Annotated in this window: 50 protein-coding genes; 18 read left to right on the top strand and 32 right to left on the bottom strand. The window is 74.0% G+C overall.

Annotated elements, in window-relative coordinates; all coding sequences use genetic code 11:
* Nucleotides 1–400: 400 nt before the first annotated feature.
* Nucleotides 401–1,141: a DUF2306 domain-containing protein gene (locus AB0R04_RS13760; protein ID WP_063350336.1), complete on the top strand. Its 741-nt coding sequence runs from the start codon at nt 401–403 to the stop codon at nt 1,139–1,141.
* An 88-nt stretch (nt 1,142–1,229) separates the two neighbouring features.
* Here the strand turns inward: AB0R04_RS13760 and AB0R04_RS13755 are convergent, their stop codons facing one another.
* The 4 genes from AB0R04_RS13755 to asnB form a co-directional block, all read right to left on the bottom strand.
* Nucleotides 1,230–1,751 (bottom strand): hypothetical protein, encoded by a 522-nt coding sequence (locus tag AB0R04_RS13755; protein WP_363370794.1) that lies wholly within the window; start codon nt 1,749–1,751, stop codon nt 1,230–1,232.
* Nucleotides 1,752–1,827: 76 nt separating this feature from the next.
* The gene (locus AB0R04_RS13750) at nt 1,828–3,252 is read right to left on the bottom strand and encodes a pyridoxal-dependent decarboxylase (protein WP_363370792.1); all 1,425 of its coding nucleotides are present in this window, start codon (nt 3,250–3,252) and stop codon (nt 1,828–1,830) included.
* 160 nt (nt 3,253–3,412) lie between these two features.
* Entirely contained in the window at nt 3,413–4,531 is a 1,119-nt protein-coding gene (locus AB0R04_RS13745) for a hypothetical protein (RefSeq protein WP_363370789.1), read from the bottom strand.
* Between the two features lie 237 nt (nt 4,532–4,768).
* The gene (gene asnB / locus AB0R04_RS13740) at nt 4,769–6,619 is read right to left on the bottom strand and encodes an asparagine synthase (glutamine-hydrolyzing) (RefSeq protein ID WP_363370787.1); all 1,851 of its coding nucleotides are present in this window, start codon (nt 6,617–6,619) and stop codon (nt 4,769–4,771) included.
* Nucleotides 6,620–6,825: 206 nt separating this feature from the next.
* On the opposite strand from asnB, the gene AB0R04_RS13735 reads away from it, so the two are divergent.
* The gene (locus AB0R04_RS13735) at nt 6,826–7,101 is read left to right on the top strand and encodes a hypothetical protein (RefSeq protein ID WP_063350341.1); all 276 of its coding nucleotides are present in this window, start codon (nt 6,826–6,828) and stop codon (nt 7,099–7,101) included.
* 114 nt (nt 7,102–7,215) lie between these two features.
* On the top strand, nt 7,216–9,042 hold the full coding sequence (glmS, locus tag AB0R04_RS13730; protein WP_063350342.1) for a glutamine--fructose-6-phosphate transaminase (isomerizing): 1,827 nt from the start codon (nt 7,216–7,218) through the stop codon (nt 9,040–9,042).
* A gap of 90 nt (nt 9,043–9,132) precedes the next feature.
* Here the strand turns inward: glmS and AB0R04_RS13725 are convergent, their stop codons facing one another.
* On the bottom strand, nt 9,133–10,506 hold the full coding sequence (locus tag AB0R04_RS13725; protein ID WP_363370784.1) for a lanthionine synthetase LanC family protein: 1,374 nt from the start codon (nt 10,504–10,506) through the stop codon (nt 9,133–9,135).
* Nucleotides 10,503–13,964, bottom strand: a complete 3,462-nt coding sequence (locus AB0R04_RS13720) for a lantibiotic dehydratase (RefSeq protein ID WP_363370781.1) — start codon at nt 13,962–13,964, stop codon at nt 10,503–10,505. The genes AB0R04_RS13725 and AB0R04_RS13720 overlap by 4 nt, the downstream gene beginning before the upstream one ends.
* 255 nt (nt 13,965–14,219) lie before the next feature.
* On the opposite strand from AB0R04_RS13720, the gene AB0R04_RS13715 reads away from it, so the two are divergent.
* On the top strand, nt 14,220–14,351 hold the full coding sequence (locus AB0R04_RS13715) for a hypothetical protein (RefSeq protein WP_279634947.1): 132 nt from the start codon (nt 14,220–14,222) through the stop codon (nt 14,349–14,351).
* 101 nt (nt 14,352–14,452) lie between these two features.
* Here the strand turns inward: AB0R04_RS13715 and AB0R04_RS13710 are convergent, their stop codons facing one another.
* The 7 genes from AB0R04_RS13710 to AB0R04_RS13680 form a co-directional block, all read right to left on the bottom strand.
* Nucleotides 14,453–15,373, bottom strand: a complete 921-nt coding sequence (locus tag AB0R04_RS13710; protein ID WP_363370777.1) for a cupin domain-containing protein — start codon at nt 15,371–15,373, stop codon at nt 14,453–14,455.
* 502 nt (nt 15,374–15,875) lie between these two features.
* Nucleotides 15,876–17,261 carry an MFS transporter gene (locus AB0R04_RS13705; protein ID WP_363370775.1) on the bottom strand — a complete coding sequence of 462 codons (1,386 nt, stop codon included), beginning with the start codon at nt 17,259–17,261 and terminating at the stop codon, nt 15,876–15,878.
* Nucleotides 17,262–17,674: 413 nt separating this feature from the next.
* A complete protein-coding gene (locus AB0R04_RS13700) occupies nt 17,675–19,303 on the bottom strand; it encodes an ABC-F family ATP-binding cassette domain-containing protein (protein WP_363370773.1) in 1,629 nt (542 codons plus the stop codon).
* A 320-nt stretch (nt 19,304–19,623) separates the two neighbouring features.
* Nucleotides 19,624–20,190, bottom strand: coding sequence for a hypothetical protein (locus AB0R04_RS13695; RefSeq protein WP_363370770.1), 567 nt, complete (start codon nt 20,188–20,190; stop codon nt 19,624–19,626).
* Between the two features lie 335 nt (nt 20,191–20,525).
* Nucleotides 20,526–21,248, bottom strand: a complete 723-nt coding sequence (locus AB0R04_RS13690) for a heparin lyase I family protein (protein ID WP_363370768.1) — start codon at nt 21,246–21,248, stop codon at nt 20,526–20,528.
* A gap of 163 nt (nt 21,249–21,411) precedes the next feature.
* Nucleotides 21,412–22,824, bottom strand: coding sequence for a solute carrier family 23 protein (locus AB0R04_RS13685; protein ID WP_363370766.1), 1,413 nt, complete (start codon nt 22,822–22,824; stop codon nt 21,412–21,414).
* A 130-nt stretch (nt 22,825–22,954) separates the two neighbouring features.
* Nucleotides 22,955–23,908, bottom strand: a complete 954-nt coding sequence (locus AB0R04_RS13680; protein ID WP_363370764.1) for a helix-turn-helix transcriptional regulator — start codon at nt 23,906–23,908, stop codon at nt 22,955–22,957.
* Nucleotides 23,909–24,100: 192 nt separating this feature from the next.
* On the opposite strand from AB0R04_RS13680, the gene AB0R04_RS13675 reads away from it, so the two are divergent.
* From AB0R04_RS13675 to AB0R04_RS13660, 4 genes are all read left to right on the top strand, one after another.
* Nucleotides 24,101–24,820, top strand: coding sequence for a G1 family glutamic endopeptidase (locus AB0R04_RS13675; RefSeq protein WP_363370761.1), 720 nt, complete (start codon nt 24,101–24,103; stop codon nt 24,818–24,820).
* A gap of 165 nt (nt 24,821–24,985) precedes the next feature.
* The gene (locus AB0R04_RS13670; RefSeq protein ID WP_063350352.1) at nt 24,986–25,636 is read left to right on the top strand and encodes a TetR family transcriptional regulator; all 651 of its coding nucleotides are present in this window, start codon (nt 24,986–24,988) and stop codon (nt 25,634–25,636) included.
* A 44-nt stretch (nt 25,637–25,680) separates the two neighbouring features.
* Nucleotides 25,681–26,448, top strand: a complete 768-nt coding sequence (locus tag AB0R04_RS13665) for an SDR family NAD(P)-dependent oxidoreductase (protein ID WP_363370758.1) — start codon at nt 25,681–25,683, stop codon at nt 26,446–26,448.
* 91 nt (nt 26,449–26,539) lie between these two features.
* Nucleotides 26,540–27,580, top strand: coding sequence for an NAD(P)-dependent alcohol dehydrogenase (locus AB0R04_RS13660; RefSeq protein ID WP_363370755.1), 1,041 nt, complete (start codon nt 26,540–26,542; stop codon nt 27,578–27,580).
* 94 nt (nt 27,581–27,674) lie between these two features.
* On the opposite strand, the gene AB0R04_RS13655 is transcribed toward AB0R04_RS13660, so the two are convergent.
* Entirely contained in the window at nt 27,675–28,265 is a 591-nt protein-coding gene (locus tag AB0R04_RS13655) for a lytic polysaccharide monooxygenase (protein WP_363370754.1), read from the bottom strand.
* A gap of 176 nt (nt 28,266–28,441) precedes the next feature.
* Nucleotides 28,442–29,473 carry a medium chain dehydrogenase/reductase family protein gene (locus AB0R04_RS13650; RefSeq protein ID WP_363370752.1) on the bottom strand — a complete coding sequence of 344 codons (1,032 nt, stop codon included), beginning with the start codon at nt 29,471–29,473 and terminating at the stop codon, nt 28,442–28,444.
* Between the two features lie 133 nt (nt 29,474–29,606).
* Between AB0R04_RS13650 and AB0R04_RS13645 the strand changes: the two genes are divergently transcribed.
* Complete coding sequence (locus AB0R04_RS13645; protein WP_363370750.1) at nt 29,607–30,290, top strand: TetR/AcrR family transcriptional regulator; 684 nt, start codon at nt 29,607–29,609, stop codon at nt 30,288–30,290.
* Between the two features lie 71 nt (nt 30,291–30,361).
* Here the strand turns inward: AB0R04_RS13645 and AB0R04_RS13640 are convergent, their stop codons facing one another.
* Both AB0R04_RS13640 and AB0R04_RS13635 read right to left on the bottom strand, forming a co-directional pair.
* Entirely contained in the window at nt 30,362–30,724 is a 363-nt protein-coding gene (locus tag AB0R04_RS13640; RefSeq protein ID WP_063350358.1) for a hypothetical protein, read from the bottom strand.
* Nucleotides 30,725–30,903: 179 nt separating this feature from the next.
* Entirely contained in the window at nt 30,904–31,131 is a 228-nt protein-coding gene (locus tag AB0R04_RS13635; protein WP_063350359.1) for a hypothetical protein, read from the bottom strand.
* 437 nt (nt 31,132–31,568) lie between these two features.
* Here AB0R04_RS13635 and AB0R04_RS13630 point away from each other — a divergent pair, with 437 nt between their 5' ends.
* Both AB0R04_RS13630 and AB0R04_RS13625 read left to right on the top strand, forming a co-directional pair.
* Nucleotides 31,569–31,772, top strand: a complete 204-nt coding sequence (locus tag AB0R04_RS13630; RefSeq protein ID WP_063350360.1) for a cold-shock protein — start codon at nt 31,569–31,571, stop codon at nt 31,770–31,772.
* A gap of 353 nt (nt 31,773–32,125) precedes the next feature.
* The gene (locus AB0R04_RS13625) at nt 32,126–33,568 is read left to right on the top strand and encodes a DEAD/DEAH box helicase (protein WP_363370747.1); all 1,443 of its coding nucleotides are present in this window, start codon (nt 32,126–32,128) and stop codon (nt 33,566–33,568) included.
* Between the two features lie 267 nt (nt 33,569–33,835).
* Here AB0R04_RS13625 and AB0R04_RS13620 read toward each other — a convergent pair whose 3' ends face one another.
* The 3 genes from AB0R04_RS13620 to AB0R04_RS13610 all read right to left on the bottom strand — a co-directional run bounded on the left by AB0R04_RS13620 (nt 33,836) and on the right by AB0R04_RS13610 (nt 36,249).
* A complete protein-coding gene (locus AB0R04_RS13620; RefSeq protein ID WP_363370745.1) occupies nt 33,836–34,246 on the bottom strand; it encodes a hypothetical protein in 411 nt (136 codons plus the stop codon).
* Nucleotides 34,247–34,441: 195 nt separating this feature from the next.
* Complete coding sequence (locus tag AB0R04_RS13615; protein ID WP_350884044.1) at nt 34,442–35,371, bottom strand: glutaminase; 930 nt, start codon at nt 35,369–35,371, stop codon at nt 34,442–34,444.
* A 176-nt stretch (nt 35,372–35,547) separates the two neighbouring features.
* Nucleotides 35,548–36,249 (bottom strand): DUF3152 domain-containing protein, encoded by a 702-nt coding sequence (locus AB0R04_RS13610; RefSeq protein ID WP_363370742.1) that lies wholly within the window; start codon nt 36,247–36,249, stop codon nt 35,548–35,550.
* A gap of 454 nt (nt 36,250–36,703) precedes the next feature.
* Here AB0R04_RS13610 and AB0R04_RS13605 point away from each other — a divergent pair, with 454 nt between their 5' ends.
* Nucleotides 36,704–36,919 carry a heavy-metal-associated domain-containing protein gene (locus tag AB0R04_RS13605; RefSeq protein WP_063350365.1) on the top strand — a complete coding sequence of 72 codons (216 nt, stop codon included), beginning with the start codon at nt 36,704–36,706 and terminating at the stop codon, nt 36,917–36,919.
* 95 nt (nt 36,920–37,014) lie between these two features.
* On the opposite strand, the gene AB0R04_RS13600 is transcribed toward AB0R04_RS13605, so the two are convergent.
* Nucleotides 37,015–37,551 carry a DinB family protein gene (locus AB0R04_RS13600; protein WP_363370740.1) on the bottom strand — a complete coding sequence of 179 codons (537 nt, stop codon included), beginning with the start codon at nt 37,549–37,551 and terminating at the stop codon, nt 37,015–37,017.
* Nucleotides 37,552–37,650: 99 nt separating this feature from the next.
* On the opposite strand from AB0R04_RS13600, the gene AB0R04_RS13595 reads away from it, so the two are divergent.
* Nucleotides 37,651–38,625: a YafY family protein gene (locus AB0R04_RS13595; RefSeq protein WP_363370738.1), complete on the top strand. Its 975-nt coding sequence runs from the start codon at nt 37,651–37,653 to the stop codon at nt 38,623–38,625.
* Nucleotides 38,626–38,793: 168 nt separating this feature from the next.
* Here AB0R04_RS13595 and AB0R04_RS13590 read toward each other — a convergent pair whose 3' ends face one another.
* Nucleotides 38,794–40,128, bottom strand: coding sequence for a PLP-dependent aminotransferase family protein (locus AB0R04_RS13590; RefSeq protein ID WP_363370736.1), 1,335 nt, complete (start codon nt 40,126–40,128; stop codon nt 38,794–38,796).
* 188 nt (nt 40,129–40,316) lie between these two features.
* On the opposite strand from AB0R04_RS13590, the gene AB0R04_RS13585 reads away from it, so the two are divergent.
* Nucleotides 40,317–41,090, top strand: a complete 774-nt coding sequence (locus tag AB0R04_RS13585; RefSeq protein WP_363370734.1) for an enoyl-CoA hydratase-related protein — start codon at nt 40,317–40,319, stop codon at nt 41,088–41,090.
* Between the two features lie 182 nt (nt 41,091–41,272).
* Here the strand turns inward: AB0R04_RS13585 and AB0R04_RS13580 are convergent, their stop codons facing one another.
* From AB0R04_RS13580 to AB0R04_RS13565, 4 genes are all read right to left on the bottom strand, one after another.
* Nucleotides 41,273–41,764: an HPP family protein gene (locus tag AB0R04_RS13580; protein WP_363370732.1), complete on the bottom strand. Its 492-nt coding sequence runs from the start codon at nt 41,762–41,764 to the stop codon at nt 41,273–41,275.
* A gap of 148 nt (nt 41,765–41,912) precedes the next feature.
* Nucleotides 41,913–42,824, bottom strand: a complete 912-nt coding sequence (locus AB0R04_RS13575) for an immunity 49 family protein (protein ID WP_363370730.1) — start codon at nt 42,822–42,824, stop codon at nt 41,913–41,915.
* A gap of 124 nt (nt 42,825–42,948) precedes the next feature.
* Entirely contained in the window at nt 42,949–43,752 is an 804-nt protein-coding gene (locus AB0R04_RS13570) for a maleylpyruvate isomerase family mycothiol-dependent enzyme (RefSeq protein ID WP_363370728.1), read from the bottom strand.
* 73 nt (nt 43,753–43,825) lie between these two features.
* Nucleotides 43,826–45,187 (bottom strand): aldehyde dehydrogenase family protein, encoded by a 1,362-nt coding sequence (locus AB0R04_RS13565; RefSeq protein ID WP_363370726.1) that lies wholly within the window; start codon nt 45,185–45,187, stop codon nt 43,826–43,828.
* A gap of 119 nt (nt 45,188–45,306) precedes the next feature.
* Between AB0R04_RS13565 and AB0R04_RS13560 the strand changes: the two genes are divergently transcribed.
* Complete coding sequence (locus tag AB0R04_RS13560) at nt 45,307–45,756, top strand: MarR family transcriptional regulator (RefSeq protein WP_363370725.1); 450 nt, start codon at nt 45,307–45,309, stop codon at nt 45,754–45,756.
* An 18-nt stretch (nt 45,757–45,774) separates the two neighbouring features.
* Here AB0R04_RS13560 and AB0R04_RS13555 read toward each other — a convergent pair whose 3' ends face one another.
* The 3 genes from AB0R04_RS13555 to AB0R04_RS13545 form a co-directional block, all read right to left on the bottom strand.
* Nucleotides 45,775–47,127, bottom strand: coding sequence for an erythromycin esterase family protein (locus AB0R04_RS13555; RefSeq protein WP_363370723.1), 1,353 nt, complete (start codon nt 47,125–47,127; stop codon nt 45,775–45,777).
* Between the two features lie 142 nt (nt 47,128–47,269).
* Nucleotides 47,270–48,913, bottom strand: a complete 1,644-nt coding sequence (locus AB0R04_RS13550) for an amidohydrolase (RefSeq protein WP_363370721.1) — start codon at nt 48,911–48,913, stop codon at nt 47,270–47,272.
* A gap of 48 nt (nt 48,914–48,961) precedes the next feature.
* Complete coding sequence (locus tag AB0R04_RS13545) at nt 48,962–49,594, bottom strand: TetR family transcriptional regulator C-terminal domain-containing protein (RefSeq protein ID WP_363370719.1); 633 nt, start codon at nt 49,592–49,594, stop codon at nt 48,962–48,964.
* A gap of 71 nt (nt 49,595–49,665) precedes the next feature.
* Between AB0R04_RS13545 and AB0R04_RS13540 the strand changes: the two genes are divergently transcribed.
* Complete coding sequence (locus AB0R04_RS13540) at nt 49,666–51,102, top strand: cytosine permease (protein ID WP_363370717.1); 1,437 nt, start codon at nt 49,666–49,668, stop codon at nt 51,100–51,102.
* Between the two features lie 168 nt (nt 51,103–51,270).
* Nucleotides 51,271–51,933, top strand: coding sequence for a DUF6461 domain-containing protein (locus AB0R04_RS13535; protein WP_363370715.1), 663 nt, complete (start codon nt 51,271–51,273; stop codon nt 51,931–51,933).
* A gap of 64 nt (nt 51,934–51,997) precedes the next feature.
* On the opposite strand, the gene AB0R04_RS13530 is transcribed toward AB0R04_RS13535, so the two are convergent.
* Entirely contained in the window at nt 51,998–53,218 is a 1,221-nt protein-coding gene (locus tag AB0R04_RS13530; RefSeq protein WP_363370713.1) for a DUF6596 domain-containing protein, read from the bottom strand.
* Complete coding sequence (locus AB0R04_RS13525) at nt 53,215–53,586, bottom strand: YciI family protein (RefSeq protein WP_063350380.1); 372 nt, start codon at nt 53,584–53,586, stop codon at nt 53,215–53,217. The genes AB0R04_RS13530 and AB0R04_RS13525 overlap by 4 nt, the downstream gene beginning before the upstream one ends.
* A 173-nt stretch (nt 53,587–53,759) precedes the next feature.
* Between AB0R04_RS13525 and AB0R04_RS13520 the strand changes: the two genes are divergently transcribed.
* The gene (locus AB0R04_RS13520; protein ID WP_363370710.1) at nt 53,760–53,984 is read left to right on the top strand and encodes a polysaccharide lyase; all 225 of its coding nucleotides are present in this window, start codon (nt 53,760–53,762) and stop codon (nt 53,982–53,984) included.
* Between the two features lie 4 nt (nt 53,985–53,988).
* Here the strand turns inward: AB0R04_RS13520 and AB0R04_RS13515 are convergent, their stop codons facing one another.
* Nucleotides 53,989–54,393, bottom strand: a complete 405-nt coding sequence (locus tag AB0R04_RS13515) for a hypothetical protein (protein WP_363370708.1) — start codon at nt 54,391–54,393, stop codon at nt 53,989–53,991.
* Nucleotides 54,394–54,548 lie beyond the last annotated feature (155 nt).

Below are 54,548 nucleotides of genomic sequence, written 5' to 3'. Positions count from 1 at the left end.
TCCTTCGTCATGGACGCCTCCCGGCCGGGGCGGCCGGTGCGTCGTCCATGACGGTAGGAGGCCCGTGTCGCGGTCCCCGGCCGGTCGTGTCACGGCCGCCCATCGGCTGCGTAACGAACCCCGGGGCCCGTTGCGGCCGGGGTGGCGGCGGCGGTGCCCGTGCGGTGGGAGGCCGTCCGGTTGACGCCCCGTCGGGTCGTGGGGGTAACCCCCCTCCCGGCCCGGGGGACCGCTCCATGGCCCGGGGTCGCGGGCCCGGACACACTGGCAGCGGTTCGAACAGCGTGGTGGTAGGCCCCCGTTCCGGGGTGGTGGGCGCCGTGAGCAGAGCGCCGGCCGACCGCGCGACGCCGCACCGCGCACGTGATGCCGTCCCACCTCCAGCCGATCGAGGTCACCGATGACCAGTACCGCCGCCCACGCCGCGACCGCCCCCGCCCCCGACCCGACGAGCAGGAGGGGAGGGCGCTTCCGCTGGACCGTCGTCCTGCTGACCTCGCTCGCGATCGTCGGGTACGCCGTGGGGACGTACGCCCAGGCCGACCTGCCCATCGCCGCGTCGAAGGGCGGCCTGCCCGCCACCTACGCCGAGCGCCCGATGGCCGTCCAAGTCACCTTCTACGTCCACATCGTGACGGCCGCGCTCGCGCTGCTGGTCGGCCCGTTCCAGTTCTCCACCGCGCTGCGCCGGCGGTCCCCCGCCGTCCACCGCTGGACGGGCCGTATCTACGTCTTCGGGGTCGCGGTGGGATCCCTGGCCGCGTTCGTCATGGCGTTCTTCAACTCGGTCGCCTTCAACGGCTTCTTCGGCTTCGGCGGCCTCGCCCTGCTCTGGGCCTGGACCACCTGGCGCGGCTACCGCGCCGTCCGTGACCGCGACCTGCCGAGCCACCGCGCCTGGATGATCCGCAGCTTCGCCCTCACCTACGCCGCCGTCACCCTCCGGTCCTGGCTCGGCGTCCTCATCCTCCTCCAGACGCTCACCGCCCAGGGGCACGTCGACGGCCAGCGCTTCTTCGACAACGCCTACGCCGCCGTCCCGTTCCTCTGCTGGCTGCCCAACCTGATAGTCGCCGAATTCCTCATCCGCCGCCGGGGCCTGCCCGCCTACCGTCTCACTCCGGCCGGCCCGCAGTCCTGAGCCGGAAGCGGCGGGAAGGCTCGTGGGAGGGTCGTCAAACCCCCTCCTGTGTAGCGGTGTTGGGGAACCCGCTGCGGCCCCGCCGCAGTCAGCCGATGCGGGTGGGGGTGTCGAGGAGGGGGTGGCCGGTGGTGGTGAGGAGGGTGGTGAGGTCGGTGGGGGTGAGGGTGTGGGGCGCGCGGAGGTAGAGCTCGTCGACGGTGGTGCCGGGGAGGGGGTGGGGCTGGCGGGAGAGGATGGCGACGTGCTGGTCGGCCAGGGCGGTGTGGACGCGGGCCAGGCCGTCGGGGGTGCTGCGGGCGGCGGTGCGGACGCGCCACAGGGTGGTCGGGGGCGCGGGGGAGTGGGGGTGGTGGCGCTGGGACCACCAGGTGTGGAAGAGGGCGGTGGCGAGGAGGGCGAGGGCGGCGGCGGCGAGGACCACCGGGCCGTCGGGGCCGCGGACGACGATCTTGGCGACCAGGTCGGCCGCGGTGACCGAGACGAAGACGGCGGCGAGTTCGACGCTGTCGCGGCGCCAGCGGTGGGTGCCGGCGCCGCGTCGTCGGGCCCGGGGGCGGGTGGGCGTCGGCTGCATGGCCGTGTGCTCCGTGTGCTCCGTCTGCTCCATGACAGCACCCTGCCCGACGGGTGTTTCCTGCCCACGAACCCGCCGTGACCTGGTGGTTAAGGTCACCGGGCCCGCGTTACGGTTGCAGGTCCGCGGCCGCCGCCTTGACCTCGGCGAGCAGGAGCTCCAGGTCGGCCTCGGTGGTGGCGGCGTTGAGCAGGCAGGCCCGGAGCATCTCGCGGTCGCCGAGACGGGCTCCGGTGACGAAGACCCGGCCGCGCCGCTGGACGGCGGAGGGGAGTTCGCGGTTGAGGGCGTCGACGGCGGCCTCGTCGTGCCCGGGGGTGCGGTGGCGGAAGGCGACGATGGAGGTCTGTACCTCGGCCAGCAGCTCCAACTCCCCGTCGGCCTCGATCAGTTCGCCGAGGAGGCGGGCGAGGGCGGTGCAGCGGGCGATGTCGCGGGCGATGCCGTCGCGGCCCTTGTGGGCGATGGTGGCCCAGACCTTGAGTGCGCGGAACGGGCGGGTCTGCTCGGTGCCGTACTCGGAGAACCAGCCGAGCGCGCCGGCCGCCTCGTCGCGCAGGTAGGAGGGGACGAGGCTGAAGGTGGCGCGCAGTTCCTCGGTGTCGCGCACCAGCGCGCAGCCGCAGTCGACGGGCACGCCCAGCCACTTGTGCGGGTCGAGGGCGAGGGAGTCGGCACGCTCCAGGCCGGCGTAGCGGTGGGCGATGGCCGGGTCGAGCCTGCCGAAGGCCCCGTACGCGCCGTCGACGTGCAGCCACAGGCGCTGTTCGGCGCAGAGGTCGGCGATCGGGCCGAAGTCGTCGACGGCTCCGGTGCCGACGGTGCCGGCCGAGGCGACGACCAGGAAGGGCAGCAGTCCGGCGGCCCGGTCGCGTTCGACGGCGGCCCGCAGTTCGGCGGGGTCGAGGCGGCCGTCCGGCCCGGTGGCGACGGTGCGCAGGTGCCGGCTGCCGAGGCCGAGGAGTTCGGCGGCCTTGCGGACGCAGGAGTGGGTCTCGCCGGTGACGTAGCCGACCAGTGGCGGCAGGCCGGCCAGGCCGTCCTCGCGGATGTCCCAGCCGGCCCGGCGGGCGGCGCGGTTGCGGGCGGCGGCCAGGCACACGATGGTCGCCATCGAGGTGCCGGAGGTGAGCAGGCCGCCGCCGGCCGGGTGCGGGAAGCCGACGAGTTCGGCGATCCAGCGGACCACGGCGCGTTCCAGGTGGACGTCGGCGTGGTCGCCGCCGGCCGAGCTGGGGTTCATGGCGGAGGCGGCGAGGGTGGCGAGGACTCCGGCGGGGGCGGGGGCGGAGTTGACCCAGCCGAAGAAGCGGGGGTGGCCGTTGCCCATCGGGTGGGGGAGGACGTCCTGCCCGATGGCGGTGAGGAGGTCGGCGAGCGGGCGGCCGTCGGCGGGCAGCGGGGCGTCGAGCAGGGCCCGGCGGGCGGTGCCGTCCATCGGCTGCCAGACCGGGCGCCCGGGCAGTTCGGCGAGGTAGTCGGAGACGAGGTCGGCGGCGGTGTGCGCGGCGGCGCGGAAGTCCTCGGTGGTCATGATGGCGGCTCTCCAGGGGCGGGGGAGGCGCGGCGTCCTCGGCGCACCCTGATCGTTCGGTCCGGTGGACCGGTCGGCCGATCCTACGGAAGGGGCCCGCGCCGTGCGGCGCGGGCCCTCCAGGTGAGACGGGGTGGTCGGTCCCGGTGGGACGGCGGGGTCAGTCCAGAGAGCCGGACAGGCCGCTGGCGGAGCGGCAGTAGCCCTGCATCTCCTTGTTGGTGATCTTGGCGCAGAGCCGGCCGGCCGCGCCGTCGTCCGTGTAGTTCACCGTGTAGTAGCTGACCAGGCCCTCGGCGCAGGCCTTGCGCTGCCAGCCGTCGGCGGCGGTGCCGCACTGCTGGGCGGCCCAGTCCTCGCGGTCGAGGTTGTACTTCATCGTCCGCGAGCCGACGCCGCGGCTGCAGTCGGTCGCCCCGCCGCTGGCCTTGCCGCTGAGGCACCACTTGAGGGCGTCGGCGTAGACCTCGGGGTGGTTCGGGTAGTCGTGCGAGGAGAGGTAGAAGGTCGGGGCGTAGAAGAAGCACGCGGACTGGAACAGGGCCGGCTGGTCCTTGCACGGGTACAGCGGGTCCTGGGCGAGCTTGTCGGCGGGCAGGTTCGCCTTGGCCTTCTCGTCCTCCTCGTCCGGGCCGAAGAGCTGCATGAACAGCCCTTCGGAACAGCGGATCTTGTTCTGGTCGGTGGGGAACTTGTTGCACAGCTCGCGCGCCTTGGGGACGTCCTGCTTGGCGACGAACATGGTGCCGTGGCCGACGCCGTGGATGCACGGGCCGGTGTTCTTGGGCGCGCAGAGCTTGAGCAGGTCCACCTCGGGCTGGGCGGAGGCGTTGAGCATCTCCTCGACCGCGCCGTGCAGGTAGCCGGCCGCGCAGGTCTCGTGTGGGAAGGAGATGACCTTCTGGAAGTCGGCGTTGAAGCGCTTGACCGCCGAGTGGCCGAGCTCGTGCGCGATCGGGTGGCAGAAGCGCACGGTGTACGGCTTCTCCTTGGTGATCTTGTCGAGGTCGGCGAGCGCGACGCCGGGGTCGGTGGCGTCCATCTCGGCCATCAGCTTGTTGCGCAGCGTCGAGCGGGTCCACACCGCCGGGTCGCCGGTCGGGGTGGCGCTCGCGGCCGCCGGCGCGACACTGGGTGCGGCGGCGCCGGTGCCCGCGGTGGCGGCCGGGGCCGTCGCCGCGACGCCGGGCGCGGGCGACCAGTCGGTGACGGCCACCGACCCGAGGCCCAGGACGCCCAGGAGCAGGGCGGTGAGAATCGCGAATACCCGCGGTTGCATGAGGTGATCCCCCGGCGGATCGAGGTGGACGGTTCGCTCCCATCCTGACGGCACGCCGGCGGGAGTCCGCGTTTTCGCCCGCCATTCGGGAGGTGTCGGCGACGCTACCGCACCGTCCGACGCCCGGGCGCGGCGGGTTGGTTCCGGATGATCACCGGGATCAATCACCCGGATCAATCACCCGAACGGCGCAGCGGCCCGCCGTCGCAGCCGCCGCACCGCCCGGGGTGGCGGCCGTCAGATGTCCAGCGTCACCTGGTAGTCCGTCAGCCAGGTGTGCAGTTCGAGTGCGAGGTCGACGGCCAGCCGGACGGACTGCGGGTCGGTGTCCGGGTCGAGCGCGTCGGCGAGGCGCCGCCGGTCGAGCAGGGCGAGCGCCGGGGACTTCTGCTCGGCGGCGAGCCGGGCGAGCTCGGCCCGCAGCAGCGCCGGGTAGTGCGGGTCCTCGGTGACCGGGTACGGGCTCTTCACCCGGTCGGCGACGGCGTCCGGCAGCACGTCCCGGACGGCGGCGCGCAGCAGGCTCTTCTCCCGGCCGTCGAAGTGCTTCATCGCCCACGGCGTGTTGAAGACGTACTGGACCAGCCGGTGGTCGCAGAACGGCACCCGCACCTCCAGGCCGTTGGCCATGCTCATCCGGTCCTTGCGGTCGAGCAGGATGCAGACGAAGCGGGTCAGGTGGAGGTACGAGATCTCGCGCATCCGCCGTTCCAGCGGATCGGCGTCCGGCAGGTGCGGGACTTCGGCGAGTGCCTCGCGGTAGCGGGCCTTCCGGTAGCCGGCCAGGTCGAGTTCGGCGAGCAGGCCGGCGTCGAGCAGGTGTTCGCGCGGGCCGGCGCCCTGGCCGCCGAGGCCGGTCAGCGAGACCGCCCAGGGGAAGTCGTCGGCGGCGACGGCCTTCGGGTCGTGGAACCAGCGGTAGCCGCCGAACAGCTCGTCCGCGGACTCGCCCGACAGGGCGACGGTGGACTGGCGGCGCACGCCCTGGAAGAGCAGCAGCAGCGAGATGTCCATGTCGCCGAAGCCGCCGGGCAGGTCGCGGGCGCGCAGGACGGCGTCCCGCTGGGCGAGGTCGGTGAGCGCGGCGGCGTCCAGCTCGATCACGTTGTGGTCGGCGCCGACGTGCTCGGCCAGCATCCGGGCGTACGGGCCGTCCAGGGTCGGCCGGACCTCGCTGGCGTGGAAGTTCTCGCTCTGGCCGGCGAAGTCGACGGCGAAGGAGCGCACCGGGCCGGCGCCCTCGGCCCGCAGGACCCGGGCGGCGAGGGCGGTGACGGCGCTGGAGTCCAGGCCGCCGGAGAGCAGCGAGCAGAGCGGGACGTCCGAATCGAGCTGGCGGTGGACGATGTCGTCCAGCAGGGCCCGGACGGTGGCGACGGTGGCCTCCAGGGTGTCGGTGTGCTCGCGCGCCTCCAGCGCCCAGTAGCGGCGCACCGACACGCCCTCGCGGCGGACCCGGACGACGTGCCCGGGCCGGACCTCGACGATGCCCCGGTAGGGGGTGATGCCCGGGGTGCGGGTGAAGGCGAGCAGTTCGCGCAGCCCGTCCAGGTCGACCACCGGGTGGACCGAGGGGTGGGCCAGGATGGCCTTCACCTCGGAGCCGAAGACCACGCCGTCGGGGGTCGGGTGGTAGTGCAGCGGCTTGACGCCCATCCGGTCGCGGACCAGCAGCAGTTCCTCGCTGCGGGCGTCCCAGATCGCGAAGGCGAACATCCCGTTGAGGCGTTCGGCCAGGCCCTCGCCCCACTCCAGGTAGGCGTGCAGCACGACCTCGGTGTCGCTGCGGGTGCGGAAGCGGTGTCCGGCCGCCTTCAGTTCGGCTCGCAGCTCGCGGTGGTTGTAGACCTCGCCGCTGTAGGTGAGCGCGGCCAGCAGCCGGCCGTCGTGCTCGACGGTCATCGGCTGGACGCCGCCCTCCAGGTCGATCACCGCGAGGCGGCGGTGGCCGAGGCCGGCGTGTCGCTCCAGGTGGACGCCGCCGGCGTCCGGGCCGCGGCAGATCTGGGTGGCCGTCATGGCGTCGAGGACGGCCCGTTCGGCGGTGAGGTCACGGTTGAAGGCGACCCATCCGGTGATCCCGCACATCAGCAAGCCTCCGGTTCTTCCGCTACGTATGCGGAAAATGACGCTACGTGTCGGAGGGGTGTGGCTACAAGGGTGCGTCGGGAAGGGGTCGGGAGGGGCTGGGGAGGACCATGTGACTGGTTGTTTGAGCTGAAAGTCGTAAAGTCTGCCCGAATTCGGGCAGGATTCTTGGCCCCGGCGGGCGGCGCGGCCTAGGCTCCTCACTCGTGCCGAGCTCACCCCACCCTCACGACGACCTCCTCGCCCACCTCACCCGGACCAGCCCGCTCGGGCCCCGGGAGGCGGCGCGGGTCGTGGCGGAGGTGCTGGCGTACTTCTCCGAGAGCACCGAGGAGTACGTCCGCCGCCGCCACGGCGAGCTCCAGGCACGCGGACTGACCAACGAACGGATCTTCACCCGGCTCGCCGAGGAACTCCCCGCCCGCCGGGTCGCGGCACCCGAGCTCTCGGCCCGCCAGCTGCGCCGGATCGTCTACGGCTGAGCGCTGCCGGGGCGCTGGCGGCTCCACGGCGCTCACGGCACTGGCGCGTTCACGGCATTTACGGCACTTGCAGCATTTACGGCATTCACGGCATTGACGAAGAGGAGACCACGCATGTGCGGAATCGTGGCCTACATCGGCCCCAAGGACGCGACCCCCTTCCTGCTGGAGGGCCTGGCCCGGCTGGAGTACCGCGGCTACGACTCGGCCGGCGTGGCCGTCACCGGGCGCACCGGCGGGCTCAAGGTCCGCAAGGTCAAGGGCCGGGTCGCCGACCTGGCCGCCGCCGTCCCGGCCCGGTTCAAGGGCGGCACCGGCATCGGCCACACCCGCTGGGCGACCCACGGCGTGCCCAGTGACGCCAACGCCCACCCGCACCTGGACGGTGCCGAGCGGATCGCCGTCGTCCACAACGGCATCATCGAGAACGCCGACGAACTGCGCGCCAAGCTCACCGCCGACGGCGTCGTGTTCCGCTCCGAGACCGACAGCGAGGTGCTCTCCCACCTGATCGCCGCGCACGTCGGCGAGGGCGTCGAGCTGGAGGACGCGGTGCGCGCCGCCCTCGGCCGGGTGGTCGGCACCTACGGCATCGCGGTGCTCGACGCCGAGCAGCCGGACCGGATCGTGGCCGCCCGCAACGGCAGCCCGATAGTGCTCGGGCTCGGCGAGAAGGAGATGTTCGTCGCCTCCGACGTGTCCGCCCTCGTCCGCTACACCCGCCAGGTCGTCCACCTGGAGGACGGCGAGCTGGCCACCGTCCGCGCCGACGGCTTCCGCACCTTCACCACCGACGCCCGCACCACCCACCACCAGCCGTCCACCGTGGACTGGGAGATCGACTCCTATGACACCGGCGGCTACGAGCACTTCCTGCTCAAGGAGATCCACGAGCAGCCCGGCTCGGTCGAGCGCACGCTCAGCGGCCGGCTCGACGAGCGCTTCTCCACCGCGCACCTCGGCGGCCTCAACCTGGATGCCCGGGAGCTGCGCGAGATCCGCCGGGTGAAGATCCTCGGCTGCGGATCCGCCTACTACGCCGGCGAGATGGGCGCCCAGCTGATCGAGGAGCTCTCCCGCATCCCCGCGCACAGCGAACCCGCCTCCGAGTTCCGCTACCGCAACCCGGTGATCGAGGCGGACACGCTCTACATCGCGGTCAGCCAGTCCGGCGAGACCTACGACACGCTGGCCGCCGTCCAGGAGATCAAGCGCAAGGGCGGCCGGGTGCTCGGCGTCGTCAACACCGTGGGCAGCGCCATCGCCCGCGAGTGTGACGGCGGCATCTACCTGCACGCCGGTCCGGAGATCTCGGTCGCCTCCACCAAGGCCTTCACCTCCACCGTGGTCGCCTTCGCGCTGCTCGCCCTGCACTTCGGCCGCATCCACGACCTCTCGCCCGCCGACGGCCGCCGGATCGTCGCGGCCCTGAAGGCGCTGCCGGACCAGATCCGCGAGGTGCTCGCGCAGACCGAGGCCATCGCCGAACTCGCCGCCGAGTACGCCGGATCGGCGGGCATGATGTTCATCGGCCGGGTCCGCGGCTACCCGGTCGCCCGGGAGGGCGCGCAGAAGCTCAAGGAGATCTCCTACGTGCACGCCGAGGCCTACCCGGCGAGCGAGCTGAAGCACGGTCCGCTGGCGCTGATCAGCCCCGAACTGCCCACCGTCGCACTCGTCCCGGACGACGAACTGCTCGACAAGAACCTCACCACCCTCGGTGAGATCAAGGCCCGCTCCGGCCGCGTCATCGCCATCGCGCACCGCCGCCCCGAGGACAAGCTCGCCGACCACTGCGTCCTCGTCCCCAAGAGCGAGCCCGAGCTCGACCCGCTGCTGCTCAACATTCCGCTCCAACTCCTCGCCTACCACGCCTCCGTGGCCCTCGGTCGCGACGTCGACAAGCCGCGCAACCTGGCGAAGAGCGTGACGGTGGAGTAGGGCGCCCCGAAGATGTGACGACCCGGCGGGTGGGACGGCTCTCCTGCTGATCAGCAGCTCAACGGCTCAACGGCTCAGCAGCTCGGCAGATCAGGAGATCAGGAGGAAGGCGTCCCACTCCTCGGCGGCGTCGCCGGTGCCCGCCGAGGATGCCTGCGCGGCGGTACGGGCGTGGGCGTGCAGGGCGAGGGCCGCGCCTGCCGTCCCCTCCAGGAGGCCGGGCGGGTCGCCGGCGCCGAGTGCCGTGTCGAGCCGGCTCGCGACGGTGGCGGCGAGCGCGGGCAGGCAGGCGGTCAGTTCGGCGGAGCCGGAGTCCTCGGCCATCCGCTGGGCGATCCGCAGCAGGCCGCCGGTGCCGTGGCAGAGCCCGGGGCCCTGGAGGTTCCAGCCGGCGGGGTCGCGCAGCGTGTCGGTCAGCGCCGCGACGGCGGTGGTCCGCCAGTCGGAGCGGCCGCGGGCCGTGCCCGCCAGGAAGAGTGCGCGGGCCGCACCGGGGGTTCCGTAGCACCAGGCCGCCCGCGTCGGCTGGTCGGCCGGCAGCCGGCCGGCCTCCTCGTCCTCGACGCGCACGGTCATCGGCCAGGAACCGCCCATACCGGGCCGGCCCCCAGCGGCGTCGGGGCCCGTGGGCGCCGGCTCGGTCGGGGCGGGCCTGGCCGGGTCGACCGGGGCGCCCTGATCGACCGGGTCGAGCGGGCCGGGGATCCGCCGGGCGGCGAGCCAGCTCGCCAGCGCCTCGATCGCCTCGTCCTGTCCGGGCACCTGCACACCGCGCAGCCTGGCCAGCGCCAGGAGGGCGAGCGGGCCCGGGACTCCGTGTGCCAGGCCCAGGTTGAGGTGCCCCCGGGGGAACCCGGGATCCGCGCCGGGCAGTCCCGGTCCACCGGCGGTCCACCAACGCGGCAGCACGCCGCCGGTGGGCTGGGCCAGCGCGACCAGCGCGGTGAGCAGGTCGGCCAGCGCCGGGCCGGCCGGCTCCAGCGCGAGCAGCAGCCGGCCCAGGCCCGCCGCGCCCGAGACGGTGTCGAAGGTGTGGGCGCGCAGGCCCGTGCCGGCGGCCAGATCGGCGCGCAGGTCGGCGACGCGCCCGGCCGCGGCCTGCCGGACCCGGGGCGTCAGCCCGTCGAGCAGCGTGCGGTACTCGCCGGGGCGCCGCGCCATGGTGCGGGCGGCGAAGGCGATCGCGGCGGCGCCGGAGAAGAGTCCGCCGCCCCGCATCGCCCCGGGGGCTTTCACGGCGGCCGCGAGGTGCCCGTGGGCGGCGCGGCGCAGCGCGTCGTCGTCCTCGCGGTCGGCCAGTACGGCGAGCGCGAGCGCGGCGCCGCTGCGGCCGGCCCCGAGCGCGTGCGCCGCTGGGGGTGGCGCGGACGCCGAGGGCGTTGTGGCATCGGCGGCCGGTTCTTCGAGCGCACCGGGCCTGCTGAGCAACTCGGCCACCGCGCGGATCGGATCCGTCGTGTTCATCGCGCCTCCCGCGGGCTGGAGCGGCGGGCCCGGTGGGCCTCGACGGCGCCTCTGGCCAGTGCGTAGGCGCGGCGTTCGGCCTCGCGGTCGATCCCGATCAGCCGGTTGTGGCCCATGTGCAGCAGCGAGGCCAGCACCGGGTCGGCCGACGACGTCTCCACCCGGCTCGCGTACCGCGCGAGTGCGACGGCCCGCTGCCGCCAGGCGTCGGCCAGTGCGGGGTCGGCGGGCAGCAGGCCGCCCGCCGGGACGGCCGGCCCGTCGGGGCCGATCGCCCGCAACGCGGCGGCACGCTGGGCCCGGAACGCCTGGTGGTGGCGCTCCGACTTCGGATACACCCCCGCCAGCCAGGCCCCGACCGAGGGCACGCCGGGGACGGTCGGTGGTACGGCCTGCCGGCCGGCGGAGAGGCTGGTGGGCAGGTCGGCGGGCAGGTCGGTGCGGCCCTCGGGCCCGCCGTCAGGAACGCGGTCTTCCGCCGACTGCCCCGCCAGCTGCCCCGCCGACTGCCCCGCGCGGCCGGCCAGGAAGGCCTGCGCGGTGCCGGCGAGGTTCACGGCGGCGAGCAGGTCCCGGGAGAGCGAGCGCTCCGCCCGGGCCAGTCGCAGCGCCGCCAGCGCGACCAGGCTGTCGGCCTGGAAGACCCGCTCGGCGTCGGCGAGCACCTCGGTGCCGCCGTAGCGGTCGGTCTCCGGCGCGTAGCCCTCCAGGCGCAGGTCGGCGGCGAGCCCGGCCCGGTGCAGCTCCCGTACCCAGTCGTGCACGGTGGGCAGCAGTTGGGCGGCGAGGACCGGCGGCGCACCGTGGAAACGCAGCCGCAGGTGCGGCGCGGAGTCCTGGTAGCGGACGAAGAACCAGCGGTCCACGTCGGCGGGCAGGGCGTCGAGCAGCCGGGGCAGGTGCTCGACCAGGATCTCCTCCTGGCGTGCCTCGGTGGCCGCCAGTCGGGCGAACAGCCAGGATCCGCCGGGGAGTTCGACGGTCCGGTCGCGTCGGGTGGGCAGCGGGCGGCGCGGTCCGGCCGTCGACGGCCCGGTCGTGCTGCGGCGCAGCGGGACCACCAGTTCGGCGGTCCGCGCACCATCCGGTCCGCACAGCCAGCCGCCGTCGCCGGCCGGGTTGGGCTCCTCCTGGAGCACGGTGGGCTCGGCGGACCGCGCCTGGCTGTGCAACAGCCGCCGGTGCCACGGGAGGTCGAGGTCCAGGCTGATCCGCTGGTCGCCGCTGATCAGGCGGACGGCGGCCGGCACTCCCCACCGTCGGCGCCAGCGGGCCAGGCCCTCGTCCCACTGCTCGAACGGGGCGGAGGCCGCCGGGACGGGCGCGGTCAGCCGCCAGGTGGCCGGGGCCAGCACCACCCGGCCCCGGCGGACCCGCGGCAGCACGGGCGCGCTGCTCGCCGCCCCCCAGTCCCAGGGCTGCCAGGGCCGTTGCCCGGTCAGCGTCACCTCCTGGAGGAAACGGGCCGCGTTGGGCGCTCCGCTGCGCAGGTTGAGCACGTGATGGGTGGTGACGCGGACCTCCCGGCCGAGACGGCGGGAGTACACCGCGAGCCGGTCGGGGTCGGCCAGCACGACCAGGTCGTCCAGCGGCAGTACGGAGGGGCCGCCCGGGTCGGCGAAGGCGCTGACCACCACCCGGTGGTCGAGCCAGCGCGGGGTCAGGGCGATATTGGCATGGCGTGCGCGGTACGGGGTGAACTCCAGGTGCGCTTCGAGTGCGCCGTCGTCGCCGGATCCGGTGGGCCTGGCGGGCCCGGCGGACCGCACGGACCCGGCGGCCTCGGCCAGCAGTGCCCCGCCGGCCGCGGCGGGGTCACCCGCCGACCGGCCCGGGTCGGTCCCGGTGTCGGCAGCCGGGTCGGGGTCGCTGCCCGCGCCCGCGAGCAGGGTGGCGAAGCGGCCGAAGCTGGCTCCGGCGCGGTCGCTGCCGGCGACGGGGGAGAGCACGAGCCGGAAGTCCCCGGCGTCCAGCGCCTCCAGGGAGTCCGCCGCCAGTTCGGCGTACAGCTCCAGGGAGGCGGGCGGGGTGTCGGCGGCGCCGCCCGCCTCGTCGCGCGGCGGGGTCAGCCGGGCCAGCAGGTCGTCGTCCAGGAGCACTTCGGGCAGCGTGCCGTCCGGCGCCCGGTCGGCGAGGGCGCCCGCCGCCAGTTCGGCCAGCAACCGGTCGCGGGCCGCGTCGGCGTCGGTGCGGGCCCGGGCGGGTTGGGGGTTGGCCGTGCCGCGGGGGCCGGCCGGGCGCCGGTAGCCGGCCGGCGGCCCCAGGCCGGTGTCGGGGTCGAGCAGTTCGGCCAGCGGGACGGGGCTGTCCGTGCCGTACCGCTCGACGAACTCCGCGTGGTACGCGCGCAGGTGTTCGGGCGCGGGGGCCTGCGGCGACAGGCGCCAGAGGAGCGCGGCGGTCCGCTCCAGTTCGGTGCGGACCTGGTCCGGCAGGACCACCTCGGCGTCCAGGGCGAGATCCGCGTGGAGCGGGCGGTCGGCCGGGGCGAGCCGGGTCATCCGGGCCCGGAGCTCGCGCAGCAGGTCGGTGGCCTGTCCGCCGGGCAAGGCGGCCGCCTGCGTCAACGCGGTGCGGACGGCCGTCAGTTCGGGGTGCACCGGGTGGTCGGCGGGGATCCGGTCGAGCACATGGCCGAGCAGGTCGGTGCTGTCCGGCGGAGGCGTCAGGTCGGTGAGCAGGAACCCCTGGCCGACCAGCGAGCGGACCAGGGCCGCGACGGCCTCGGCCGGGGCCGTGGGGAAGTCGGCGGTCAGCGCGGCCAGCAGGTCGGCGTGCCGGACCGGCTCGGCGGCGGTCCGGATCGCGGCCCGGACGACGGCGGTGGCCCGTACGGTCCGTTCGGCGACCGGCTCCGCCTCGGTACCAGTACCAGTACCGGGACCGGCGGCGGGCCGACGCTCGGGCAGGTACGGCAGCACCAGGCGGCCGCCGCGCAGCCGGGCCTGCTGGTCCACGGCCAGCCGCAGGCCGGGCAGCACCGCCGGGTCGGTCCGCAGCCGGTCGAGCAGCGGGAGCAGCCAGCCCAGGTCGGGCCGCAGGGCGCGGCGGTCGGCCCCGCCCCAGCGGACCTTGGCCGCCGCGCCGAAGCGCGCCGGCACCACCGCGGCCATCAGCCCGAACGGCGTCGGCCGGGTGGCCATCCGCAGCCGGTAGCGGCTGACCGCCTCGGCCGCCCGGCGCAGCGCGGCCGGGCGGGGCACGGCGCCTGCGGCGACCTGGTCGAGCAGGTCGGCCAGGGAGGGGCTGGAGAGCTCGATCGCCTCGCGCAGGGCCGGGTCGGCGGCGGCCTCGGCGAGGTGTGCCAGGAGCGCGGTGTCGGCGGACCCCGACGCGGGGTGCGCGGGGTCGGCCGGGACGGTGTGACGGTGCGAGCGCGGCAGCGCGGGTGTCCGCAGCAGGACCGGGCCGGTCGCGGTGAAGAGTCCGTCCTGGGGCGCTCCGTGCGTCTCGACCACTGTGCTCCTCGTGCCTCGGTGCCTCGTGCCACACGCCTCGTGCCGATGCCGCCACGCGGTTCGCACTCCTGACGGCGGGTCGGGTCGTGTCTACCCCGGCGATCGAAAACTGTCCACCATCGATCGAACTGTTTCGATTTTTGGCTGAGTTAATCCATTCATCCGTGCAGAACCATTGCTGGGTCCATGCAGGAGTGCCTAACGTCCGCTGCAGTCCGCCGCGGTCAACCGTGGCACTGACGAAGGGAGGCCCTCATGGCCGACGACATGCTGGAGCTGTTCGACCTTGACGTGCAGGACCTGGTCTCGACCGAGCTCGGCGAGCAGGAGGAGTCCGCGTTCAGCATCTCCTGTGAGGGGTCCTGCACCCGTCCGTGGTGCATCTAGTCCGGTAGCAGTACCGGCACTACGGGGCGCGGTTGCCCGGACCAGACGGTCCGGGCAACCGCGCCCTCGTGCGTTCGGGCCCCGCCCGGTCTCAGCCCGGCTCAGCCGCCGGCGGCCAGCGGTCCGTGACCCGGCACCGCCTGACCGTCGTCCGCCACCGGTGCGGGCAGCGGCCCCCGGGCCAGCCGCAGCAGCTCCTGCGGGGTCAGTTCGGCCAGCCGGGCGCGGCCCAGTCGCAGCACCTCCGCGGCCGTGTCCAGCAGTTCCGCCGGTGTCGCCGGGCGCTCCGGCAGCCCGGCCGCCCAGCCGCCGCCGGCCAGCCACTCGCCGACGGCGCCGCGCAGCTGCCCCGTGCCCGCCTCCCGGATCGTGAACGAGAGGTGCACCGACAGGCCCTGGTGGCCCGTCGCGGTGTGCGGCGCCCCGCGCGGCACGTAGAGCACCTCGCCCGGCCCGAGCACCGAGTTGAGCGCCACCGCGCCGGGTTCGGGGGCCAGCCCCGGGCGCCAGCGCCCGTCGGCGGGGGCCTCGTGGACCGTCCACTCCTTCTTCCCCGCGAGCTGGACGACCAGCACGTCCGCGTCGTCCCGGTGCACGTCCAGCCCGCGCCGGCCGGCACCCGTCGCGAAGCAGAACGCCTCGGTCCGGCGGCCCAGTTCGACCGCGATGTCGGTGGCCAGCGCGCGCACCGGCGCGTGCCACTGGTCCAGCTGCGGCAGCAGCAGCGTGGCGCCCTCGGCCAGCAGGGCGGCGATCCGGTCAGGATCGGCGAAGCCCTCCTCCCGGCGCCCGGCGACCACCCGGGCCGTGCAGAACTCCGCGGGCGGGACGACCTCACCCGCCCGGACCATCTCGACGTAGGGCACCCGCAGCAGTCCGCCGCGCAGCGCCTCGTCCAACTCGCCCGGCCGGGGCAGCCCCGCCGGCCAGCCCGCGGTGCGGAACACCTGCGGCCGGCGTTCCTCCAGCGCCTTGGCGAACGTCGCCGCGTCGCCCACCAATTCGGTCAGAACTCGTCCCATCGTCCATCCCTCCGTCCAGCGGCCCACCACCGGTCGACCGTCGCATAACCTACGGATGAACATCTGAGTCCGGTTCAGCGAGAATCCGCCAACCAGCCCGGGATCGGCCAGCTTCGCGTCACGGGGCGACAATCGCGATGCGCCGTGGCGGCCCGGCCCGGGCGGACGGGGCGAGGGGTGAAGCGGGCGGGCGGCGCCGACACCGTCCCCCGGTCGGCGCGTCCCGACCCCCAGGTCGGGCGGTCGACGGCGGCGGCCGCGACCCGTTCCCGCGGCAGCCCGCCCGCCCTCCGGCGCGACAGGCGGCGGCGCTCGGCCGCCGGCCGCCCCGCACCGCCCCGAGGGTGCCGGCGAGCCGTTCCGATCGCCTGTGACGAGCGTCACATCTCAGCTCCGGTCGGCCGGGCGGCGCTGCCCGGGAGGTCCCGGGCAGCGCCGCCGGTGCGTCACGCGGTGGCCGTCAGCGCAGCTCAGCGCACCCGCAGCGCAGCTCGGCGCACCCTCAGCGTGCCGTCTGCGGGACGCGCTGCCCCGGGACGGCCGGCCTGGCGGCCTTGCGGCCGGCGGCCGGGGCGGCGCCCAGGGCGGTGCCCCGGGTCTCCTCGGCCCACAGCACGCACACCAGCAGGCCGACCACGGTGGTGCCGGCCGCGATGAGCATGGTCGGGCCGGTGCCCAGCCCGGACAGCGACAGCGGCAGCAGGTAGGTGCCGACGGCCGCGCCGATCCGGCTCACCGAGGTCGCCACGCCCACCGCCGTCGCCCGGATCTCGGTGGGGAAGAGCTCGTTGGGGTAGGTCCAGTCGAGGACGTTGGGCCCGCCGCACAGGAAGGCGTACGCGCACAGCGCCGTCAGGGCGATGGCCGCCGGAGCGGTGGGCCACACGCCCAGCAGGGCCAGCGGGACGGCCATCAGGGCGAACGACCAGATGATGACGGGGCGTCGGCCGCGGGTGTCGATCAGGCGCAGCGCCGGGAAGCAGCCGAGCAGGAAGACGAGGCTGATCAGCCCGGTGCCCAGGGTCTCCATCACGGTGCCGCCGGGCATGCCGAAGGAGGAGAGGATCTGCGGGCCGAAGGTGAGCATCGCGAACAGCGGGCCGACCTGGCAGAGGAAGAACAGGCCGCAGAACAGGGTGCGGCGCCGGTAGGGCGGGGTCATCAGCAGGCGCAGCCCGCCGGGGCGGCCGCGCTCGGCCGGGTCGGGCATCAGCTCGCGGCCGTCCACCCGTACGCCGAGATGCTTCTCGACCACGCGCACCGCGTCGCCGACCCGCCCGTGGGCGGCCAGCCAGCGCGGGGACTCCGGCGTACCGCGACGGATCACCAGGAACACCACGCACAGCACCGTGGAACTCGCGAGCATCCACCGCCAACTGCCGGGCCCGGCCAGCTCCAGGAACGCGTAGCCCACCACGTAGGCGAGCACGGAGCCGGCGTACCAGGCGATGATCTGCTGACCGAGCAGCCGCCCGCGCTTCTTGGCGGGCAGCCACTCGGCGAGCAGGGAGGTGGCGATGGGGTAGTCGGCGGCCACGGCCATGCCGAGCACGAAGCGCAGCGCGGCGATCGCCCACACCGTGTCGACCCAGAAGGAGAGCACCGAGCAGGCGACCATCACGAGCAGGTCGGCGGTGTACATCACCTCCCGGCCGATCCGGTCGGTCAGCACGCCGAAGAGCGCGCCGCCGACGAACATGCCCACCAGCGCGGCGGCGCCGATCAGGCTGACCTCCGCGGTGGACAGGCCGAGCTCGGGTCGCATCCCGATCAGGGCGACGCCGACGATGCTCAGGATGTAGCCGTCGAGCAGCGGCCCACCGGAACAGGCGAGGGCCAGTCTCCGGTGGAAGGCGGTATACGGGGCGTTGTCGATGGTCTGGGACATGTGCTGGGGGTCCTCCGGAGCGTACGGCGGCGGATGGCCCGCTCACCGTGCGCCGGGTAGACGGCAAGGAAAGACGCCGTCCGGCGGACGGCGCCATCACCCGCTCACACCGGGCGACCGTCCACGGTTGCCCGGGTACGAGGGGGCCGCCACCGGGCCGAAGGTCGGCCGGAGTCGCGACCAAGGTCCCGAAGCGGACAGGACCTCGGACCGTGTCGCGACCCCGCCCGCCCAGTCCTGCCGGGCCCTGCCGCCGCCCGGGCGCCCGCCCGCCCGCCGGGCGTGACCCTTCTCACCCGGAGGCCCCCGAGGGCCCCGATCCTGTGACCGGCGCCACATCCGGCCGTGCCGCCGGCGGGCGCACCGGCCCGCGCCCGCCGAACGGCGCGGCCCGGTGCGCACCCCCGCGTCCGCTACGCGGGCGCGCCCTCCGCCAGCCCGCCGTCGGCCAGCCGCAGCCACCGCTGCACGCCGATCCCGTGCAGGAACCGCTCGTCGTGGCTGACCACCACGAAGGCCCCCCGGTAGGAGTTCAGGGCGCTCTCCAGCTGGGCCGCGCCCGCCAGGTCGAGGTTGTTGGTGGGCTCGTCCAGCAGCAGCAGGTGCGGGGCCGGCTCCGCGCACAGCACGCAGGCCAGGGTGGCGCGCAGCCGCTCGCCGCCGGAGAGCACCCCGACGGGCAGGTGGGCGCGGGCGCCGCGGAAGAGGAAGCGGGCGAGCAGGTTCATCCGCTCGGCCTCGGGCCGCTGCGGGGCGTACGCGGCGAAGTTCTCGGCCACCGTGCGCTCCGGGTCCAGCAGGTCGAGGCGCTGCGAGAGGTAGGCGGTGCGCCCTTCGGCCCGCCGCACGTCGCCGCCCTCAGGGGTGAGGTCCCCGCTGAGCAGGCGCAGCAGGGTGCTCTTGCCCGCGCCGTTGGGGCCGGTGAGCGCGATGCGCTCGGGGCCGCGCACCGTCAGGTCGACGCCCCGGCCGGTGAACACCTCCCGGTCGCCGAGCCGCACGCGCAGCCGCTCGCCAAGGAAGAGGGTGCGCCCGGCGGGCACGGTGGTGTCGGGCAGGTCCAGCGCGAGGCGCTGCTCCTCGCGCAGCGCGCGCCCGGCCTCGTCCAGCCGGGCCTTCGCCTCACCGACCCGCTCGGCGTGCATCTGGCCGGCCCGTCCGGCGGATTCCTGGGCGCCGCGCTTCATGGTGCCGGCGAAGATGCGGGGCAGGCCGGCGCTCTTCAGGTTGCGGGCGGCGTTGCCCTGGCGGCGTTCGGCGCGTTCGCGGGCCTGCTGCATCTCCCGCTTCTCGCGGCGCAGTTCCTGCTCGGCGTTGCGCACGTTCTTCTCGGCGGTCTCCCGCCCGGCCCGTACGGCTTCCTCGTACGCGGTGAAGTTGCCGCCGTGGAACCGCAGTTCGCCGCGGTCGAGTTCGGCGATCCGCTCCATCCGGTCGAGCAGGGCGCGGTCGTGGCTGACCAGGAGCAGGCCGCCGCGGAAGTCGTCCAGGGCGTCGTGGAGGCGGTGGCGGGCGTCGGCGTCGAGGTTGTTGGTGGGCTCGTCGAGCAGCAGCACGTCAGGGCGCCTGAGCAGTTGGGCGGCCAGGCCGAGGGAGACGATCTGGCCGCCGCTGAGGGCGCCCAGGCGCCGGTCCAGCGCCAGGTGGGCCAGGCCGAGGCGTTCCAGCTGGGCGCGGGTGCGTTCCTCGATGTCCCAGTCGTCGCCGATGACGGCGAAGTGCCGCTCGTCGACGTCCCCGGACTCCACGGCGTCGATGGCCCGGACGATCTCGGCGACGCCCAGCACCTCGGCGACGGTGAGGTCGCCGCTCAGGGGGAGGGTCTGCGGGAGGTGGCCGAGGGTGCCGGTGACGGTGACGGATCCGCCGGCGGGCCGCAGCGTCCCGGCGAGGAGCCGGAGCAGCGTGCTCTTGCCGGTGCCGTTGGGCGCGACGAGGCCGGTGCGGCCGGCACCGAGGGTGAAGGACAGGTCCTGGAACACGGGGGTGTCGTCGGGCCAGGAGAAGGACAGGTTCGAGCAGACGACGAGAGCGCCGGACATGGAGGTGGCCTCACAGGGGGGCAGGGCGCGGCGCAGCAGACAGCCGACGCCCGGGGGCAGACGGATGGGAGGAGGGCACGACGACGGGGCCACGCCGACGGTGCTTCCACGCACCGGTCGGTGGCCTGCCGGGTCCGGGAATCACCCGGAGATGTCGTCGTCCACCATCACGTCTGGTCTCCTCGGCATACGGACGGTCGAAGTCCGCGCAAGTGTAGCCACCGGCTGCCAGGCACGCACGGCATTTATCCGGCGGCCGCCACCTCTGTGCCACCGGTGATCGTGCTGCGCAGGAAGTCGGTGGGGTCGACTTCCTGCGCTCATGGGCGGGTTGCTCGGGCTGCTTGGGTGGCTTGGGTGCGGCAGTGGGTGAGGGCGCACTTGAGGCGGGGGTCGGGGTTGGTGGTGGTGAGGAGTTCGCCGGCGGTGGTGAGGGTGGTCCAGTAGGCGGTGGGGTCGCCGGTGCGGGGGAGGGGTGGGGTGGTGGTGAGGGAGAGGTAGGCGGTGGTGAGGTTGCCGGTGGTGAACCAGCGGTTGAGGCCGTGGTGGTGGCCGGGTCGGATGTCGCCGTGGGCGTTGACGGCGGTGAGGAGGTGGTCGATGACGGTGCGTTGGGTGGGGGTGAGGGTGGCGGGGATGTCGAAGATGCCGAGGGCTTCGAGGAGTTCGCCGGTGTCGGTTTCGGAGTTGGGGCGGGGGTTGGCGAGGAGGGCGTCGTGGCAGTCGTCGAGGCGGCGGGTGGTCTCGGTGTGGGGGATGGCGAGGGCGAGGCAGACGGCTTGGGCGGCGGGGCGGGGTTGGTGGCCGAGGCGGGCGAGGAGGGCGTAGGTGGCGGCGGGGGTGGCGCCGCGGGAGAGGGTGTGTTTGGCGAGGTTGGTGAGGTGCATGGGTGGTGCGGCTTTCAGACGGTGGTGGCGGGGTGACGGGCGACGAAGGTGCGGGGGCGGCGGGTGGTGAGCATGGCGGGTGCCTCAAGAAGGATTGTGCGGGGGAGTCCTGGTGGGGAGAAGGGCCGGGCTTGATCAGCCGATCGGGACCGGGGCGCCCTGAAGGAGAAGGGGGATGCCGTCGCCATGCTCCCAGGAGTCCCAGGCGTCTTCGACCGCTTGACCAGCGGTCAGCGCCGAGCCTGCACTCGTCGTCGTCGCCGTCCGCAGCGGCGAGTTCGGCGACGTCTGAAACCGCAGGCCCGGACCGCTCACCGGTCCGGGCCCGCGCGTCGTCACGAGCCGGCGGTGGCCGCCTCCAGCGTGGTGGCCATCACCGGGCTGGTGAAGGTGTTCGTCGCATCCCCCGTGGAGGGGTGGTAGGAGCCCCACTTGAGGTAGTTGCGGTCGCCGTCCCAGGTGGTGCCCTTGAAGGTGCCCGAGCCGGTGGTGAAGGTCTGCTTCACGCCGTCGAACCAGAAGTCGATGGTGCCGTCGGTGCGGCCCAGGCGGATCTTCAGCGCGTACGAGTGCCACGTGTTGTTGGCCGTCTGCGCGGTCCACAGGGAGTGCGCGACGTGGTCGGTGTCCCACTCCTGGAGGCGGACGCGCCCGTTGACGATGTCGATCTCGATCGGGTGGTTGGCCGTGCCGGTGCTCGGCGAGCACTTGAGCTGGAAGACGTACCGGCTGTTGGTGTCCTTGATGTCCACCTTGGACGACCAGCCGAGGTAGAAGGTGTCGCCCTCCTTCAGGTCCGGGCTGAGCGTCTCGCAGCGCTCCTCGCCGGCGGCCTGGAAGGCCCGCCACACGCTGCCCTTGACGGAGTCCTTGACGACGCCGAAGTTGCCGGCCGCGCACTGGACCGCCTTGAACGAGGACGGGCCGGTGCTGGTGCTCGGCGTCCACAGGACCTTGCCCGCGTCGGCGGCGGAGGCCTGGCCGCCGCAGGTGAGCGCGAACGTGGCGAGGGCGGCGGCCGCGGCGGCGGTCTTGCGGCGCTGGGTCAGAAGGGACATGCCTCTCCCGGGGGGATGAGTGGCGCGGGGCGGGGGACGGGTGTACGCGGCGATTCGACCACCGCCCGGCCCGTCCGGCCAGACGGAACGGCCGACGGAAGAGCCTTTTCGGACACTTCCGCCGGCCGTCCTGTCGACCTGAACCCGAACCCGGGCCCGTCCGTTACGGGTTGCGCGGCCCCTCGGTACCCTCAGCACCCTCGGAGCCCTCGTCGTAGGAGGAGGTGCCCTCGTCCAGCAGCGGCTCCTGCGTCTTGAGGTGCGCGGGGGCCAGCGCCCGCAGCGTGTGGTAGCCGGTGATGACGACCAGGGTGCCCAGCGCGATGCCGCTGAGGCTGAAGGTGTCGGTGAACTTCAGGGTGACGTTGCCGATGCCGATGATGATGCCCGCGGCGGCCGGCACCAGGTTCAGCGGGTTGCGCAGGTCCACCTTGGACTTGATCCAGATCTGCGCGCCGAGCAGGCCGATCATGCCGTACAGGATGACGGTGATGCCGCCGAGCACCCCGCCGGGGATCGCGGCCACGACGGCGCCGAACTTGGGGCAGACGCCGAACAGCAGTGCGAAGAAGGCCGCGGCCCAGTAGGCGGCGGTGGAGTAGACCCGGGTGGCGGCCATGACGCCGATGTTCTCGGAGTAGGTGGTGTTCGGCGGGCCGCCGAGCGCGGTGGAGAGCATGGAGCCGACGCCGTCGGCGGAGATCGCGACGCCGAGCTTGTCGTCCAGCGTCTGGCCGGTCATCTCGCCCACGGCCTTGACGTGCCCGGCGTTCTCCGCGACGAGCGCGATCACCACGGGCAGGGCGACCAGGATCGCGGACCACTGGAAGGAGGGGCCGTGGAAGTCGGGCAGGCCGATCCAGTCCGCCTTGCCGACGCCCGACAGGTCCAGGCGCCAGTGGTCGGTGAGGTGGCCGCCCGCGTCCACCGAGTGGATCTTGCCGAAGACCCGGTCGAACAGCCAGGAGATCCCGTACCCGAAGAGCAGCCCGAGGAAGATCGCCACGCGCGACCAGAAGCCCCGCAGGCACACCACGGCCAGACCGGTGAACAGCATCACCAGCAGCGCCGTCCACTGGTCCTGCGGCCAGTAGGTCGACGCGGTGACGGGGGCGAGGTTGAAGCCGATCAGCATGACGACCGCGCCGGTCACGATCGGCGGCATCGCCGCGTGGATGATCCGCGCCCCGAACCGCTGGACCGCGAGGCCCACCAGGAACAGTGCCGCGCCCACCACGAACACCGCACCGGTCACGGTCGCGCTGGTGCCGCCCTGCGCCCGGATCACCGCGGCCACGCCCACGAAGGACAGCGAGCAGCCGAGGTAGCTGGGCACCCGGCCGCGGGTGGCCAGCAGGAAGATGATCGTCGAGACGCCGGACATCATGATCGCCAGGTTGGGGTTGAGCCCCATCAGCACGGGCGCCACGAAGCTCGCGCCGAACATGGCCACCACGTGCTGGGCGCCGAGCCCTGCCGTGCGGGGCCAGGAGAGCCGTTCGTCGGGGCGGACGACCGCCCCCGGCGCGGGCGTACGCCCGTCACCGTGCAGCTTCCAGCGCACGCCGAGATCCATGGTGGGGGTTCGCTTTCTCTGTACTTCCGGTGAACTGTCCGCACCATTCTCCCGGTCGCCGGGCCTGCCGCGCGCACCCGGCCCGGCCTTGACCTGCGCACTCGCGCGGCCCGGGGGCGGCGCAGCCGGCTCACAGCAGCTCGGCCCGGGCGGCCTGGATGCCCGCCTGGAACCGGGTCCGGGCCCCGAAGCGGTCCATCAGCTCCCGCACCCAGCGCTGCACCGTCCGGGTGGACACCCCCAGCTGGCGGGCGATCGACTCGTCGGTGAGCCCCGCCGCGAGCAGCGGGAGCAGTTGGCGGTGCCGGTCCTCCGGATTCTCCTCCGGCAGGGCGGGCAGCCGCATCGCCTGCGCCCAGTACAGCTCGAACAGTCCGGCGAGCGCGTCCAGCAGGGTGGAGGGCCGGATCAGCAGCACGCTCTGCAGCTCGGTGCCCGCGCTGACCGGCAGCAGCGCCCAGCGGTCGTCCAACAGCGCCAGCTTCAGCGGCAGTTCGGTGTGCACCCGGGCCTGCTCCCCGGCCGTGGCGAAGGAGTGGATCTCCGCCAGGCGCTCCGGATCGCGCAGCACCCGGCTGTGGTACACCACCCTGGTCGTCACCCCCCGTGCCAGCAGGGCCAGTTCGGTCTGCGGATCGCTGCGCCGGATGTATGGGGGCCGGTCCAGGACCCGCAGCCGCTCGCGCACCCCGAACTGGAGGGTGCGCCACAGCTCGGCGACCGATCTGCGCCCGCAGATCACCTCGACCGGCGCGTCGGACCCGGTGCCGTCCCGGCCCTGCCGGTAGGTGCGCATCAGCTCGCCCATCCGGCCCCGGGCGCGCCGCAGTTCGACCTCGCGCCGCAGCAGTAGCTCCTCCACCGCCACGTCGGGCGGCACCGCCGCCCAGGCCCCGGCCGCGCAGGCCTCCACCAGCCCCTGCGCGGCCAGCGAGACCAGCGCCGCGAGCACGATCGAGGCCTGGAGGTTCAGCTGGGCGGCCAGCCACTGCGGGTCGGCGGCCTGGACGCCGAGCAGCCGCAGGTAGAGCTGTTCCTCGACCGTGCCGAGGCCGAGTCCGGCGAGCATGCCCGTCCCCGACACTGCGCCCTCCTCGTCCTGCACCGCCAGTGGACGAGCCGACTGTGCGCCACTCGGTGCCCGAAATCAAGGGATTGATCGGTCGACATGTTCCCGCCATGTCGGGTTCCTGCCCACGCGGCTCCCTTCCCGGCCCGCCCGCGGCGCCCGCAAGCTGGGCGGCACCCCCTCAACCCCCAGTGAAGGAGCCCCCCCATGGCCCTTTCCCGCACCGGCCGGCTCGTGCTCGCCGCCCTGCTGGCCCTCCCGGCCGCCGCGGCCGCGACCCCCGCGACGGCCGCCCCCGCCGCCCCCGCCACCCACGCCGCCGCGCACGGCTACGGCGCCGCGCACCGCTTCGGCCACGGCGCCCGCTACGACGGCGGAGTCTGGGGCGGCTACGTCGCCCAGGGCAGCGGCTTCCAGAGCGTCTCCGGCTCCTGGACCATGCCCGCCGTGCAGTGCAACACCGCCAACGACCTGTTCGCCCCCTGGGTCGGCATCGACGGCTACGGCTCGCAGACCGTCGAGCAGACCGGTGTCCAGGCCGACTGCTCCAGCGGCTCCCCGGTCTACTCGGCCTGGTACGAGATGTACCCGGCCCCGCCGCAGTACTTCAGCGACCCGGTGGACGCCGGTGACAGCTTCACCGCCTCGGTGGTCAACAGCGGCGGTTCCAGCTACGCCCTGCAGATCACCGACAACACCAAGGGCTGGACCGAGACCACCACCCAGCAGCTCGACGGCCAGAACGTCAGCGCCGAGGCCGTGATCGAGTCCCCGAGCCAGAGCTACCCCTCCTTCAGCCGCCTGGACTTCTCCGGCGTCACGGTCAACGGCCAGGTCTTCGACGGCTACTCCCCGCAGGCCATCGACAGCGGCCCCTACACCGAGACCCCGCTCAGCAACGGCTCCTTCGCGATAGTCCCCGCCTGACCCGCCCGGCCTGATCCGGCCGCCTGATCCGTCGGCCTGACCCGTTCCACTCGACCCGCCTGTGAGCCCGCCCCGGCCCCCACCTTCCCGCGGGGGCCGGGGCGGGTTCGTGTCCCAGAGGGACTCATGTCCCAATGGGACATTTCCGGGTGTACGGTGGCTCCCGTGACCACCGAGAAGGCCGAGCACACCACCGAGGGACGGCGTGACCGCAAGGCGCGCCGCACCCGCGAGTCACTGGCCGCCGCCGCCCTCCAGCTGGTGCTGGACCGCGGCCTGGCCGCCGTCTCCGTCGAGGACGTCACCGACCGGGCCGACGTCTCCCGCCGCACCTTCAGCCGGTACTTCGCCTCCCGCGAGGACGCCGTGCTGGACTGCCTGCGCGCCGACTTCGGCCGGATCAACGCGGCGCTGGCGGCCCGCCCCGCCGCCGAGACCCCGGTGGCCGCCTACCGCGCGGCGCTGCGGATCTGGCTGGGCGACGAGCGGGACCCGGCCTGGCACCGGCGCCCCGGTGTGCGGGAGCTGTTCGGCCTGATCGCCGCCGAGCCCTCGCTGACCGCCGCCTACCGGCGGATCTGCGTCGACGAGGAGGAGGCCTCCATCCGGATCGCCGCCGCCCGCCTCGGCCTGGACGCGGAGTACGACCTGCGCCCGGCCGTCGCCGTCGGCCTCGGCGTGGCGGCCCTCCAGGCCGCCTCCCGCGCCTGGGTCCGCCACCCCGTCGGCGCCGACGAGCCGGATCTGCCCGACCTCGTGGAACGGGCCTTCGACCTGCTCGCCGCCGAACCGCCCCCCGACGGCCCGGCGGCCTGAACCACCGCGCCCACCCGGCGCACCCGCACGAAAGGACGTACGCCATGACCGGCACCGACCACCCCCAGGAGTTCACCGGCAAGGCCGCACTGGTCACCGGTGGCGCCTCCGGCATCGGCCTCGCCGTGGCCCGCCGCCTGGCGGCCGGCGGCGCGGCCGTCGCCCTCGCCGACTTCGACCTGGAGGGCGCCCGCAAGGCCGCCGCCGAACTGGAGGCCACCGGCGCCCGGGCCCTGGCGATCGGGACGGACGTCACCGACCCGGAGTCGGTGCGGGCCGCCGTCCAGGCCGCCGTGGACGGCCTCGGCGCCCTGCACCTGGCCGTCAACAACGCCGGCATCAGCGGCGCGAAGGCCCCCACCGGCGCGTACAAGCCCGAGCAGTGGCGCCGGGTCCTGGCCACCAACCTCGACGGCGTCTTCTACTCGCTGCGCTACGAGATCCCCGCCATCCTGGCGGCCGGCGGCGGCGCCGTCGTCAACATGGCCTCGATCCTGGGCACCAACGGCTTCGCCGGCTCGCCCGCCTACGCCGCCGCCAAGCACGGCGTGGTCGGCCTGACCAAGACCGCCGCCCTGGAGTACGCCGCGCAGGGCGTGCGGATCAACGCTGTCGGCCCGGGCTTCATCGACACCCCACTGCTGAGCGCGGCCGACGAGGAGGCCCGTCAGGCGCTGGTCGCCCTGCACCCGGCCGGCCGGCTCGGCCGCGCCGAGGAGGTCGCCGAACTGACCGCCTTCCTGCTCTCCGACCGGGCCTCCTTCATCCACGGCAGCTACCACCTGGTCGACGGCGCCTACGCGGCCCGCTGACCGGCCCGCTGCCCAGGCCCGTCCGGTAGCCGGGGCAGTGCAACCGGGGGGACAGTCAAGTCCGGGGGCAGAGAGAGGGAGTCCGAAACCCATGAAGGCAGTCCAGTACCGCAGCGTCGGCGCCGCCCCCGAGGTGGTCACCGTCCCCGATCCGGAGCCCGGCCCCGGCCAGGTCCTGCTCAAGGTCACCGCGGCGGGGGTGTGCCACTCCGACATCGCCGTGATGAGCATGCCCGCCGAGCGGCTCACCTTCCCCCTGCCGCTCACCCTCGGGCACGAGGGCGTCGGCACCGTGGCCGCGCTCGGCGCGGGCGTGACCGGCCTGGCCGAGGGCGAACCCGTCGCCGTCTACGGGCCGTGGGGCTGCGGCAACTGCGTCAAGTGCGCGGAGGGCAAGGAGAACTACTGCCTGCGCGCCGCCGAACTGGGCATCCGCCCGCCCGGCCTGGGCGCCCCCGGGGCGATGGCCGAGTACATGGTGGTGGACAGCCCCCGGCACCTGGTGCCGCTCGGCGGCCTCGACCCGGTCCGGGCCGTGCCGCTCACGGACGCCGGCCTGACCCCGTACCACGCCATCAAGCGCTCGCTCGGCAAGCTGGCGCCCGGCAGCACCGCCGTGGTGATCGGCACCGGCGGCCTGGGCCACGTCGCGATCCAGCTGCTGCGCGCGATGACCGCGGCCCGGGTGATCGCCCTGGACGTGACGGAGGAGAAGCTCGCGCTGGCCCGCAGCGTCGGCGCGCACGAGACGGTCCGCTCCGACGCCTCCGCGCCCGCCCGGGTGCGCGAACTCACCGGCGGCGTCGGCGCCCAGGTGGTGCTGGACTTCGTCGGCGCCCCGCCCACGGCGGCCGCGGCCGGCGCGATGGTGGCGGTGGAGGGCGACGTGACGATCGTCGGCCTCGGCGGCGGCACCCTGGCCGTCGGCTTCGGCGCCCTGCCGTACGAGGTCTCGGTGGCCTCCCCGTACTGGGGCACCCGCGCCGAGCTGATCGAGGTCCTCGACCTCGCCCGGGCCGGCGCGGTGGACGTGCACGTCGAGACCTACGGGATCGACGAGGCGCCGCTCGCCTACGAGCGCCTGCACAGCGGCCGGATCAACGGGCGCGCCGTCATCCTCCCCAACGGCTGACGGCTGACGGCTGACGGCTGGGGCCCCGGTCCCGCCGGCCCCGACGAGGGGCGGCGGGACCGGGGCCGTCAGCACGGTGCCGTGGTCAGGACCGTCAGAACTGGACGTCGGTGCAGGAGTAGAAGGCGTTTCCGGTGTCGGCGACGTCCCAGACCGCCACCACCACCTGGTGCCCGGTACGACCGCTGGGGAGGGTCGCGGTGTGGGTGGTGGTGGCGGCGGGCTGGCGGCCGTTGTAGGGGACGGTCAGGAAGGGGGTGAGGTCCAGGCTGCCCCGGGTGATCGGCTGGCTCGCGTCGTAACCGGGCTTGGTGAGGTAGTACCTGAAGTTCGTGGTGGAGTGCCGGGCCTCGATGTACCAGGTGAAGGTGAGCTGCTGGCCCGCCGTCACCCGGGTGGTCGGCCAGGTGCCGTTGCGCGGGTCGTCCAGCGGGGCCCAACGGGCGTCCCCGCCGGCGCAGATGGTGCCGTCGGCCGGGCCCCGGCCGGGGAAGCCCTTCAGGCCCTCGACGCTCTGCGGTTCCCACTGGATGTCGCCGCAGTCCCAGGGCACCCCGCCCGCTCCGCAGAGCGCGGACCGGCTGGGCGGCAGGTTGATGTAGCCGTGCGACTGGGCGGGCAGGGCCAGCACGAGCGGGAGCGCGATCGCGGCTGCGGCCGCGCCGGCGAGATGACGTTTGCGCATGGTGCTCCTCCGTGGGGGTGGATGGAGTGTGCGCCCGACGTAGGGCGCGCGCGTGGGGGCGCGGCCGAAGATCGTGGCATGCCTGCGTCAGGTCGGTGCTGACACCGTAGAAGCCCCCGTCCGGGCCGTCAATGGTCTGAACCATTGCCGTGCCCCGCGCCCTCGCGCCCCGCAGGTCAGGGAATCAGGACGATCTTGCCGCTGACGGTCCCGGACTCCGCCAGCCGCAGGGCCTCGGCCGCCCGGGTGAGCGGGAGCCGGGCGGCGATCCGGGCGGTGACGTCACCGCGGGCGACGGCGGCGAACACCTGGGCGAGGTCGGACCGGAGGCGGGCGCGGAAGCGGTCCCGGCCGAGGGCGCGGCCGGCCCAGATGTTGTAGAAGTGGGCGCGGCGGCCGTTGGGCAGGGTGTTCCAGAGCCAGGTGCGGGCGAGGATCTTCAGCACCGGCCACTGCTTGGAGCCGGTGTCGTCGCGGGTGGAGGCGCTGCCGTAGGCGACGAGCGTGCCGCCGGGGGCGAGCAGGTGCCAGGAGTCGATCACGCTGCGCCCGCCGACGTGGTCGAACGCGGCGTCCACCCCGCCGGGCGCCAGCTCCCGGACCCGGGCCGCCACGTCCTCCGTGCGGTAGTCGACCGGGGTCACGCCGAGCTCCCGCAGGGCGTCGTGGTGCCGCGCGGACGCCGTGCCGATCACCTGCACGCCGGCCGCGCGTGCCAGCTGGACCAGGACGGAGCCCACCCCGCCGGAGGCACCGTGCACCAGGATCCGCTGCCCGGCGCGCACCCGTGCCCGGCGGTGCAGCAGCTGCCAGGCCGTGATGCCGTTGACCACCACGGTCTCCGCCTCGGCCGCGGTGAGGCCGTCCGGGACGGGCACGGCGTCGGCGGCGTCGACCGCCACGTGGCTGGCCCACCCGCCGACCTTCATCAGGGTGGCCACCCGCTGCCCGGCCAGCCCCGGGTCGACGCCCTCGCCGGTGGCCAGCACCCGGCCGACCAGGTCGTAGCCGGGGACGAACGGGAACGGCGGCTGGTCGTAGTACCGGCCGCGGCGCATCTGCTGCTCGGCGAACGAGACGCCGCTCGCCTCCATGGCGATCAGGACCTGCCCCCGGCCGGCCTGCGGCACGGCTCCGTGCCGGATCTCCAGGCCCTCCGGCGCCACGATGCCCGGCAGTACGACCTGGACGAGGCGTTCGGTCTCCATGACGCGCTCCTTCTCGATAGGCGTTATTGCTTTCGTTAGAAGTTATAACGAGAGACGTCGGTGAGAGTCAAGAGGGGGAGTGATAGCCTCTAACGAGATGGTGATGTCGTCGTCGTGAGGTCTGGAGGCGGCCATGGGCGCGTCGGATGTGAGGACTCCCCGGGAGCGCTACCGCGCCCAGGTGCAGGAGGAGATCAAGGAGCGCGCCTGGGAGCAGATCGCCACCGCCGGGGCCTCCGCGCTGTCCCTCAACGCCATCGCCAAGCGGATGGGCATGAGCGGCCCGGCCCTCTACCGGTACTTCGCCAGTCGCGACGAGCTGATCACCGAACTCGTCCGGGACGCCTACCGGAGCCTCGCCGACGCCTTCCAGGCCCGGGCCGCCGCGGGTGCCGACCTGGCCGGACTGGCGCAGGCCCTGCGCCGGTGGGCCCTGGACGACCCCCAGCGGTACCTGCTCGTCTACGGCACCCCCGTGCCCGGCTACCGGGCGCCCGAGGACACCACCCGGATCTCCGTCGAGATCATGGCCGTCCTGCTCGACGCCTGCACCGCCGAGCTGTCACCGGCGGAGCAGTCGCCGGCCGTGTCGCCGCCCCCGGCCGTGTCGCCGTCCCCGTTCGACGCCCACCTCGCCGAACACCGGGCCTGGGCCGGGGAGCACCCGGCCCCGCCGGCGGTCCTCCACCTCGCCCTCGCCGTCTGGACCAGGCTGCACGGCGTGCTCTCCCTCGAACTCGCCGGCCACTTCACCGGCATGGGATTCGACCCCGCCCAGCTCTACGCCGCCGAGCTCCGCTCGCTCACCGGCCGCTGACGGCGCGGCGCAGGCCCGTGTTCACGGACAGGGCCCCGGGCGGCCGTGTGGCGCCCGGGGCCCGTCGGAGGTCAGGCGTCGGAGTAGCTGAGGTCACCCACCGTCCAACTGCTCACGTCCTCGATGGCGATCCGGTACATGCCGCCGGTGTGGGGCAGTCCGAAGTCGCCCTGGAGGATCCGCGCCCGGTGCAGGTGCAGGTGCGTCGGCCGTGCGGGCACGCTGGCGGAGGGCGGGGAGAAGAGGGCGGCGAACGGCTTCAAGTGCTGTGAGGTGTGCAGGACTTCCGACACCCGCTCGAACCAGAGGGCCATCGGTGCGAGCCGGCCGGTGATGACCGCTCCGGGGACCACCACGGTCAAGGACATCTGGTTGCTGTGCTCGGACTCCACCATGGCGGCGATGTCAACGAGGAGCTCATCAGAGTTCGACATGCACCCAGACTATTGCGCCGCCGCCGGCTTCGGTGGCGGCGTGCACGGTTCGGTGCAGGCCGGGCGCGTGACCGTGCGCGCGGCCTGTCCTACGGCCTACGCACGGTCCGGCGTCCTGGGGAAGGTCTCGTGGATCTTTCCGGGGCCCGGGCCCTGGTGTCCCGGGAGGGAGCCCCGGGTCAGAGCTTCCACATCTCGGCGTACGGAGGGGTGAGTCGCTCCTGGCGGGAGCCGAAGTCGACGAGGACCGCGATGTCGCTGCCGTCCTCGACGTCGACGACCCGGCCGAGGCCGTGCTTGTCGTGGGTGACCCGGTCGCCCGCGGCGAACCGCTTGCGGGGCACCTCGGCCGGGGCTTTGAAGGGACTGGTGGGCAGGTGGCGCCGGACTGCCGGTGATTTCGTCATCCCGATCAGTATGCTCCGAAAAACCGGGGAGCGGACCCTTCCGGAGGGCCGGAACCCCGCCGGGTGACAGGGCAGGACCAGCCGGCCCCGGCTCGGCGGACCCGCCCGGCCCGAAAAATTTACCCGCCCGACCGGGCCCCGCCGCGGACCTCCCAACTGCCCTGGCGGCGCCACCCGTTGCCGATCCCGTCGGCGGGTGAGCCGCCCCCGTGGGGGAGGGGTCGGAAAGACCGGCTGCGGAACATCCACCGCGACGAGCCAGGGCCTGCTACAGTCGATTTAGTTGCAGTAGTGGTTCCCATGAACTTTGTGTGCGCCTGCTGATGTATTGCAGGCGCATTTTTTGTTTTCCGGCTCTTTCCCCGGCGGGTGCTCATCGCGGCGACTCGACGTCCGCACGGTGCGGACTTCGTACGTCTCTCGAAGGAGATTTTTTTATGGCTACTGGTACCGTGAAGTGGTTCAACGCGGAAAAGGGCTTCGGCTTCATCGAGCAGGAGGACGGCGGCGCTGACGTCTTCGCCCACTACTCGAACATCAACGCCCAGGGCTTCCGTGAGCTGCTCGAGGGCCAGAAGGTCGAGTTCGACGTCACGCAGGGCCAGAAGGGCCCGCAGGCCGAGAACATTCGCCCGCTGTAGTTCTCTGCCACGGCACTCGCCTGGTAGCGAGGGGCCCGCACCGTGCACTACGCCCGGTGCGGGCCCCTCGGCCGTTCCACCCCCGTCGCCTCCGGCCGTCCTGGCCGCCAGGCCGCCCCGGCCGTACCGGGCCCTGTGGATCCGCCTTCGGCCGTCGTCCGCCGTCCCGCGCGGGCCGTGTCGCGCCGCCTGCGCACCGGCCGCCCGCCCACCGGCGGCAGCACCGTCCATGCCTCGCCCGGCCGCACCGTCCGCGCCTCGCCCGGCACATCTCCGGCCCGTTTCTTGTCGATCTCCGCGCGCCCGCGCAGCGGAGCCGACCTCGCGACGTGCCGTCCTGAGGAAGGTTCCGTATGAACCGCTCGAACCGCCCGTCGCACCGCAGCCCGCACCGCCGTACCGGAGGCCCGAACCGGGCCCAGGGCCGTTCCTCCCAGCAGGATTTCGAACTCCCGGTCAGCACCACCCCCGCCCTGCCCGCCGTCGAGTCGTTCGACGAACTGGACATGCCCGCGGCCCTGTTGAAGACGCTGACCCGCCAGGGCGTCACCTCGCCGTTCCCCATCCAGGCCACCACGCTGCCGAACTCGCTGGCCGGCCGCGACGTGCTCGGCCGGGGCCGGACGGGCTCCGGCAAGACCATCGCCTTCGGTCTGGCCGTGCTGGCCCGCACCGCCGCCCGTGCCGCCGGCCGCAAGACCGAGCCGGGCAGCCCGCTGGCCCTGGTGCTGGTCCCCACCCGGGAGCTCGCGCAGCAGGTCACCGAGGCGCTCACCCCGTACGCGCACTCGGTGCGGCTGCGGATGGCGACCGTGGTGGGCGGGATGTCGATCGGCCGCCAGTCCCAGGTGCTGCACCGGGGCGCCGAGGTCGTCGTCGCCACCCCGGGCCGGCTGAAGGACCTGATCGAGCGCGGCCACTGCCGACTGGACGACGTCGACATCGCAGTCCTGGACGAGGCCGACCAGATGGCCGACCTCGGCTTCCTGCCGCAGGTCACCGAGCTCCTCGAACAGGTCGCCGAAGGCTGCCAGACGCTGCTGTTCTCCGCGACCCTGGACCGCAACGTCGACCGCCTCGTGCGCCGCTTCCTCAAGGACCCGGTCACCCACTCGGTGGATCCGTCGGCCGGAGCGGTGACCACCATGGAGCACCACGTGCTGCATGTGCAGAACCACGACAAGAACACCCTGATCGTCCGCATCGCGGCCCGGGACGGCGGGGTGATCATGTTCACCGACACCCGGGACCGGGCCGACGCGCTGGTCGAGGACCTGCTCGCCAACGGCGTGAAGGCCGCGGCCCTGCACGGCGGCAAGTCCCAGCCCCAGCGCACCCGGACCCTGGAGCAGTTCCGCACCGGCCAGGTCACCGCGCTGATCGCCACCAACGTCGCCGCGCGGGGGATCCACGTGGACGGCCTCGACCTGGTCGTCAACCTGGACCCGCCGGTCGACCACAAGGACTACCTCCACCGGGGCGGCCGCACCGCCCGGGCCGGCGAGTCCGGCACCGTCGTCACCCTCGTCCTGCCCAGCCAGCGCCGCCAGATGGCCCGGCTGGCGGCCACCGCCGGGATCGCCCCCACGGCCACCCGCGTCCACTCCGACGACGACGAACTCGCCCGGCTCACCGGCGCCCGCGTCCCGACCGGCATCCCCGTGACGATCCCCGACCCGGTCGTCGAGCGTCCCCGCCGCTCCGCCCGGGGCGCCGTCGGTGGTGGCCGCCGCCGCCCTGCCGGCGCTGCCGCCGCCCGTCATCCGCGCTCCGTGAAGTCCGCCGCGCGGTCCTGACCCGGTTCGCGCCGGTCCCGGTGCGAACCGGCCCGGTACGACGGCCTCGTGCTCCCCGCCCCGACGGGCGGTGGAGCACGGGGCCTCTCGCGTTCAGGCCCGGGGCGGGCCGCCTTCCTCGGCGAGGAGGAAGTCGAGGGCCGCAGGCCAGGACGAAGGTCGAACCCTGACGGGTGGGGACGTGCAGCCGTTCGGCGGGCACGGGCCAGCGGTCCAGGAGAGCGGCCCGGCCGCCGTGGGGGCGACCGGGCCGGGAGGCGGGAAGGCTCAGGAACGCTTGGGCGGCAGCACGGCCAGTGCGAGGAGGAGCACCAGGACGCCGCCACAGGCGCTCCAGAAGCCGTTCTCCAGATTGCCGATCCCGAGCGAGATCGGCTTCAGCTCCCGCCCCTTCTGGTACACCCAGAGCACGCCGGTGACCACCGCGACCACGGCGGCCAGGAGCAGGCCCGGGCGCGAACGCACCAGCAGCGCCAGCACCGCGATCGCCGCGGCGACGGCCAGCAGCAGGAACATCGACATGCCGGTCGACGTGGTGCGGGTGGGTGACATGCCCCGGAACAGGTCGGCGACCGGTACGGACCTCGGATCGCTCTTGGCGTACCAGGGTTGGAACGAACTGAGCACCAGCCCTGCCGCGCCGGCCAGGGCCAACAAGCTTGCTACGGCGGTTCGCATGGGACGGGACCCCCACTTTCCTCTTGGTCGTGTGCCTCATGGCCGGCCGATCGTCATCACGATCGGCGCCCCCGCCTGGAGCATGCCATGGACGACCGGCCGGTCGGTGCCCAACAGCCGGATCAACGCCACAAGTTAGGCGACGGACGGGTGCGGCGCGCGAGCCCTCGGAACGCCGGGGCGGCAGTCGACGGGTCAGAAGATCGAGCAGCCGGAGAGGGTGGTCAGGGCGTCCAGGGCGGTGACCGCGGCCACCGAGTTGCCGGCCTGGTCCAGCCGGGGGCCCCAGGCGCAGACCGCGGCCCGCCCGGGCAGTATGGCGAGGACGCCGCCGCCCACGCCGCTCTTGCCCGGCAGCCCGACCCGGAAGGCGAACTCGCCCGCCGCGTCGTAGGTGCCGCAGGTGAGCAGGACGGCGTTGACGCGCTTGGCCTCGCTGCGCGACATCAGCCGGGTGCCGTCGGTGCGCACCCCGTAGCGGGCCAGGAAGGAGCCGGCCAGGACCAGGTCCCGGCAGCTGGCGGACACCGCGCAGTGCGCGTAGTAGTGGTCGAGGACGGTCTCGACCGGGTTCTCCAGATTGCCGTGGCTGGCGATGAAGTGGGCCAGGGCGGCGTTGCGGTGGCCGTGCTCGGCCTCGGACGCGGCCACGACCGGATCGGTGTCGAGCAGCGGGTTGCCGGACTCCCGGCGGAGGAACTCGCGGACCGCCCCGGCGGCGTCGCCCGTCATGGTCTGCAGGCGGTCGGTCACCACGAGCGCGCCGGCGTTGATGAACGGGTTGCGCGGGATGCCGTGCTCGCTCTCCAGCTGCACCAGCGAGTTGAAGGGATTGCCGGACGGCTCCCGCCCCACCCCGCGCCAGACCGTGTCCCCGCCGTGGGCCAGGGCCAGTGCCAGGGTGAACAGCTTCGAGACGCTCTGGACGGAGAACGGCTGTTCCCAGTCCCCGACCCCGTACAGCTCGCCGTCGACGGTGGCGACCGCCATGCCGAAGGCGTCCGGGTCGACCGTGGCGAGGGCCGGGATGTAGTCGGCGACATGCCCTTGGTCGCCGGTCGCCCGCGCGGCCGCCGCCGCGGCATCCAGCAGCAGCCGGTAGTCGAGGTTCTCTCCGGCGGGCATACCGTTCAACGCTGTTCCTCCATGAGCACGATCAGGACCACGACCTGGTCCGATACAGGATTATCCGTGCTCCGGGGCGTGCGAAGGATCGCCGGTGGCGGCGTGGGGCCGCTTCACGACGGGCCGCTTTGCGACCCAAAAGGCAATCAAGTCATATTCTTGACCGGGTTCATCCGTCAGGGGGCGGAGGTGGGGGCCTGGACGGGCGGGCCGGTGAGGAGGGTGCCGGTGTCGGAGTAGGGCCAGCCGTTCGGGACGCAGCCGTGCAGGCCCTTGATCTGCTGCATCATCACCGGCGCCGGCGCGCCCGCGCCCGGGCAGTCGACGTGGCCGTTGCCGAGGACGTGGCCGACCTCGTGGTTGACGGCGAGCGCGTGGTAGAGCTCGGGCTTGCCGACGTAGAACTCCGACAGCTCCGTCCAGCGCTTGAGGTTGATGACGACCTGGTGGCCCACGCCGCAGTTCACCGTGCCGCCGGTGTCCAGGCCGTACTGGCCGCAGATCCGGTCGGTGGTCTCCGGGGTGGCCAGGTAGACGGTGAAGTCCACCGGGTCGGCGGGCATGCGCTGGAAGGACGCGGTGCCACCGGCGGCCCAGCCGTGCTGGACGTTCCCGAGGACGGCGTCGACCTCGGCGGCGAACTGCCCGGGGCTCTCGGCGATCCCGTTCTCCGCCCGCACCTTGTAGCGGTACAGGTGCTCGCCGGTGCCGAAGCGGGACGAGCCGCCGGCGGCCGTGGTGAACTCCATCGGTTTCGGCCCGTCGCCTGGGGCCCACGGGTGCCACCACAGCAGGCCGCCGGTCACGGCGCCGGCCACCACCAGGGCGAGCGCGCCGTGCCAGAGCCGCCGGCGCCGGAATCCGGTGAACTTCCTCATCGGCTGCCCCCGGTTGCGAGGCGCGCCCTCGCTCCGGTGGTCGGGTCGGGTCCGGTGGACCCGCCGGGTATGGAGGTGTGGGGCGTCGGGGTGGGCATGGCGGTGACAGGCTCCTGGGCGGGTTCGGTCGGGATCAGACGAGTCTAGGCGGCGTTCGAACAAGTTTCGGACGGGTTCAGGCGGATTCGGACGAGGTTCGGACGGGGTTCGGTCGCGGAAAGGAAGGGCGTTATGGGGAGGAACGGGCGAAAGCGGACCACCGGTTCAGCCGGTCGATGACGGCCCGTCGGTCGCGCGGCCCGATCGGTTCCCGGAACCACTCGAAGGTGCCACCCGTGCGGCGTGTCCCTCGGCGTCGGCGGCGCTTTCCGCTGTCGTGGTGCACGTTGATCACCGGCCGCGTCCGAGCGGGCCCGGCCGGGCTTCCCCACCCCACCCCACCGGAGGCACCGTCATGTCCATCACCACCGTCCTCACCGTCGACGGCATGAGCTGCGGCCACTGCGAGAAGACCGTCAGCGCCGGGCTGGCCGCCCTCCCCGGCGTCACCGAGGTCAGCGCCGACGCGCCGACCGGCCGCGTCACCGTGGCGTCCGCGCAACCGCTCGACGACGCCGTGCTCCGGGGCGCGGTCGGCGGGGCCGGTTTCACCTTCGTCGGCCGGGGCTGACCCGCCCCGGCAACCGACCGGGCGGGAGGGACGGCCCGGGGACGGTCCGGCAGATCCGCCGGACCGGCCCCGGGCGCCCGGGCCGTCCACTGGCGTCAGCCCATGCTCTTCGCGCCGTCCAGGGCCTCGCGGATGATGTCGGCGTGGCCCGCGTGCTGGGCGCTCTCGGTGACGATGTGCATCAGCACCCGGCGGGCCGACCATTCGGCGCCGGCCTCGAACCAGGGGGCCTTCGGCAGCGGCTGGGTGGCGCCCAGGTCGGGGAGGGTGGCGACCAGGTCGTCGGTGCGGCGGGCCACCTCGGCGTACTCGGCCAGGACGCCGGCCAGCGTCTCGTCGGGCAGCAGGCGGAACTCGTCGGCGCGGCGGGCGAAGTCGGCCTCGGTGAAGCTGCTGAAGTCGGGCATCGCGGACGGGCCTTCCAGGATGAAGTCCACCCAGAACCGCTCGGCCGTGCTCACGTGCTTGATCAGGCCGCCCAGGCACAGTGCGCTGACGGTGGTCCGCAGGCCGGCCTGCTCGTCGGTGAGGTCGCGGGTGGTGAAGCGCAGGAAGTGCCGCTGCTTGGCCAGGGCCGCCAGCAGGTCGGCGCGCTCGCCGGTGGCGGTGCTGTTGTTCGGGGTCGTGGTCATGGTGGTGGCCTTCCGTTCGGTTCCTGCTCCTTCGGACAAGGTCCACGCTAAACGCGATAGCGGCCACTTTCTGTCCTGAATTCCGGGATGATGGGAGTCATGGCGAACACCAGCACCCGGACGCTGCGACTGCTCTCCCTGCTCCAGACCCACCGTTACTGGCCCGGCGAGGAACTGGCCGACCGGCTCGGGGTCTCGATCCGCACACTGCGCCGCGACATCGACCGACTGCGTGAACTCGGCTACCCCGTGGAGGCGCAGCGCGGCGTCGACGGCGGCTACCAGCTCGCCGCGGGCGCCGCGCTGCCCCCGCTGGTGATCGACGACGAGGAGGCGGTCGCCCTGGCCGTGGGCCTCCAGGCCGCGGCGGAGAGCCCGGTGGAGGGCATCGCCGAGGCCTCGGTGCGGGTGCTGGCCAAGGTGGTGCAGGTGATGCCCGCCCGGCTGCGGCACCGGGTCGAGGCGCTGCGCGCGGTGACCGTACCCGTCGGCGGGGGCGCCCCGACCGGGCCGGGCGTCGACCCGGACCGGCTCACCGTGGTCGCGCTGGCCTGCCGGGACACCGAGCGGTTGCGCTTCTCCTACACCGCCGCCGACGGCCGGCACGCCGAACGGCAGGTCGAACCGCACCGGCTGGTCTGCCTGCATCGCCGCTGGTACCTGGTCGCCTACGACCTCGATCGGCAGGACTGGCGCACCTTCCGGCTCGACCGGCTGAGCGCGCCGCAGGGTGGTGGCGTCCGGTTCGGGCCCCGTTCGCTGCCCGCCGCCGACGCCGCCGAGTTCGTCCGGGCCGGTCTCAACGGCGTGCCGCGCCCGTACCGGGTGACGGCGCTGGTGGACGCCCCGGCCGCGACCGTCCGCGCACGGGTCGGTCGGTGGGGCGCCGTCGAGGAGGTCGACGCCGGGCGCTGCCACCTGGAGATGACCGCCGACTCCCTGGACTGGCCGGCCATGGCGCTCGGCTCGCTGGGCGCGGACTTCCGCGTCCTCGGCCCGCCCGAACTGCTCGACCTCGTCGGGGAGTGGGGCGCGCGGTTCTCCCGGGCCGCGCGGGGCGGCGCGGGGGAGTAGGGCGCCGGAGCCGGGCACCGGAGCAGGACGTCGGGCGGGCCGACTTCTCGTGCGGGCGTGCTGCGCGTGCGTGCGGTGCTGCGGGTGCGGTGGGGTGCTGCGCGTGCGGTGGGTCGGCCCCACAGCGGGCAGGCCTGCGGGTAGGCGGGCCGTGCGCCGCGAGAGGCCTCACGGCGGGATCGCCTCGACGGCCGCGCGCAGCCGCCCCAGCACGCCCGCCAACGCGTCCAGCGGCGGCGTGGCCAGCGCCAGCCGGACGGCCCGGGGGCGGTGCGGGCCGGTGGCGAAGGCGTCCGCCGTGGACACCAGGATCCCCTCGCCCGCGAGGACGGCCGCGACCCGGTCGGGCCGCTGGTGCTCCGCCAGGCCGAGCCACACCAGGTACGAGGCCGGGTGCGCCGTGACGTCCAGGCCGGCCAGGGCGGTGGCGGCGATGCGCTGGCGGGCGGCGGCGTCCGCGCGGCGGTGCCGCTCCAGGCGGGCGACCGTGCCGTCCGCGAGCCAGCCGGTGGCCAGCGCCGTCACCAGCCCGGGCGCACCCCAGGCCGCGGCGCGCAGGCTGCTGGTCGCGGCCCGCAGCAGGCGCCCGGGCAGCACGGCGAAGCCGAACCGCAGGCCCGGGGCCACGTTCTTGGACAACCCGGCGACGTAGCAGGTGTGTTCGGGCGCCAGCGCGTGCAGCGGCGCGGGCGGCGAGGCCTCCAGGAAGGCGTACGTGCCGTCCTCGATCAGCACGCAGCCGCGGGCGGTGGCGATCGCGGCCAGCCGGTCGCGCTGCGCCCGGTCGAGCACCCAGCCGAGCGGGTTGTGGACGGTGGGCATGGTGTACACCGCGCGGACCGGCCGGGCGCGGCACAGCCGCTCCAGCGCGTCGAGGTCCGGTCCCGTCGCGGTGACCGGGACGGGCGCCAGGTCGAGGCCGTGGGCGGCGGCGAGCAGCTTCACCCCCGGGTAGCTGAGTGCGTCGACGGCGAGGACGTCGCCGGGCCGGGTGAGCGTGCGCAGCACGCAGTCGAGCGCTTGCTGCGCCCCGCTGGTCAGCAGCACGTTCTCCGGGGCGGTGTCGACGCCGCGCCCCAGCAGGTACCGGGCCACCACCGCCCGGTCGTGCCGGTGGCCGCCTGGCGGGTGCTGGCGCAGCAGCGCCTCGGCGTCGCCGGAGGAGGCCAGTGTGCGCAGGGCCTGCCGGAGCAGGTCCCCCTGCCCGGGGGCCAGCGGCTGGTTGAACGACAGGTCCGCGACCCGGGGCACCGGGAGGGCGCGCGAGGGCTCGATCCCGTCGTAGCCGGAGCGCGTCCGGACGAAGGTCCCCCGGCCCTGTTCCCCCACCACCAGCCCGGCAGCGGCGAGTTCGGTGTAGACGCGGGTGGCGGTGGCCAGGGCGATCCGCCGCTCGCGGGCGAGCGCCCGGTGGGTCGGCAGCCGGGTGCCGGCCGGGAGCGCGCCGGAGCGGATGGCCGCCGCGTACTCGTCGACGATGGCCTTGTAGGAGGGCGGTCGCATGCGGCACCTGCCGTCGTGAGGCGATGAGTGTCCAGGGTGTATCCAGGACAATAACTGGATTGTCCTGGAGGGTTGTTCCTAGCCTCGGTGCCGTCCGCAACCGGGCGGGCGCCGTGGGGGCGCCCGCCACCGCGCGGGCGTCCGCCGGGTTGCGGGCGTCCGCGCCCAGGCGAAACGGAGCACCCGGCATGACCATCCGCAGCGAGCGGGACCAGCACGTCGTCACCCTGACCATCGACCGGGAGCAGAAGCTCAACGCGCTCGACTACCCGACCATCGACGCGCTGCTCGCCGAACTCGACCGCGTCGACGCCGACGACACCGTCCGGGCGGTCGTGCTGACCGGCGCCGGGCAGCGGGCGTTCAGCGCGGGCGCCGACATCCCGTCGCTGGCCGGGAGCATCGCGGGCGGGCCCGAGCGGGCGCTGCGCGAGGTCGTCCGGCGCGGCCACGCGCTGACCCGGCGGATCGAGGAGTTCCCGAAGCCGATCGTCGTCGCCGTCAACGGCCTCGCCTACGGGGGAGGGTGCGAGCTCACCGAGGCCGCCCCGCTGGCCGTCGCCGCCGAGCACGCGACCTTCGCCAAGCCGGAGATCTCGCTCGGCTTCCCGCCGCCGTTCGGCGGCTCCCAGCGGCTGCCGCGACACGTCGGACGCAAGCGCGCCCTGGAGCTGATCCTGACCGGCGACCCGATCCCGGCTGCCCGCGCCGCCGAGATCGGACTGGTCAACGCCGTCGTCCCGGCCGGCGAACTGCTCGACGCGGCACGGGGCCTGGTCGACCGGATCATCCGGCACGCGCCGACCGCGGTGTCCGCCTGTCTGCGGGCCGTCACTCGCGGCATCAACCTGCCGATCGACGAGGGCCTCGCCGTCGAGGCGGCCTGCTTCGCGGCCACCGTGCCCACGGACGGGGTGCGGGAGGGGCTCCGGCGCTTCCTGGACCGCCCGGCCGTCGGCTGAGACCGGCCTGTGCCCCTGGTGCCGGTGGTTCCGGGCTGGACTCGGCGTTCTTCGGCCAGGACGCCGACAACGCGGACGGCCGGGCCATCCGATCGGATGGCCCGGCCGTCGCGGCTCACGGGCGCGGCTGGCAGTCGCGGCTCACAGGGGGGTGCTCAGCGCTTATTGGGGGGCGTGCGCGCTCACCAGGACACCGGGTAGCGGACGGGGTGCCCGCCGATCCGGCCGGGGAGGAGGCCGATTGCCACCAGGATGCCGGTCGAGAGGACCAGCAGGGGCAGGAACGGCAGGGCGGGCGGGGCCTGGAGCACCACGACCACGGCGCTCGCGACGGCCGGGGAGTGGGAGAGGTGGGTGAGCATCATCGCGCCCAGTGCGAGACCGGCGGCTATCGCGGCTCCCCAGGCGGTGCTGCCGGTGACCGCGAGGGTGGCGTAGCCGATCAGGCCGGACAGCAGTTGGCCGCCGACGACGTTGCGCGGCTGGGAGATCGGAAGCCCGGGGGCGCCGTGCACCAGGGCGGCGCTGGCCGCCACCGGCGGGATCAGCAGCGGCTGGTGGACCACCATGCCGATTCCGGCCAGCAGGAGCAGGGCGCCGACGGCGAAGACGGAGGCCCGCAGGGCGTGCAACGGGTGCGGCCTGGGGGTGTCTGCGGGCTGTGAGGTGGGCATGCGTGGGCGACTCCGGATGGGTGACGGGGGACCACGGGATGATAGGCGCACTGTCGCTCGAAAGGTGGGATGTTTCGTCTGTTGGACAACCACTGAACACTCCGTGGACGGACAGGCGGGCGGCTACCGGACGGCTTCGGTGGGGCGGTCAGAGCGCCGGGGGCTGTATGAGCGTCGCCGGGAGGTAGCCGGAGGAGAGGCCGAGCTGCCAGCCGTGTGCCTGGACGGCGAGTGCGGCCAGGGCGATCGGGATGACCGGGAGCAGGCTGCGCGGGGCCGCGTCCGGAGCGCTGCTCTCGCGGTGCTGGTCGAGGCGGGCGGCGAGGGCCCGCTCGAAGGTGCTCTGGTCGTCGTCGAGCAGGATGCGCAGCAACTGCTGGTCCGGCGTGAGCCGACCGGCGGCGTCCAGCGCCCGGGCGGCTGCGGTGCGCTCCTCGGCGTCCGGTTTGCGCAGGGGCACGGGGCCGGGCGCGACCCAGGGTGAGACGGTGGTCGGCACGACGTAGAGGTAGGAGCAGAGCGCGTTCAACTCGGCGAGGCTCGCCGGATCGGAGGTCGAGTCCAGGTCCGAGTAGGGCAGGCCCTTGCGGACCGAGGGCCCGTAGTCGTCCTTCAGCAGCGGGCCGAGCATGCGGTGGCGCTCCTGGATCAGGCCGCTGATCACGCACATCGCGAAGGTGTCGACCCAGGTGGCGGCCGTGGGGGCGAAGTCGATGGTGTCGCCGAAGCCGGTCTCTTCGCTGGTCAGCGTCTCGCCGATGAACGGGAAGGGGACCTCGAAGTCGCCGCGCGGGAAGCAGCCGAGGGCCAGCACGCCGAGGGAGCACTCGGCCGCGGTCTCCAGGATGACCCGGGCGGGGTAACCGCTGAGCGGTCGGCCCTCCAGGGTGAGCGCGCCGATGTGGTCGAGGAGCTCCTCGCCCATCGTCCGGATCTCCTTGATGGCCAGGCGGCCGTAGTGGATCCGGTACCAACTGGCGAGGGCCCGGTCCTCGATGCCCTCCAGGGCCTGGGTGATCCGCTGGGGCGCGACCTGGTGGCACATGACGTCGACGTCCACGATCCGATGCCGCCTTTCCTTGATCGTCTGTTGACGGAACGGCACGCTAGCACCGGCCACTGACAGTCGATCACCCGTACGGGGGAGGGGCGGCGGCCGGGCCGCCGCTCCTCGTCCGGGCAGGTCAGAACGCCGAGTTGGCGCACCAGTGCGCGAGCAGTTCCTCGTCCCCGCGCACGTCGAGGCGGGCGGAGGCCAGGTCGAGCCGGCCGTACAGGAGCAGCAGCAGATCGGCGGCGCTCGCGCGGACGGTCGCGTCGGCCTCCGGGCCCGGGCCGTCCGCGTCGAGCCCGAAGCGGTCGAGCCCGAAGCCGTCGGGCCGCAGGCGGATCAGCCAGTCGCCGCCCGCGGCGGTGGCGTTGCCGTCGGTGGCGTTGCCGTCGGTGCGGGTGAAGCGGATGGTGCGGTCCGCGCCGCGCAGTTCGGCGATCCCCGGGGCGAAGAAGGCGGCGAAGGGCAGGTTGGTGAGGAATTCGGACACCCCGTCGGCGGCCAGCTCCGGGTCGAGCACCGGGGTGCGCCCGAGGGCGAGTTCCGCGTCGGCGCGGTGCACCAGGGTCTCGAACAGCATCCGCCGTACCCAGAAGCGGGCGTGCTGGTCGGCGCCCCAGGCCCACATCGGGGCGTCGAGGTCGGTCTCCGCGAACGCGGCGCCGGCCTCGGCCGCGGCCTCCGCCAGCCAGGCGGGGTAGCCGTCCGGCCCGGCGGGCAGCCGCAGGTCGACCTCGCGGCTGCGGGGCGGCTGCTGGATCCGCTGCCGGAGCAGGACGGTGAACCAGCGCTGCACGCTGCCGGTGTGGCGGGTGAGGTCGGTCAGTGTCCAGCCGGGGCAGGTGGGCACCGGGGTGGTCGGGTCGGCGTCCTGGAGGGCGGCGACGAGGCGGGCGGTCTCCGCGGCGACGGCGGCGCCGTGGTCGATGGTGGTCATGAGGGTGCTCGCTCGGTGTCGGGGTGGCGGGGCGGGGAGAAACGGTCGGACCAGGGGGGAGAGGGGGAAGCGGTCAGGCGAGGGGCTTGTCGACGACGGCCTTGGCGTGGCTGAAGGTGTCGAGGGAGTACTCGCCGTGGTAGCGGCCCATGCCGCTCTCGCCGACGCCGCCGAACGGCAGCTCGGGCATGGCGAGGTGGGAGACCGGCAGTCCGAAGGTGAGCGCGCCGGAGGAGGTCTCCTCGGTCAGCCGCTGCTTGGTGTGCGCGGACTCGGTGAAGGCGTAGAGGGCGAGCGGCTTGTCGCGCTCGTTGATGAAGGCGATCGCCGCGTCGAGGTCGGGCACGGCGACGATGGGCAGGATCGGGCCGAAGATCTCCGCCCGCATCACGGGGGCCTCGGGGGAGACGTCGGCGAGGACGGTCGGGGCGAGGTAGCGGTCGGCGCGGTCGTGGGTGCCGCCGGTGACGGTCCGACCGTCGCCGAGCAGCGCGGTGAGCCGGTCGAAGTGGCGCTCGTTGACGATCCGGCCGTACTCGCCGCCGGCCGCCGGGTCGTCGCCGTACAGCTCCCGGACGGCGTCGGCGAGGTGGGCCTCCAGCGCGGGCGCGCTCTCGCCGATGGCGAGGACGTAGTCGGGGGCGACGCAGGTCTGGCCGGCGTTGAGGAACTTGCCCCGGGCGATCCGCCGGGCGGTGACCGCGAGGTCGACGCCGGGTTCGACCACCACCGGGCTCTTGCCGCCGAGTTCCAGGGTGACCGGGGTCAGGTGCCGGGCGGCGGCCGTCATGACGATCCGGCCGACGGCGCCGTTGCCGGTGTAGAAGATGTGGTCGAAGCGCTGCTCCAGCAGCGCGGTGGTCTCCGGGACGGCGCCCTCGACGACCGCGACGGCCGCCGGGTCGAGGTAGCGCGGGAGCAGCCGGGCGAGCGCGGCGGAGGTCGCGGGGGCGAGCTCGCTGGGCTTGAGGACGGCCGCGTTCCCGGCGGCCAGTGCGCCGACCAGCGGGGACAGGGCGAGCTGGAGCGGGTAGTTCCAGGGCGCGATGATCAGGACCACGCCGAGCGGGTCGCGCACCACGCGGGCCGCGGCGGGCCGGAAGAACTCGGGCACGGCGGCGGGCTTCGGCCGCAGCCACTGCTCCAGGTGGGTGACGGTGTGGTCGAGCTCGTTGAGCGTGAAGCCGATCTCGGTGCGGTAGGCCTCGGCGGTGCTCTTGCCGAGGTCCTCGTGCAGGGCCTGGAGGAACGCCTCGGACTGTTCGGTGAGCAGCGAGCGCAGCGCCGCCAGCTGGGCCTGGCGCCAGGCGATCGGCTTGGTCCGGCCGGTGTCGAAGGCGGCGCGCAGGCGGGTGACCGTGGCGGCGGCGGTCTCCGGGGCGGTCTCCGGGGCTTCCGGGGCGGCTCCCGGGGTGGCGGCGGGGGTGTGGTTCATGAGGGTCTCGCGGTCCTTCCGGCCGGCTTGAGGACGTCGATGGTTTATGACCTCAAGCATTCTTGGACGGTAAACCTCAATGGTTGAGGATGTCAAGCAATGTGCCTATGCTCGACACCGTGCACCAGAACCCCCACCCGGACCCACCGGCCACGCCGATCGAGCTGATGGATCAGCTCGCCCGGGTGGCCGCGGCCTACTACCGCCACTTCGCCTCCGCCGCGGCCGGGCACGGGCTGACCCTGATGCAGGGCAAGACCCTCAGCCTGCTCACCCGGCCGCGCTCCATGCGCGCCCTCGCCGGTCTGCTGTCCTGTGACGCCTCCAACGTCACCGGCATCGTCGACCGGCTGGAGGGCCGCGACCTGGTCCGCCGCGAGCCCGACCCCGCCGACCGCCGGGTCAAGAACATCGCCCTGACCGACCGGGGCGAGCAGACCGTCCGGCTGATCCGGGCCGACCTGATGTCCGGCCTGACCGCGCTGGAACAGCTCTCCGGCCAGGACCGGGCCGCCCTGGGCGCGCTGCTGGACCGGGCGTTCCCCGAGACGGCGGCCCCGCCGGCCTGAGGCGGGGCCGGAGTCAGGTCAGAGCTTCTCGGCCTCGTGGACCTGGTGGAGGTGGATGAGGACGTCGTGGGCCCGCCCGAGGGCGACGGAGGGCAGCGGGTCCTTCGTGAACGTGGACCCGGCCTCGTAGACGGGTCGGGCGGTGTCCAGCCAGTCGCGGACCACGCGCGGGGCGGTGCGCAGGTCGACGTAGTAGTCCTGGCGGCGGACCTGGTCCAGGGTGTACTCGTTCATGCCGGGCGTGGCCGCGGGCACGGTGTTCTTCTCCCAGTCGGTGCCGAGGGCGGCGCCCATGGTGAGGAAGGAGCCCCGGTCGAAGGTGAACCCGATGTTCAGGTACTCCGGGCCGAGGGTGTCGCGCAGGATCGCGCCCTGCGTCTTGGGGTACATCTCGGGATCGCTGGCCAGGTAGCCGACGTGCCCGTTGTGGGCCGAGAGCAGCATCCGGTCGCCGGTGTGGCGCTGCCACCACGCCGTGTTGTCGGCCATGGCCTGGTCGCGGAGGACCTCCGCGGCGTTCACCGAGGCCTTGTCGGTGAGTTCGAAGGTGGCGAAGGCGAAGGTCTGGGCAATGATGCGGGCGTGCTGCACGGCCCAGTCGTACTCCTCGCCGCCGGCGCCCTTGGCGGCGGTGACCAGGTCCAGCGCCTGCTGCGCCTTGGCGGCGTTCTCCTTCCGCTCGGCCACCGGCCGGTTCATCAGGTAGGCGACGGTGTCGTCGAGCGGGCGCAGGCCCGCGTACAGCCCGTCGACGCGCGCCAGGGCCGCGGGGTCGGTCTTGCGCAGGTAGGCGTCGACCCGGGCGAAGACCTCCTCGCCGAGCTTGGGGGCGCCGACGTCGTCGCCCATGAAGTGGACCGGGCGCTCCGGGTGCTGGCGGTTGTACTCGCGCATCCAGCTGATCAGGTCCACGAACTCCTGGCGCTCCCACGGTGATTGGCCCAGCTCGTCCTTGACGATCTGCCGGGCGTCGCCCTTGCCGTCCTGGAGGTACTTGTCGATCTTCAGGCCCGCCGACCAGCTCATCTCCAGGGCGAAGGTGGTGAAGCCCTTCTCCTGGACCAGGTAGCGGAAGACCCGCTCCTTCATGGTGAAGAACTCGTGCGAGCCGTGTGTGGCCTCGCCGAGGCCCACCACCTTGGCGTCCCCGACCATCGCGCCGAGCGCCCGCAGGTCGCTGGTGCTGCCGCCGGGCTCGGTCGACCGCAGCGGGTGCGCGGACCGCTCCAACGCGCGGACCACCGTGCCCCGTTGGCCGTCCGCCGCAGGGGCGGCGGAGGCCACCGGGGCCAGCAGGGCGGTGGTGGCGGCCGCCACCGTCGCCGCGATCAGCCCGCGCCGGCCGATCATCCGCTTGTTCACCGTGGTCATGATCTCTCCTCAGTTTCCTTGTCCCGAAAGCTCGGTGAGATGATCATCATTCGCGGCGGGGGTGCGGCGCGCTGGGGCCGACCGCCGGGTTCTTCGGGGGGATAACCCCCGACCTGCGTCGATGCGGGCTCCGCCCGGTGGGTCAGAGCGCCGCGGCGCGGTGCGTCGGGCGGCCGTCCAGGACGGTGAGCAGCACGGGGACGTCCGGCAGTTCGGTGGCGGGGGTGGTGAGCGGGTCGGCGGCCAGGGCGGTGAGGTCGGCGCGGTGCCCGACGGCGATCCGGCCGGCCTGCTGCTCCTCCCCGGCCGCGTGCGCGGCGTTGACGGTCATCGCCCGCAGCGCCTCCAGGGTGGTGAGCGCCTGCCCGGGGTGGTGCGGCGGCTGGGTCAGGTCGCGGCTCGGGCGGCGGTGGCGGGCGCCGGCCAGCACGCCGAGCGGCGGGTAGGGGGCGATCGGCCAGTCCGAGCCGAGCACGACGGTGGCGCCCGCGTCCCACAGGTCGCGGCAGCGCCAGGCGCGGTCGGCGCGCTCCTCGCCGAGGCGGCGGGACCAGTTGTCGGTGTGGTCGGCCCGGGTGAAGTCGCAGCAGTGGGTGGGCTGCATGGAGGCGGTCACGCCCAGCTCGGCGAAGCGCCGTACGACGGAGTCCGGGACGGTCTCGATGTGTTCGATGCGGTGCCGGACGGTTCGCGCCCCGGCGGCGGCCGTCCCCGGGGCCTGCGCCGAGGCCGCGGCCACGGCGTCGAGCGCGTGGCGGACGGCGGCGTCGCCGATGGCGTGGGTGGCGGTCGGCACGCCGGCGCGGTGCAGGTGCGCGATGACGCGGGTGTACTCCGCCGGGTCGGGCCAGAACGCGTGGGTGGACTCGCCGTGGCAGTCCGGGCGTTCCAGCCAGGCGGTGCCGTTGTCGATGGTGCCGTCCATGAACAGCTTGACGCCGTCGACCCGCCAGAGCCGGCCGCCCCGGTGCTGCTGCTCGACGAGGGCGCGCAGCCCGTCCGCGTCCACCCCGGGCTGGCACCAGGGGGCGACCCGCAGCCGCAGCGGCAGGTCGCCCGCCTCGTCGAGTTCGGTGTAGAGGTCGAGGCTGTCGCCGTTCGCGTCCATCGCGTGGCCGCCGGTGAGGCCGGCGGCGGCCATGGCGGCGAGCGCGGCGGCCAGGCGGGCGCGGCGTTCGGCCCGGGTGGGCTGTGGGGCGGCGCGTTCGACCAGTTCGCAGGCGGCGTCCTCCAGCAGCAGGCCGGTGGGGCGCCCGGTCGCGTCGCAGACCACCTCGGCGGCCTGGGCGAAGCTGCGCGGGCCGTCGACGCCGGCGAGTTCCAGGGCGCGCGGGCTGGCCAGCATGGAGTGGGCGTCGAAGAGTTGGAGCAGCGCCGGGACGCCGTCGAGGACGGGCGCGAGCGCGGCGGACTCCACCGGCCGGTCGCCGAAGACGTTCGGGTCCAGGCCCCAGGCGTGCAGCCAGGCGCCGGGGGCGAGGGTGCGGATCTCGGCGGCGAGGGCGGCGCGGACCCCGGCGAGGTCGGTGCAGCCGGAGAGGTCGAGGCCGTGGGTGAGTTCGGCGCCGGTGACCGGGTGCAGGTGCCCGTCGACCAGCCCGGGGGTGACGACGGCGCCCTTCAGGTCGACCACCGTGGTGGCGGCGTCGGCGAGTCGGCGGATCTCCCGGTCGTCGCCGAGGGCGGCGATCCGGCCGTCGGCGACGGCCAGGGCGGTCTGCGGGAGGGGGCCGCCGGTCGCCGGGTCGAGCAGACGGGCGGACAGGAGGACGAGGGAGGTGCGCACATCGGCTCCAACGGTGCTGCGGGGTAGGGGAGTTGTGGGGTGGAGTGGTCAGTCTTTCCAGGTGAGGGAGCCGTCGGGCAGGCCGAGTTCACGTTCGGCGGTGGCCGCGGCGAGCCGGGTGACGGCGGAAGGGTGGTCGCGCAGGCCGGTGTTGGCGTGGGCGGCGAGGCCGTCGATCACGACCAGGATCTGAAGAGCCGTCACATCGACGTCCTCGGTGCGGAATTCACCCTGGGTGACGCCCGCTTCGATGACGCCGCCGAGTCGTCCGCGCCAGCCGGCCTGCTGCTCCAGGACCCGGTCGCGCAGGACGGGCCGGTAGCGGCTGAGATGGCGGGCGTTGATCCAGAGCCGGCTCATGTCGTCGTAGGCCGGCCCGGTGGCGCGGGCGAAGAACCGTGTGAGGTGCTGCAGTGGCGACCCGTCGTGCGGGTCGGCGGGCAGCAGTGTCTCCAGTTCGGCGGTGGCGGCGCTGCCGAAGGCCTCGGCGACGAGGTCCTCGACGGCGGGGAAGTAGTGGCTGATCAGACCGGGGCGGACGTCGAGCTGCTCGGCGATCCTGCGCAGCGTGATGCATTCCAGGCCCTCGGTGAGGGCGACGGCGGCGGCTGCCCCGACGATCTCCGCCCGCCGGTCGTCGGCGGATTTGCGGACCCGTTTGCGCTGAACGCTTGACGTCATGTGCCGGATGCTATTGAGTGTGCGACCAATAAGAAAGCAGGTGGGCACGACACCCCCACGGAGGGCCCCCAATGGCGTCCACGCTCCCGGACCACCCCCACCCCGACACCCGCGCCGCCGCGCCGCTCCAGCAGGAGCGGGCCGGCCGGGTCGAGGTCCACGGCATCGACCACATCCCCGAGACCGAACGGCGCGGCCGCGCCCGCGAACTCTTCCCCGTCTGGGCGGCGGCCAGCGTCAACTACCTCAACCTGGTCGTCGGCGGCGCCCTCGTCCTGGCCGGGCTCGACCTGCTCCAGGCGTTCGCGGTGGTCGTCGCCGGCAACCTGTTCTGGCTGGGCACCGGCCTGCTGGCGGTCTCCGGACCGGCCGCGGGCGCGCCCAGCGAGGTCATCACCCGCGCGATGTACGGCGTCCTCGGCAACCGCGTGAACAACGCCGTCACCGGCTGGATGATCTCCGTCTGCTACTTCGCGCTCAACCTCGCCGCGGCCGCCGTCGCCGCGTTCTCGCTCGCCGAGCAGGCCGGGATCACCCCGACCACCCCGATCAAGATCGCCATCGTGGTGGCCATCGTCGTGGTGACGCTCACCATCAGCGTCTACGGCCACGCCGCGATCCTCCGGCTCTACCTGCCGATCACCCTGGCGCTCGCCGCCGCCTTCGCCGTCGTCGGGTACGTGGTGCTCCGGCACGCCGACTTCGGCTACGCGCCCGCCGAACCGCTCTCCGGCACCCGCCTGTGGTCCGCCGTCCTGGCCGGCGTCACCCTGATCGCCTCCGGCCCGCTGTCCTACACCACCAGCGCCGACTTCTCCCGCTACCTGCCGCACACCACCTCCCCGCGCGCCGTCCTCGGCTGGACGGCCCTCGGCGGCTTCCTGCCCAGCGTCGCCGTCGGCGGCCTGGGCGTACTCGCCGCCAGCGCCGTCGACATGACGGACCCGCAGGCCGCCCTCCAACGGATCCTGCCCGGCTGGTTCGACCCGGTCTTCCTGCTCGCCCTGGTCGTCGGCACGATCGCGGTCAACGCGCTCACCGCCTACAGCGCCGGCCTCGCCCTGCAAGCCGTCGGCATCCGGATCCGCCGCACGCTCAGCGTGCTCGTCGACGGCACCGTCGCCGTCTGCCTCACGCTGTACGCGCTGCTGGTCTCCAACTTCCTCGACACCGTCAGCAACGTGCTCCAGCTGACCGTCGTCCTGCTCGGCCCCAGCACCGCGATCTACGCCACCGACATCCTGCTGCGCCGCAACCGCTACGACGGCCGCGCGCTCACGGACGAGACCCCGGGCAGCCCCTTCTGGTACCGGGCGGGCGTCAACCCGGCCGGCGCGCTCGCCCTCGCGGCCGGGGTGGCCGGCGCCGCGCTGTGCGTGGACACCCTGTACACCGGGCCGGTGGCCGCGCTCGTCGGCGCGGACCTCGCGCTGCCGGTCGGCATGGTCGTCGCGGCGGCGGTGTACGCGGTGCTGATGCGCGGGAAGCTGAACCGCCGGGGCGCCTGAGCGCCTGAGCGCGGCCGTCCGACGGCCCCCGTCGAACTGCCCTTCCTCCGAAGGGTGCTGAGGACGACCGGCCGGAACGCTTCTGGGGACCGCCGGTTGTCAGTGGCGTCCGTTAGGGTGCGGACCGGCGGCCCGGCCACGCGGGCCGGCGCGAGGTGAGGGGGCGTCATGACGGACGGTACCGAAGGGGCGGGGGGCGAGGAGGGCATCCGGTGGCTCGCGGACGCCGGGCGCTCCGTCGACGGCGTCCTGTTCGCCCGGGGGATACCGCCGCAGGAGCTCGCCCGCCGGATGGGCGCCGATCCGGCCGCCGCGGCCGGGCCGCTCAGCGGCACCGAGGTGTGGGACCTCGACATCGAGGTGTTCCGCCCGAGCGACGACGGCGACGGCGTGATCCGCGTCGGCGAGTCCGGTGACTGGTCCTTCGCGGTCGAGTACGGCGACTCCACCGGCGGCGAACGGCTCACCGAGATAGCGCGCGACGGGGTCGAGGTGGTCCACTTCCGCCCGATGCCGGACCACCCGCCGGCGCTGCTCGACTACGCCCGCGACGGCGCCGTGCTGTGCGGGTTCGGCCTCGCCGAGGAGCGCTGGCGCTGGGGCCGGGAGCCCGACCTGCTGGTCCCCGAGCTGGTCGCCGCAGGCGTCCTGGAGCCCGACGGGATCACCCGCGGTCCCGGGGGCGAGCCGCCCGCGGCCGTCCGCCGCCGCACCCTCGGCGCGGTCGGGCGGCGGTTCGGGCTGAGCCTGCCCCGGGCCGTCCTCGGCGAACTGCGGCTGCCGACGTACGCGGTGCGGGGCAGGCCGGGGATGGAGCCGCCGGGCCGGTGAGCCCGGCCGACCCCGGGCCCGCCCCGGCCGCGTGCCGGACGTTTTGGACGCCCCGGACGTGCGTTCAGCCGGAGCGTGGCCCGGTCCGGGCGGCCCGGGCCTCCAGGTAGCGCCGCTCGGCGAGACTGGCGGTGGCCTTCGCGGCGCGCCGGTAGTGCTCGTGGGCGCCGGCCGGGTCGCCGGCCTTCTCCAGCAGGTGCGCCCGGACGGACAGCAGCCGGTGGTGCCCGGCCATCCGCCCGTCACCGTCCAGGGCGGACAGCAGGGCCAGCCCGGCGGCCGGGCCGTCGGTCTCGGCGAGCGCGATCGCCCGGTTGAGGGTGACCATCGGGTTGGGCGCGATCCGTTCCAGGATCAGGTAGAGGGCGTGCACCTGGGGCCAGTCGGTCTCCTCGGCGGTGGCCGCGTCGGCGTGCGTGGCCGCGATGGCGGCCTGCAACTGGTAGGGCCCCAGGGTCGGGCCGGCCAACGCCGCCTCGGCCAGTCCGACGCCCTCGTCGATCAGCGCCCGGTCCCAGGTCTTGCGGTCCTGCTCGTCCAGCGGCACCAGGTCGCCGGCCGGGGTGGTCCGGGCCTCCCGGCGGGCGTGGGTCAGCAGCATCAGCGCGAGCAGCCCGGTCACCTCGTCGTCCCCGGGCAGTTGCGCGTGCACCGTCCTGGTCAACCGGATCGCCTCGCGCGCGAGGTCGGGGCGGTGCAACTCCGGTCCGGAGGTGGCGGTGTAGCCCTCGTTGAAGATCAGGTAGAGCACGTGCAGCACGACCCGCAGCCGTTCCTCGCGCTCCGCGCCGTCCGGCAGGGCGAACGAGCTGCCGGTGGCCCTGATGCGCTGCTTGGCCCGGCTGATCCTGGCCGCCATGGTGGCCTCCGGCACCAGGAACGCGCGGGCGATCTCGGCGGTGGTCAGACCGCCGACCGCCCGCAGCGTCAGGGCGGTCCGGGAGGCCGCGGTGAGCGTCGGATGGCAGCACAGGAACAGCAGGACGAGCGTGTCGTCGGTGTCCGGCACCTCCGGCGGCACCACCTCGGCGGCCGTCGCCGACTCCCGTTCGCGGCGCGCGCGGTCGCGGCGCAGCTGGTCGATGAGCCGCCGGGCGGCGACGGTCACCAGCCAGCCGTGCGGATTGTCCGGCATCCCCTCGGACGGCCACTGCACGGTGGCGGCGAGAACGGCCTCCTGGACGGCGTCCTCGCACCCTTCGAACCGGCCGTACCGGCGAACCAAGGTGCCGAGGACCTGCGGCGTGAGCGCACGCAGCAGGTCCTCGAAGTCCGGTGCTGTCATGCCTCCAAGTGTCCGTCGGCGAACATCACCTGCCGCACCTCGACCCCCAGGCCCTCGATGGCGGTGTCCGGGATCAGCGCCGCCAGCGCGATCGCCCGCTCCTTGTCCTCGCAGTCGATCAGGTAGAAGCCGCCCAGGTATTCCTTGGCCTCCAGGAACGGGCCGTCGGTCACCACCGGCTGGCCGTTGCGCACGGTCACCACGGCGGCCTGGGTCGGATCGACCAGTGCCTGGGTGGTGATCAGCTCTCCGGACGCCTTCAGCGCCTCGATGAACTCGCCGTGGCCGTGGCCGATCGCCGCCTTCTCCTCGTCGGTCAGCGCGTCCATCACGGCCGGGTTGATGTGCAGGCTGATCAGGAACTTCATCTCGTGCTCCTCGTGGTTCGCGGGCCCGGCTGGGCTCCTCGACCGGTGGTCGGAGCCGTCGCCGCGGTCTTGACGTCCTCCGCCGGAAGATCGGATGAATCTTCGCGGCCGCAGCGCCACCTCGCATCTCGCACCTCGCACCTCGCACCTCGCCCGCATCGGGAGGGGCAGTCATGAAAAGCACTCGTCGTGTGTTCGGATCGGTGCTCGCGGCCGCCGCCCTGGCCGCCTGTGCCCCGTCGACGTCGCCCGCCGCGGCCTCGGGCATCGGCGGGATCCCCTTCGGCGGCGTGTTCTTCTCCACCTTCTACGGCGGCCACGACACCAGTTGGGGCCCGGCGAGCACCCAGCGCGCCTACTTCGCGGACTTCTCGCTGTCCTCCGGCGTCCAGCACTGACCCGTCAGCCGACTGTCACCGTCACGGTGAAGGCCCGCTGCCCGGGCGGGCAGGCCAGCGCCTCGCCGCAGGTGGTGCGGTGGGCGGAGAGGCGGGCCGTGCCGGGGGAGGCGGCGAGGAAGCCGGCGGTGACCCGGCCGCAGCCGCCGCCCGGCCGGCAGGAGGGGGCGGGGGTGGTCGCGGTGGCGGTCGGACGCAGCGTCCGCGGGCTGTCACCGGCGGCCGGGGACCAGTAGGTGCTGTGCAGCTCGACCCGGATGACGGTGCCGGGTGCCACCCGCACGGTCGTGCCGTCGGCGTGCTCGTCGAGCACCAGGGCGGGCGGGCCCGGCGCGGCGGGGCCGGTGTTCGACGAGCAGCCGGCCGCCAGGGCGAGCAGGGCGGCTGCCGCGAGCGTTCGCACCGTCACGGCTCTCCTCCTTCACAGGGCGGGGGGTGCAGTGGCGCCGTGGGCGCGGTGCCGCCGGGGCGGGCCGTGGTGGCCCGGCGAGCTCGTGATGGGTCTGCTGCGCGAGCTGTCGCCGCTGGTGCAGCCGCTCAGCCTGGACGAGGCCTTCGTCGACC

The organism is Kitasatospora sp. NPDC056731 (genome assembly GCF_040687675.1).
Taxonomy (GTDB): domain Bacteria; phylum Actinomycetota; class Actinomycetes; order Streptomycetales; family Streptomycetaceae; genus Kitasatospora.
This window is presented reverse-complemented; position numbering and strand designations above follow the sequence as displayed.

Excerpts from the sequence above, each read along its gene's own strand:
- AB0R04_RS13690 (WP_363370768.1), bottom strand. The coding sequence starts at position 21,248 with ATGTCCCTTCTGACCCAGCGCCGCAAGACCGCCGCCGCGGCCGCCGCC.
- AB0R04_RS13650 (WP_363370752.1), bottom strand. The coding sequence starts at position 29,473 with ATGGAGACCGAACGCCTCGTCCAGGTCGTACTGCCGGGCATCGTGGCG.
- AB0R04_RS13645 (WP_363370750.1), top strand. The coding sequence starts at position 29,607 with ATGGGCGCGTCGGATGTGAGGACTCCCCGGGAGCGCTACCGCGCCCAG.
- AB0R04_RS13600 (WP_363370740.1), bottom strand. The coding sequence starts at position 37,551 with ATGACCACGACCCCGAACAACAGCACCGCCACCGGCGAGCGCGCCGAC.
- AB0R04_RS13715 (WP_279634947.1), top strand. The coding sequence starts at position 14,220 with ATGGCCGACGACATGCTGGAGCTGTTCGACCTTGACGTGCAGGACCTG.
- AB0R04_RS13660 (WP_363370755.1), top strand. The coding sequence starts at position 26,540 with ATGAAGGCAGTCCAGTACCGCAGCGTCGGCGCCGCCCCCGAGGTGGTC.
- AB0R04_RS13675 (WP_363370761.1), top strand. The coding sequence starts at position 24,101 with ATGGCCCTTTCCCGCACCGGCCGGCTCGTGCTCGCCGCCCTGCTGGCC.
- AB0R04_RS13605 (WP_063350365.1), top strand. The coding sequence starts at position 36,704 with ATGTCCATCACCACCGTCCTCACCGTCGACGGCATGAGCTGCGGCCAC.
- AB0R04_RS13700 (WP_363370773.1), bottom strand. The coding sequence starts at position 19,303 with ATGTCCGGCGCTCTCGTCGTCTGCTCGAACCTGTCCTTCTCCTGGCCC.
- AB0R04_RS13640 (WP_063350358.1), bottom strand. The coding sequence starts at position 30,724 with ATGTCGAACTCTGATGAGCTCCTCGTTGACATCGCCGCCATGGTGGAG.
- AB0R04_RS13590 (WP_363370736.1), bottom strand. The coding sequence starts at position 40,128 with ATGCGACCGCCCTCCTACAAGGCCATCGTCGACGAGTACGCGGCGGCC.
- AB0R04_RS13570 (WP_363370728.1), bottom strand. The coding sequence starts at position 43,752 with ATGACCACCATCGACCACGGCGCCGCCGTCGCCGCGGAGACCGCCCGC.
- AB0R04_RS13545 (WP_363370719.1), bottom strand. The coding sequence starts at position 49,594 with ATGACGTCAAGCGTTCAGCGCAAACGGGTCCGCAAATCCGCCGACGAC.
- AB0R04_RS13585 (WP_363370734.1), top strand. The coding sequence starts at position 40,317 with ATGACCATCCGCAGCGAGCGGGACCAGCACGTCGTCACCCTGACCATC.
- AB0R04_RS13555 (WP_363370723.1), bottom strand. The coding sequence starts at position 47,127 with ATGACCACGGTGAACAAGCGGATGATCGGCCGGCGCGGGCTGATCGCG.
- AB0R04_RS13655 (WP_363370754.1), bottom strand. The coding sequence starts at position 28,265 with ATGCGCAAACGTCATCTCGCCGGCGCGGCCGCAGCCGCGATCGCGCTC.
- AB0R04_RS13755 (WP_363370794.1), bottom strand. The coding sequence starts at position 1,751 with ATGGAGCAGACGGAGCACACGGAGCACACGGCCATGCAGCCGACGCCC.
- AB0R04_RS13540 (WP_363370717.1), top strand. The coding sequence starts at position 49,666 with ATGGCGTCCACGCTCCCGGACCACCCCCACCCCGACACCCGCGCCGCC.
- AB0R04_RS13665 (WP_363370758.1), top strand. The coding sequence starts at position 25,681 with ATGACCGGCACCGACCACCCCCAGGAGTTCACCGGCAAGGCCGCACTG.
- AB0R04_RS13630 (WP_063350360.1), top strand. The coding sequence starts at position 31,569 with ATGGCTACTGGTACCGTGAAGTGGTTCAACGCGGAAAAGGGCTTCGGC.
- AB0R04_RS13525 (WP_063350380.1), bottom strand. The coding sequence starts at position 53,586 with ATGAAGTTCCTGATCAGCCTGCACATCAACCCGGCCGTGATGGACGCG.
- AB0R04_RS13615 (WP_350884044.1), bottom strand. The coding sequence starts at position 35,371 with ATGCCCGCCGGAGAGAACCTCGACTACCGGCTGCTGCTGGATGCCGCG.
- AB0R04_RS13760 (WP_063350336.1), top strand. The coding sequence starts at position 401 with ATGACCAGTACCGCCGCCCACGCCGCGACCGCCCCCGCCCCCGACCCG.
- AB0R04_RS13695 (WP_363370770.1), bottom strand. The coding sequence starts at position 20,190 with ATGCACCTCACCAACCTCGCCAAACACACCCTCTCCCGCGGCGCCACC.
- AB0R04_RS13745 (WP_363370789.1), bottom strand. The coding sequence starts at position 4,531 with ATGCAACCGCGGGTATTCGCGATTCTCACCGCCCTGCTCCTGGGCGTC.
- AB0R04_RS13565 (WP_363370726.1), bottom strand. The coding sequence starts at position 45,187 with ATGAACCACACCCCCGCCGCCACCCCGGGAGCCGCCCCGGAAGCCCCG.
- AB0R04_RS13725 (WP_363370784.1), bottom strand. The coding sequence starts at position 10,506 with ATGAACACGACGGATCCGATCCGCGCGGTGGCCGAGTTGCTCAGCAGG.
- AB0R04_RS13530 (WP_363370713.1), bottom strand. The coding sequence starts at position 53,218 with ATGACAGCACCGGACTTCGAGGACCTGCTGCGTGCGCTCACGCCGCAG.
- AB0R04_RS13580 (WP_363370732.1), bottom strand. The coding sequence starts at position 41,764 with ATGCCCACCTCACAGCCCGCAGACACCCCCAGGCCGCACCCGTTGCAC.
- AB0R04_RS13520 (WP_363370710.1), top strand. The coding sequence starts at position 53,760 with ATGAAAAGCACTCGTCGTGTGTTCGGATCGGTGCTCGCGGCCGCCGCC.
- AB0R04_RS13610 (WP_363370742.1), bottom strand. The coding sequence starts at position 36,249 with ATGAGGAAGTTCACCGGATTCCGGCGCCGGCGGCTCTGGCACGGCGCG.
- glmS (WP_063350342.1), top strand. The coding sequence starts at position 7,216 with ATGTGCGGAATCGTGGCCTACATCGGCCCCAAGGACGCGACCCCCTTC.
- AB0R04_RS13705 (WP_363370775.1), bottom strand. The coding sequence starts at position 17,261 with ATGTCCCAGACCATCGACAACGCCCCGTATACCGCCTTCCACCGGAGA.
- AB0R04_RS13635 (WP_063350359.1), bottom strand. The coding sequence starts at position 31,131 with ATGACGAAATCACCGGCAGTCCGGCGCCACCTGCCCACCAGTCCCTTC.
- AB0R04_RS13710 (WP_363370777.1), bottom strand. The coding sequence starts at position 15,373 with ATGGGACGAGTTCTGACCGAATTGGTGGGCGACGCGGCGACGTTCGCC.
- AB0R04_RS13625 (WP_363370747.1), top strand. The coding sequence starts at position 32,126 with ATGAACCGCTCGAACCGCCCGTCGCACCGCAGCCCGCACCGCCGTACC.
- AB0R04_RS13750 (WP_363370792.1), bottom strand. The coding sequence starts at position 3,252 with ATGACCACCGAGGACTTCCGCGCCGCCGCGCACACCGCCGCCGACCTC.
- AB0R04_RS13595 (WP_363370738.1), top strand. The coding sequence starts at position 37,651 with ATGGCGAACACCAGCACCCGGACGCTGCGACTGCTCTCCCTGCTCCAG.
- AB0R04_RS13685 (WP_363370766.1), bottom strand. The coding sequence starts at position 22,824 with ATGGATCTCGGCGTGCGCTGGAAGCTGCACGGTGACGGGCGTACGCCC.
- AB0R04_RS13535 (WP_363370715.1), top strand. The coding sequence starts at position 51,271 with ATGACGGACGGTACCGAAGGGGCGGGGGGCGAGGAGGGCATCCGGTGG.
- AB0R04_RS13620 (WP_363370745.1), bottom strand. The coding sequence starts at position 34,246 with ATGCGAACCGCCGTAGCAAGCTTGTTGGCCCTGGCCGGCGCGGCAGGG.
- asnB (WP_363370787.1), bottom strand. The coding sequence starts at position 6,619 with ATGTGCGGGATCACCGGATGGGTCGCCTTCAACCGTGACCTCACCGCC.